The following is a 41,136-nucleotide window of genomic DNA, read 5'->3' on the forward strand; positions in this document are numbered from 1 at the left end:
ATCATTTCCATACTGATCACCCTGTGTTCTCCTGCTCAAAAATTGAGCAGAAGCAGTTGAACACCTGGGTCAGTTTTCAGTCGGCAGAACAGCCTCTACTGGGTCAGTTTTCGGTCAGCGGCAACAGGACAACTGGCCAATGGCGAGAAGCTGCTGCCGGATGACTGGATTGCACGCTCGACACATTGGACCCAAGCCAAAGGTTCGGTCACTGCAGCAGCCCCGAACGGTCAGTACGGTTATCAATGGTGGTACAACGCGCCGGCAGCCGATGCCAACGCAGAACCCAAACAGACCGCCAACAGCGACAAGACATTCTGGGCACTGGGCATCTACGGCCAGTCGATCGCGATCAATCCTGCCGAACACCTGGTGATGGTGCAGTGGTCGACCTGGGAGAACGCTGAGACGCCGAGTTCGCTGTATGACGAACAAGCAGTGTTCGTGAATGCGGTGAGCAAAGCGCTGGCACAGTAAAAATCGTGGTGCTGTGGCTTCGGTTGTGGCGGTAACCGGGGCCATGGATTTATATGAATCTGCGCATAATGCATATTATGTTAAATGGTGTATTTCTGAAGCTGACGCCCAACTGTTGTCAGCTCCCTGCTCCATGATTTTCGTGCAAGCCGATACCAGGTTTCACAGCGTGACCTGCGCGACCACTTCGTCCGACAACATGACATCGGCATATTCATCACCGAGTATCGCCAAGGTCAGTTCATGAACAGTTTTAGCGTCCCAGCGCTTTCCATTCGGCCCAACGACGGGCACGGCTGTCGTGGCATCTGACGGAAGAATAATGCTGTACCCCAGCGCCTTTCCTGCACGCACTGTGGCGTCCATGCTGTTATGAATGACAACTCCGGTCAGCACCAAACGTTTTGCCCGCATCTTGCCAAGCGTGGCGTCCAGTTCAGTCCCAATAAATGCGCAGTTTTCCTGTTTGATAATGACCGCTTCGCCCTCGATCGGCGCAACCTCTTGCTTGATGCCATTCCAAGGGCCATGAGCGTAATAGCTGGATGTGGGCGTCCGTTCATCGTGCTTTACGTGCACAACAGGCCAGCCATTTGACCGCCAGAGCGCGAGCAGTCGCTGGATCACTGCCAGATACCCAGGGTTGCTTTTGCCATCCCAGTTCGGGCGGTCAATGGCATCCTGTACGTCAAGAATCACAAGTGGCACAGGGCTGGATTGGTCCTTCATCCGAATCAATTTCCTTTGAGTGGCGATCAGGTCGAGTGTGCTGTAACGACGTTCTACCAGCAATGCCCAAACCCCATCGCTGATGATCACATCAGGCAATAGAACTCACTGACCTCTGCAACGACTTTCCCTGCACCGTCATACAGCCGCGCCTCCGGGTTCAAGGCAATCGAACGCGCCTCGAGCACATAGCGTTGCCCCGCTGTGAACTGGCCGTAATCGACGGTCAGGTAGCATTCGCGTACCGAAGGCCCGCCCATCATGCTCATGCCGCCACCGCCGCTGGTTTCATAGTCGAATTTCACGACCAATTCGTGCCTGCCGGGAGTCACCTGGAAAAAACGCCCATCTTCGAGGTGTTGCTTGTCCAGGCGCTCCGCCAGCAACACTCTGTCGTTGGGAAACGGTATCGACAAATCAACCCAGGCCATCTCTGGGTTGGCGGCTGGCATCGGGGTCTGGCAGCCCGCTATAACACTGGCTGCGACGAGTAAGATCATCCTGCGCATGATTAGCACCTCAACGAGGCCATAGGATCAGCATAGCGTTATACAGCCATTTCTATACTGCGCTCATTTCCACGTCGGGGCTCAAAGTGCCCAGCCAAGCAACCAGGGCAATAATGACGATGGCCATAGAAAGCTCGAATACCAGGCTTCGACGCAAGGCATTCACTGCAACCGAATACTCGCCATTTCGAACCGAACGCTCCAGCAGCGGGCTCAAATGAAAACGATTGAGGGTCGCCAGCGCGATCATTACGCCAAACAACAGGATCTTCAAAAACAGTAACGCACCATAGGTACTGAGCACGACGCCATCGATGCGTGGGCCAACGATAAAGAGGTAATTGATTACACCAGTGAGGCCAATGACGACCACGATCACGGCGCCGACCGATTCAAAGCCAGTCAATACACGGGCAAGAATGCGCGCCTCATGTTCGCCTTTCAGTGATTGGATGCGAAGCAACAAAGCGAACGCTGCCAGCGCCCCTAGCCAGGCACCCGCTGCCAGCAGATGGAAAACATCGCTGATGAGCTGCCAATAGCCACGACTCCCCTCACCCATCGCCCCGTGGCCGGTCCACGCCAGGCTTGCCAGCGCAATGGCTGCAGACGCAGTGACGACCCACAGGCTGACGGTTGCAGAGCGTCTGTACTGCGAGATGCCCACAATCGCTATAAACAGTGCGGCAATGCGTACAAGCCAGCTCAGGCCGACATGAGTGCCCGTCAGGATCATCTGGAAAAAGTGGTGATGCAGCTCCATGAACCCCGACACACCACTCATGGATTTCGCAAGAAGACCCAGTGCGACCAGGGACAGCGCTATACCCAAGAGCGACGTGGCGTACAGCAGCGATTCAAAGCGCAATACCGTGCCCGACGCCCTCTCCTTCCCCCTGAGGCCATACAAGCCAAAAAGCGCCAAGCCAAATAACATCATCAAGTCGAGATAAAGCGCGAAACGAACCGCGATAGTCAGCGAGTCGCCCATGGATCATTTCACTTTGAAGGAAAAACTGCCGGTAATCGGGTGGGTGTCCGAAGAAACAGCGCGCCATTCGACTTTGTAAGTGCCCGTGGTCAAGGGCGCTGCCGGCGTGATGATCATAGTCTTCGGATCACCGCCCGCCGCGACGGCTGCCTGTACACCCATGGGTGAATTTGGCATCCCTGGCATGTCGGTCATGATCAGTTTTGCGCCCGAGAATTGGGCTGTAAGTTGCTCGGAAAAATGCAGTTGGATGGACGAAGGCGCCATGCCATCCGCACCTTCCGCTGGCGTGGATGAAAGGAGCTTCGGGTGTGCCTGGGCAACGGCGCTCAGGAACAACCCGGCGGTCAGCGCAAGTGTTACAGCGGTAGCTTTATAGAAAGGCATGCAAGGCTCCTCACAGCAAGCGCTGTCAGTTCGAGTTTTTTTAGGGAGTGAATATCGTGCCCGTGAAAGCACAATGCAGGTGCACGATGTCACAGGCGCAAGCAACGTGCGATTACATTTCAGTCAGCTTGAAACGGATCTAGCGCCGATGGTCGTGGGTATCAGCGCTCCGGGCAGATTGCCAGTCGCCATTCATATCAAGTACATACTTATGCAAGTAACGATACGTAATTTACTGGCGTTCTAGTAGGCCACGGATCTCGGCAACTACCTGTGTTGTCGCCGCTTCGATCGCGCCTTCGTTACGACACAACACCCAGCCGTGATCCACGACCGCCCGCTCGAACGCCTGGGTGCAGGCAACTTGCTCTTCCAGCTTATGAATCACTGTACTGCCCAGCCCGCGGGTGCGGGCCGCCGCCCTCGCCCAGGAAACCTCGGGATCGGTGACAACCCCGACATGCAGGTCCGGCACCCTTACGTTGCGCTCCAGGTTCAACCGCAAAATCTCGGCAACCGGCACAGACCGGCGAAACGCGGCATCGGACGGGTACCAGCGATCAATCAGGATGATGCTGCCTTGCGGTTGCTTGGGCAGCACGTGCTGCGAAATCCAGGCCCGGCTATCCGCCAGGCGCGCGCAAACCTGCAACTCCAGCTCCCGGCTGGGATGCCTGACGAGCCTGTTGACCAAGGCCATCGTTTCACCGCGGAAGGGATCGCTTTTCTTCTCGCAAAGGCGGATCACTTTGTGGCCTTCGGCCCTCAGTGCTTTGGTAGCGGCCTCCAGCAGCGTGGTTTTGCCGGTGCCCTTGGGCCCATCCAGAGAAACGAATAGCGGTCGGTTCATGCGTCACATAACGATAGTTAGATGGTATTTGCGCCAGTGTACCTGCGCGCTCACAGCATATGCCCGGCCAAGATCCCCTGCCCCACCAGCTCCGACGCCACCGCGCCACGGAACACCCCTGGGCCTGCAGCGACCGAACTGCGGGTAGACCTTCAAGAAATCGATTGTTTCGCAGGCTTTGCCAGCGAAGGGGAACCTGTAGCCAGGCGTGCAGGAAGAGCGCACCGGTACCAAAGCGCACGGCCAAAGGCTGCTAAACCCTGTGGGCATAACAGCTATACCGGCAGTGAATGCTGTTTTGCAGACGTTGTTTGCAGATATGCCCGCTGCATCAAAGCGCCCTGCGCGCTATGTTGGTGGCCCTATTCGAACCCAACCGCCATGGAGGGCTGTCATGGTGATGTTTTGCCGCCTCAGTTTATTGATCCTGGTCGCTGGCACGCTGCTGGGCGATATCGTGATTGCCAGCGTGGGGCTGGTGGCCCTCTGCGCTGCTGCCGTCTACCACAATGTCCAGCAAGACAGCCAGCAAGAAGAGCCTCAAGAGCCTGGGTTCATGGCGTAATCCTCGAACCGCCGAGCGCATGGCATCGGCGGATTGCAGCAACGCCGTCTAGGCTGGATACGTCAGGGCGGGCGCAACAGCATCAGGCAGGTTGCTCAGGCAGTGCCCTCGACTCCGTCCCCAGCCCGTCAGGACCACGACCATGAGACGACGTCGGTTACTGCCCCTGCTCACCCTGTGCTGCACCACCGCCACCACCGGCACCGCCCTGGCCGGTGGCATCCTCATCTACGAAACCGGCCAGGAAGGCAACGGCCTGGCCAATGCCGGCGCCGCGGCGCTGGCCAGCGACCCCAGTGTGTTGATGAGCAACCCCGCTGCCATCACCCAGCTCAAGGGCACCCAGGTCAGCGCCAACGCCCAGGTCATCCTCGGCAGCGTCCGCTTCTCGCGTGACAGCGCCAACCCGTTTGACGGCAACGAAGGCGGCAACGCGCTGCAGTACCTGCCCGGTGCCAGCCTGTTCGTCAGTCACCAGCTCGACGAGCGCGCGACCCTTGGCTTCGGCATGTACGGCAACTTCGGCCTGGCGCTGGACTACGACGATGACTGGGCCGGCCGCTATTTCACCCAGGAAGCGGCAGTAATCGGTGTGTCGTTCCAGCCCACCCTCGCCTACAAGCTCACCGACGACCTGTCGCTGGGCATCGGCCCGCGCATCCTCTACGGCTACTACCGCACCGAGATGGCCATCGACAACAACCTGTTGGGACTGGCCGACCGCCCGGACGGCCAGCTGGAATACCAGGACACCGACGTCGGCGTGGGCGTGAACCTGGGCCTGCACTATCGCCTGTCCCCCGCCACCCAGCTGGGCCTGGCCTACACCAGCAAGGTGAAGCTTGAGTTCAAGGACAATCCTCACGTGACCGACGTCAGCAACCCCTTGCTCAATATTGCCTTGCGCCGCCTGGACGTGAGTGAACTGGAACTGGACATGAACGTGCCGCAGACCGTGCTGCTGAGCATTGCCCATGACCTGGACCCGCAGTGGAAACTGTTGGCCAGCCTCGGCTGGCAGGACTGGAGCGAATTCGGCGATATCGGCGTGGAGGTGGACAGCGATGCCGCCGGCAATGTCAGCCGTAGCGTCGATCGCAAGTACAAGGACACCTGGCACCTCTCGCTGGGCACCCAGTACCAGGCCACCCCGCGCCTGCGCTGGAGCGCCGGGGTCGGCTACGACAGTTCGGCGGTGGACGACAGCGACCGTACCGTCGACAACCCCATGGGCGCCACCTGGCGCCTGGCCACGGGCGTCAACTACCAGCTGCGCGACGGCCTGGACCTGCACCTGGCCTACACCCTGATCTGGATGGGCGACATGGACGTCGAGCAGACCAAGGCCCGCTCGGGCGACAGCCTCTCCGGCAGCTACCGCAACGCCGCCCTGCACATCGTCGGCGGTGGCGCCACCTGGCGCTTCTGATCAGGGCGAGGGGCTGCCAAGGAACCAGCGAAAATAGGGGTTGCCACCGTCACTGCGCACCAGCGCCCCAGCCTCGCGCGCCCAGGCCTGGCGGTTACCGTTGTAGGCGTGCAGGCTCAGGCTGTAGAAGCGCTGCAAGGTCTGCCACTGATCGTTCACCGCCCCGGCAAAGCCCGGGGCGGCACCCTGCAGCGGCGGTGCCTGGCGCAGCGCCAGCAAGGCCGGTAGCACGCGGGTGATCTCCCGTGGCCGGACCCACGGTGCGTACTCGATGCGCGGCTGGTCATCGGTCACCGCCGGTGCGTTGCCGGCATAACGGGCCAACCCTGCCCGGTCGGTGATCCAGGTGGCCAACAGCGCCTGGGGCGAGTCGACACCGACCTCGGCCAGTGCCGAGGCCACGGAGGGCTCGGAAAACCGCTGGATGATCCGTGGCACGTCAAGGTGCAGGGGTTGCAAGGAACCGATCAACAGCATCTCGTGAAATTCCGTGGTCCACAGCGATGCATGGGGGAACACGTCGATGAAACTGCGCACCAGCGCGCGGGTGTCTTCGTCGTTCTGGGTCGGCAACGGCAGCCACTGCGCCACCAGGCCACCCGGTTGCAGGCGGTTGGCGGCCAGCTGATAGAAATCGCGCGAATACAGGTTGACCACACCGGCCGCCGAGGGCGGTGGCGGTTCCAGCGTGACCAGGTCGTAATGCTCGTCGCTGCGCAACAGCTCGCGGCGGCCATCGCGCAGGCGGATGTCCAGGCGTGGGTCGTGCACGGCATCGTAGTTGCCCTTGAACAGCGGCGCGGCGGCCAGCACCTCGGGCAACAGTTCGGCCACCACCGGGCGCTGCAGGCCCGGGTAGCGCAGCATCGCCCCGGCGGTGATCCCGGTACCAAAGCCGATCACCAGGGCCGAACGCGGTTCACCGGCATGGATCAGCAACGGCAGCAGCGCCTGTAAACGCATGTAGCGCAGCGAAGGCATGGCATCGCCGGTATTGGACACGCCTTGAATGTACAGGCGGCTGAAGCCCTGCCCCTGGCGGGTCTGATTCACCACTGCGACGGTGCCGCCCTTGCCTTCCCGGTAAAAACTCAGCTGGCCGTTACGTGCGCCAGGCAGCAGTTCGGCCAGGCGTTGCGCCGGCGTCAGCACGCCCACCGCGAGGCTGGCCAGCGCCATCATCAGTACCATGGCCTTGGCTCGGCGCCCCACGGCATTGCCGCGCCATACCGCGATCAGCCCCACCAACGCCGCCAGGCCGGCCAGCAGGGCCAGGGTGCGCACCAGCCCCACAGCCGGGATCAGCACGAAGCCGGTCAGCCCCACGCCCACAATGCCGCCCAAAGTATTGAGCGCCACCACCGTGCCGACATCCCGGCCTACCCGCCGGCCATCCACCGCCAAACGCACCGCCAGCGGGAACGCCGCGCCCAGCAGCACAGTGGGCAGGAACACCATGCTCAAGGCCGCCACCGCAAAGCGTGCGCACATACCGGCCAGCTCATTACCGGTGGCCTGCAGCACCAGCAGCTCGGCCTGGGTCTGGGCCAGCACCAGCCAGCGCCCGAGCCCGGCGAGTTGCAGCAGTGCCAACAGCCCGGCACCGGCAATCAACATCGCGAACAGCCCCCAGGGGTCGCGCAAACGGTCGGCCCGCCTGGCATACAGCGCACTGCCGGCCGCCAGGCCGCACAGGTAGGTGGCCAGCACCAGCGCAAAGGCATAGGCGCGGGTACTCATGAACTGCACGATCGACTGGCTCCACACCACCTCGTAACCCAACGCCACACCGCCAGCGAGGCAGTACAAGGCAATTGCCAGGCGCGCCTGGGTGGACTTAGGTGCCCGCTCAGTTGCCTGCGCACAGCGCGGTAACAGGTCGTTGCGCCGCACGATCCAGGCAACCACCCCTGCCAAAAGGTTCATCGAGGCGGCGGCCAGGGAGCTGCCAGTCACCCCCAGGTGGGGCAGCAGTACAAAGGCGCCAAGCAGCGTGCCGGCGATGGCCCCAACGGTATTGGCGGCGTACAGCCGCCCGCTGGCCTGGGCTTGTTGCCCAGGTGCGGGGGCCAGCGCGCGCACCAGCACCGGCAGCGTGCCGCCCATCAACAATGCCGGTAAACCCACCAGGGCAAATGGCAGCCACCAGGCCAGCCAGCCGATACTGGCCTCCATCCGGGCGAACCACCCGGCCGACGCCCCCAGGGCGAATGTACTGGCCACCCCGAGCACCGCGACCGCCACCTCCAGCAACGCATACAAGCGTACCGGCCGAGCCAGCTGGTCGGCCCAACGCCCGAACAACCAGCCGCCCAGGGCCAGGCCTGCGAAAAAGGCGCTGATACCGGTGGTCACGGCGTGCACCTCCACACCGACCACCAGCGACAGCTGCTTGATCCACAGCACCTGGTAAACCAGCGCCGCGCCGCCGGACAGCAGCAACAAGGCAGCGGGCAAGCGCAGGGCCAAGCCCGCTGTTGCAACGGTGTCGCAGCCGGCGGTGGGCAGGCTCGGCCTTGCGGGTGAAACCATCATCACTGCCTTAGCGAGGTCGCGCCTCGCGCTGAACCGAACCTCGACGTCCGCCTGCCGACGGACGCGTTTCAGAGGGTCAATTGCCTTTCATCTTCTCTTCGATCTTCTTGTCCACATCCTTGCGTACCTGGTCGATGCTGAAGCTTGCAGGCCGTTGGCTCGGTGGATACTCCACGAAGGTTTGCAGGAACTTGGCGGCTTTCTGCGTGGCCTGGAACACCAAGTAGTCGTTTTTCGTCAGCCAGTCGTAATACTGGTCGGAAACAATGTCGGCACGCTCGTACGGGTCCTGGCGCAGATCAAACAGTTTCGGCACACGCAAGCAGACGAACGGCTCGCTCCAGACCTGCAAGCCACCAGGCGCGCGCTGTTCGCAGTACACCACCTTCAAGTCCTTGAAGCGCATGCCCACCAGCTCGGCATCGTCGTTGAAGTAGTAGAACTCGTCGCGCGGGCCCTTGTCGGCCTTGCCAGTGATGTAGTCAAGCTGGTTGTAGCCGTCCAGGTGCACCTTGAAGTTCTTGCCGCCGACGTCGGCGCCCTTGAGCAGGCGATCTTTGATATCCGTGTCGCCAGCAGCCGCCAACAACGTGGGGAACCAGTCCAGCCCCGAGATCATCTGGATGCTCACGGTGTCGGGCTTGATCTTGCCCGGCCAGCGGATCATGGCGGGTACGCGGTAGGCACCCTCCCAGTTGGAGTTTTTCTCGTTGCGGAACGGCGTGGTCGCCGCATCCGGCCAGGACCACTGGTTCGGCCCGTTGTCGGTGGTGTAGACGACGATGGTGTTGTCGGTGATCTTCAGGTCGTCGAGGGCCTTGAGCAACTTGCCGACATCGCCGTCGTGCTCAAGCATGCCGTCGGCATATTCGTTGTCGATCATCCCGGCCTGGCCCCTCATCGATTCACGCACATGGGTGAAGGCGTGCATACGTGTTGTGTTCATCCAGACGAAGAACGGCTTGTCGGCCTTGGCCTGTTTCTCGATGAAATTGATCGCAGCCTGGGTGGTTTCGTCGTCGATGGTTTCCATGCGCTTCCTGGTCAGCGCACCGGTGTCCTCGATCTTGCCGTCGGCGCTGGACTTGATCACCCCGCGAGGTGACGTGGCCTTGGTGAACTCGGTGTCATCCTTCGGCCAGCGCGGTCGCTCCGGCTCTTCCTCGGCATTGAGGTGGTAGAGGTTGCCAAAAAACTCGTCGAAACCATGGTTGGTGGGGAGGTATTCATCACGGTCGCCCAGGTGGTTCTTGCCGAACTGGCCGGTGGCGTAACCATGGGCCTTCAGGGCCTGGGCAATGGTCACGTCACGTGCCTGCAGGCCCACCGGCACGCCAGGCATGCCCACTTTCGACAAGCCGGTGCGCAACACGGTCTGCCCAGTGATGAACGAGGAACGTCCGGCCGTGCAGCTGTTTTCCGCGTAATAGTCGGTGAACATCATGCCTTCCTTGGCGATGCGGTCGATGTTCGGTGTCTGGTAGCCGACCACGCCCTTGCCATAGACGCTGATGTTGGTCTGACCAACGTCGTCGCCGAAGATCACCAGGATGTTCGGTTTGTCCGCCGCGCCGGCCATACCGGCGCTCAAGGTTGCCGAGGTCGCGAGCGCGACCGCCGACAACCACGTTCTTCTGGACTTCATGAAGTTGCTCTCCGTTCACGTTGCTGTCGCAAGTCCGCGACTGCGTGCACGAAGGATTCCGACTGCTGGCTGGGACCCAGTGCCCTGCGGTTCCGGTGTGGCATTTACTCCTTGTCGAAGGGATAGACACGGCGCCAGTCGCGGGCCATGTCCACCACGGTCCAACCCTGCCGGTTGGCGATATCCAGCGCCTTGTCCAGGCGCCCTACACTGCTCTGACGGTCATACGCCCATTCGCGTTTGGCATCGGTGTGATGCACCAGCCCGGCAAATCGCCGGCCCGGCCCGGCCAGGGTCCACTGCAGCATCTGCAGGTCGCCGTCGGAGTTGCCGAAGGCCAGCACCGGCCGCCGGCCGATCACACCCTCGATGCTCACCGGCTTGCCCGGGCCGTCGTCGTTGTGCAGCAGCTTGGGCAGGCGCTGGATGCTCAGTTGGCCGTCCTTGTCCTGGTACTCGGCGGCCAGGGTGGTGCCGATCACCTGCTCGGGGGGAATGCCGTAGACCTCTTCGGCAAAGGCGCGCATGAACGCCACCTCGCCGCCCGAGACGATGTAGGTGCGAAAACCGTTGTCACGCAGGTAGCCGAGCAACTCCAACATTGGCTGGAACACCATCTCGGTGTAGGGCCTGCCGGTCTTGGGGTGTTTGGCGCTGGCCAGCCAGCTACGGCTGCGTGCCAGGAATTGCTCGGTGCTGATGCCTGAATGGGTGGCGGCGACGATCTTGAGCAGCCCGTCCATGCCCTGCTCCGCCAGCGCCTTGTGGTCGTTGTCCAGCACCGCCTTGAACGGCTGCTGGGTTTTCCATTGCGGATGCTCAGGCGCCAGGCGCCGCACCTCGTCCATGGAGAACAGCACTTCGAAGTACAGCGGTTGCTCGCTCCACAGGGTGCCGTCGTTGTCGAACACGGCGATTCGCTCGGCGGGCGCCACATAGTCCTTGCCGCCTTGATCGGTGACGGCCTCGACGAACGCCACGATGGCCTGGCGCGAGGGGCCGTCGCGCCAGGACGGCAAAGGCTCTGCGGCCAGCACGAGGCATGGCAGCAACAGCAACAGGCAGAGCACGCTGCGCAGGGCATGGGCGGCTGGGCGCGGCTGCATGTGGAGCTCCTTGCCAAGGGCGGATGGCGCAGTGAGTCCGGTTCAGCGGTTGAGAGGCTTCAGACCGCTGCGCTGTGGTTCGCTCGGAGGCTGCGCAGGTGGTGTGCGCGGCAAGGCAATCGGCGCTTGTTCAGGCGCCGCCGATACCCCGAAACGGGACCTGAAAGAGGCTAGCAAACGATTCTTTATTGTGTCGGGAATTTGCGCCCGTCCACACAGCAATCCGGGCTGGCCACTGGTGCGGCGCACCCACAGGTACAGCGCATCCAGCTTCAGTGGCTGCGCCGCACATTGTGCCCGGGCCTGGCGCCAGGCATAGGCCGGCGAGTCGAGCCAGGCTTGATGGCGGCGGGCTTGCCAACGCTGCAAGCGCTGCCAAAGCGCCTGCCAGCGGGCGCGCAGGCCCCAGCCCAGAGCACCTGCGCCAAGCACCGCTGCCACCATCAGCAACCCGTGCCCACCGAGACGAAGCCGGGCCTGATGCCCCATGGCCCGCAGGTCCTCGCTGATGGAAAACGGCGCCTGATACGCGCCCGCGGTGGCCTCCAGCGTTACAGCCGGCACCTTCGCCTGCTGTACCTCGCCGCTCGTCGCATCACGCCACTGATAAGCGATCTCAGGCAATTGATAGCGCCCCGCAGCGCCAATCACATAGGTCACCGTATCCTCACGCTCACCACCCAAGGTGCCGCCGCGGCCATCGCTCAACGGTCTGACCCCCGGCGTCTGCACGTAGCGCTTGAGCCCGGCGACCTCGGTCAGCACGGGGGCGTGCAACAGCATCGCCTGCGCCCCGGGGGCAACGATGCGCAAGCGCCGGGTCACGCTGTCGCCCGCCCGCAGTGGCGTATGCGAGCGCTCCACCTGCTGGGTGAAGGTCAACTGCGCGGCCACCGGCTCGGCGCTGTCAGGGCTGCCACCGGCGCCCTTGGCCTCGAACGCCAGTGGCTGGCTGCTGACCGTGACCGGCCCGCTGGCGGGCCCCGGCTGCACCCGGAACGCCAGGGCCGGAATGTCGAAGTGCCGGGCCGCCTGTGGGGTGATGCGGTACGTGTAGCGCAGGCCGAAAAAGCGCTTGCCGTCGATGTCCTGGTTCAGGTGCTGGGCCTCGCCAGTGGGTGGGCTGACCACAGCACCCGGCAGGTCGAGCGCCGGCAGTACCGGCGCATCGGTGAACCAGGTATCGACCAGCAGGTCGATCTCCAGGCTGACAGTGCCGCCGGGCATGATCGCGCCCTCCGGCACCAGGCGCTGTGCAATGCGCACCTCGGGGTCGGCTGCCAGCACCGGCAGGCACAGCAACCACAAGATCAGAAAATGCTTCATGGCGTGCCCTCCTCGCCCGGCCGGCGCGCCGCCTGCTGGATCTGGAACTTGCGCTTGAGGAACTGCCCCGGCGAGGTGGCCAGGTTGTCCAGCCACAACTGGTCGGAGGCGGCCTTGGCGGTGTGCTGCTGTTGCGTCTTGCCACCCTGGAGCGGGGCCTGGTCTTCGATCACCTTGTCGGGCTTCTCGCCGGTGGTGTTCTGCTGTTGGTCCTGATAGTCCTTGAGCAGGGCCTGGGCCAGCGCCAGGTTGGCGACCGCTTCGGGGAATGCCGGTTGCAACCGCAGCGCCTGCCGGTAGGCGGCAATCGCCTGGGCAAACTGGAACAGCCGCACATGGCTGTTGCCTTGATAGAAGTACGCCGGCGCACTGTCCAGTGGTGCCAGGCTGGCCAGTGCAGCCTTGTAGTCCGACGCTTCATAGGCCGCTACGCCCTTCCAGTAAGGGTCATGGAAATGCTCGGCGGCCTGGGCGTAGTGCCCCTGCTCGAAGGCCCAGCGGCCCTGCTGGTCAGCGGTGAAAAAAACATCGGCCAACTCGCCCGCCCTCACCTGCCCGGGGGCGGCGCCCAACACACCCAGCAGCGCAAGGCCGGCCAGCCAGTTCACCCGCCACCCTCTGCGCACGCCCCACAGGGCCAGCAACAGCAATGGCCAGCACAGCCAGTAGCCGGCATCCTTCCAGTGCAGCGTGGCGCTGTCGCCCGTCACGGCCTGATAGTGCTGGCGAGCGTGCAGTTCGATCCAGTCCAGGTCGTCGTCGTTCAGGGTCAGGCTGCCCAACGGCGCATCGGCGGCGTCGGCCAGGCCTTGCAGGCCCTGCTTGTCGAAACGGCCCTGCACGGCATTGCCCCCGGCATCGAGGCGCGGCATGCCCTTGGCATCGTGCAGCACCCCGGTGTCCTGGCTGCCCACCGCCAGCACCAGCACCTGCAGGTCGCTATCGGCCAGGGCTTTGCCGAGGGCATCGAACTGCGCGGGGTCGGCGCCATCGGTCAGCAGCACCAGGGTGCCGGGGCTGTGCTCGGCGTCGAGCAGCCGTCTGGCGATGGCCACCACGCCCAGCACGTCCTTGCCGGGCTGGGCGATCAGGTCGGTGGCCAGGGCCTGGATGAAGGTGTCGAGCAAGGCCGGATCGTCAGTGGCCGGCAGCACCAGGTGGGCACTGCCGGCATAGGCGATCAGCGCGGTACGGGCCCCGGCCCGGCGTTGCACCAGGTCATGCAGGGTGTGCCGCGCTGCGCCCAGGCGGCTGGGGGGGACATCGTCGGCGTCCATCGAGGACGACAGGTCCACGGCCAGGATCAGCGGCGCGCGGTTGTCGAGAAACGCCGGAATGTCCTGCTGCCAGGTCGGCCCGGCCGCTGCCAGCGCGCCGACCACCAGCAACGCTGCCAGCAGGTGCACCGGGCGCAGGCGGCGGTCGTCGCGCGGTCGGATCAGCAGGTGCTCGACCAGGTGCGGGGCGATGATGCCGCGCAGTTGCCGCTTGAGGTCACGCCGGCGCTGCCATAGCAGCGGCAGGCCGAGACCTGGCAGTACCAGCAACAGCCACCAGGGGCGCAAGAAGTGCAAGGCACTGAGGTCGATGTCCATGCTCAGGGCTCTTTGGCCACAGCCACTCGGGCGCCCAGCAGCGCCAGGCCCTGGCCGAGCAGCAGCACCACCAACGCTGCGCCCAGCGGCCAGACGAACAGGTCGCGCCGCGGTTGGTGGCTGAGGGTGGTGACGTTATGCGGGGTGATCTGGTCGAGCGTGGCATACACCTGTTGCAGCGACGCGCGGTCATCGGCGCGGAAGAACCGCCCGCCGGTGGTCTGCGCAATCACCTGCAAGGTGTGCAGGTCGACCTTGTCCTCGCCGGTGGCCGCCGGGTCGCCGATGCCGATGGCATGCACCACGATGCCGTGCTCACGGGCCAGCCGCGCGGCATGCTCAGGGGTGATGGCACTGCCGGTGTCGTTGCCGTCGGTTAGCAGGATCAGCACCTTTTCCTGCTCCTTGGCCGCTGCCAGCAACTTGATGGTCAGGCCGATGGCGTCGCCCAGGGCCGTGTTGGGTCCGGCCATGCCCACCCCGGCCTCGTCCAGCAACAGCTGCAGGCTGGTATGGTCGAGGGTCAGCGGCGCCTGGGGGTAAGCGCCGCTGCCGAACAGGATCAGGCCAATGCGGTCGCCCTCGCGCTGGGCGATGAAATCGCGCACCACCACCTTCACAGCGGTCAAACGGTCACTGCGCTGGCCGTCGGCGCTGCTGTAGTCGGTGGCCTGCATGGATTGGGAAATGTCGATGGCCAACATCAGGTCACGGCTGGGTTGCACCTGGCGGATGGGCTGTTCAACCAGTACCGGGCGCGCACAAGCGACCAGCAGCAACACCCATGCCAGCCCATTGAGCAGCACCTGCCAGCCACCGGCGTTGGTGCTGCCACTGCCGGGTCGTTGGCCGAGCGCCTGGCGCATGGCTGCGAAGAACGGCACCCGCAACGCGCTGCGGGCTTCGTGGTAAGGCCTGAGCCAGCGGTAGGCAAGCCACACCAGCGGCAGCAGCAGGAACACCCAGGGGTAGTCAAAGCGCCACATGGTGCGCCTCGATCCACTGGCGGCTGGCCGCAAACAGCCGTTGCACGCAGGCTTCGTCCAGCGCGGCAAGCTGTGCGTCCGGGGCATAGGCCAGCTGCTGTAGCTGCGTGGCAAAGCTGGCCGGCAACGGCTGCCGGGCGTGGGCGCTCAGAAACGCCTGCCAGGCCTGGCCGCCGAGCCCGGCGACGGCAGGTGCACCGGGCATCGACAGGGCCACCCGCTTGAGCAGTTCGGGCAGTTCGCGCAAGGCCGCCAGGCGTTCGTCGGCCTTAGCCGCGACCAGCTGGTCCAGGCGCAGCAAGGCCTCGCGTCGGTAGCGATCGCGCTGCCAACGCCGCCAACGCAGCGCCGCCCAGATGAGCAGGCCCACCAGCAGCAGCGCCAGCAACACCGCCCAGGCCCAGGTGTGCGGCAGGTAGCTGAACGGTGGCGCGCCGGGCGCCAGTTCCTGTAGCTGGTCGATCGCAGGCGCCCTCATCGCGCCTGCTCCGCCAGCCGCCCGAGTTCCTTGCGCAGTTGCTCCAGGCTGTCTTCGCCGGTACTGATCATCAGCAACGGCACCTGGCTGCGCCGCAGCAGCTCGGAGACTTCGCGCAGGCGCCCGGCGAGGTACTCGCCCAGTGGCCGGCGGACCTGGCTGCGCCCTATGTCCATTTCCACCTGCACGGCGCCCTGGGTCACGGTGAGCCGGCCCTTGTCCGGCAATTGCAGGGCGATGGGGTCATACACCTGCAGTGCAATTACATCGTTGTGCTGGCGCAACTGGCGCAGCAGCGCCAGGGTCTGTTCGCCGACCCCGGCGAAGTCGCTGATCACGCACACCAGGTGATCGTGCCCGGCGGCGCCGATGCACGTGCGCAGCAACGCGTCCAGGCGCCTGTCGTCGGCCACGGCCTGGCCATGGGCCGACAAACCGTGATTGGCCCGTACCACCGCAGCGCACACCGCTTGCACCCGGGCGCGACTGCGTAGCGGGCGCAGGTGCTCGACGCCGGCCTCGCCGAGCACCATGGCCCCCACGCGGTCACCGGCCTGCAACGCCATCCAGGCGCACACTGCCGCCAGCTGCGCGGCGGTCGCCGACTTGAAGTAGCGTTGCGAACCGAAAAACATGCTCATGCGCTGGTCTACCAGCAATAGGGTCGGCCGGTCCCGTTCCTCATTGAAGGTACGCACGAAGGGCTTACCGAAACGTAGCGAGGCGCGCCAGTCGAGGTGGCGCAGATCGTCACCGGGCGCGTAGTGGCGCAGTTCGTCGAAGCTCAGCCCGCGGCCCCGCAGGCGTGAGGCGTGGTTGCCGGACAAGATGCTCGACAGCGGCTGCCGGGCGACGAAGCTCAGGCCCCGGGCACGCGGCTCCAGGGCCATCAACTCGGCCAACGAGGCGTAGACGAAGCCGTCGGCGGTGGGCATGGCGGCACCCTCAGGCCGGTATGGCGACCTTGTCCAACAGCCGGTCGATCACCTGGTCGGCCCCTACCCCATCGGTGATGGCGTCGTAGGACAGTTGCAGGCGATGGCGCAACACCGGGTGCACGGCGGCGCGCACATCGTCCGGCGAAACAAAATCCTGCCCGCTGAGCCAGGCATGCGCACGCGCCACCCGGTCCAGGCTGATGCTACCGCGCGGGCTGGCGCCGATGCTGATCCAGCGCCCCAGCTCGGCGTCGAGTTCAGCCGGGTGGCGCGTGGCGTTGACCAGGGCCACCAGGTAGTTGTCGATCGCGGGCGCCACGTGCACCTTGGCCACTTCCCGGCGCGCCGCAAAAATCACGTCCTGGGCCAGGCGCACGGGGTCCCCGGCGCTGGCCTGGTCCTCGGCGCGCACCAGGCGCAACACCTGGGCCTCGTCGGCGGGCGCGGGGTAATCGAGTTGCAGCTTCATCAGGAAGCGGTCCATCTGCGCCTCGGGCAACGGGTAGGTGCCCTCCTGCTCGATGGGGTTCTGGGTCGCCAGCACCATGAACAGGCCGGGCATCGGGTAGCACTGGCCGGCCACGGTGATCTGCCGCTCTTCCATGGCTTCGAGCAACGCCGCCTGCACCTTGGCCGGCGCGCGGTTGATTTCGTCGGCGAGGATCACGTTGCCGAACAGCGGCCCGGGCTGGAAGCTTATGCGGTTGCCTTCGGCAGTCTGCTGCAGGATCTCGCCACCGGTGATGTCCGAGGGCAGCAGGTCGGGGGTGAACTGGATGCGCCGCATCTGCGCGTCCAGGTGGCTGGCCAGGGCCTTGACCGTGCGGGTCTTGGCCAACCCCGGCAAGCTTTCCAGCAGCACATGGCCGTTGGCGAGCAGCGCCAGGATCACCTGGTGGATGGTGTCGGCCTGGCCGAGCACCTGCTCGGCGACCGACGCTTGCAGCGCTTTTACCTGCTCATGAGTGTCCACATGCCCGCTCCCTGTGCTCGTTTGCGGTCAAGCAACTGTAGTTGCCATGCCCGCTGACGCAAGATTGCGACACATTTACTGCGCTTGCCGCCAGTAGGGCTCGATGGCCTGCAGGCGCGGATCCTCCGGCGCCGTCTGGCGCATGCGCTGCACATAGCCGAAGGCCTGGTCGCGCTCGCCTGCCAGGGCATGCAGGTAGATCAACGAGTACAGCAGGTCGGCGTCGTCCGGCGACTGCTCAAGGCCCTCGCGCAGTGCCCGTAGCGCCTCGTCGCGGCGGTTCAGGCGCGACAGCAGCAGGCCCTGGTTGTAGCGGATGCGCGCATTGCCCGGCAGCGCCGTGGCGGCTTGGGCCATCCAGTCCAGGCCCTCCTCGTTGCGGCCGTGCTCGACCAGCAGCAGGGCCAGCATGTACGCCAGGTTGCCGCGGTCGGTCGGCGGCATCTTGTCCAGTGCCGCCCCCTCGCGCAGCAGCGTTTCGGCTTCTGCGGGGCGGTTGGCGGCGCTGGCCAGGGTCACCAGGTTGACCCGCGCCGGGACGAAATACGGGTCCATGCGCAACGCCTGTCGGTACTGCGCCATGGCCTCCTCGTCACGCCCCTGGCGGGACAGCAGCACCGCCAGGTTCAAGCGCCCGCCCGGCAGGTCGGCGTTGCCGCGCAGGCGCTGTTCGTAGTCGGCCAGTAGCGCCTTGAAGGTGGCCTGATCGGCTTCGGGCAGTTGCGACGGCGCCATATCGGCCATGGCCCGCACGGTTTCATCACGCACCGCCAGGCTCGGGTCGGCGAGCAGCGGCAGCAAGGGCTTGAGCCGCTCCTCGGCGGGCAGGCTGGTGAACCCTGCCACGGCATAGGCGCGGATCAACGGGTCGGCGTCCTGCAGGGCCCAGCGCAGGTTGCTGACAGTACCTGGGCCCAGGTCTGCCAGCTGGTCGGCGGCGGTAGCACGCACGATGGCCGGGTTGACCTTGTCGGCCAGCAGGTAGCCCAGGCGGCTCATGGCGGTGCCCGGGTCTTCGCGCACGCCTTGCAGCGCCTGCCCGTAATGGGCCGGTCGTTTCGGTGTGGCGTACCACTGGCCGATGGCGCTGGCGGCCCAGGCCGGCGCGCGGTCGGTGTGGCAGGCAGTACAGGCGTCCGGGCTGGCGGTCTGGGCGGCGAGGTCCGGGCGCGGGATGCGCAGGCTGTGGTCACGGCGCGGGTCGACCACCATGTAGGTCTTGCTCGGCATATGACAGCTCACGCACTGCGCGCCAGGCGAGCCTGCGGCGTGATGGTGGTGCGCCGGGCTGTCGTAGTCCTTGGCCTGCAAGCCGGCGAAGCGTGCAGTGTTGGGTTGGGTGTTGTGGCATTGCAGGCACAGGCCGTTGCCTTCGATGCGCACCTTTGTGGTGTGGGGATTGTGGCAATCGGTGCAGCCAACGCCGGCGGCGTACATCCGGCTCTGGGTGAACGAGCCGAACTCGTACACTTCGCCATCGATCTGCCCGTCACCGTGGTACAGGCCGCTGCGCAGGGTGACCGGCAGGCTCTGGTCAAGCTGCGGATGACCAGGCGTCTGGCCGTTGCCCAGGGTTTGCCGGCGGCTGTGGCAAAAGGCGCACTGCTCGACCTGGCCCTTGCTGCCGAGCGCCTTGAAGTCGACGACCAACCCTTTACCCGGCTGACTACCCGCGGTTTCTGCCCTGGCCCAGTCAACATGCGCCTGGCCGGGGCCATGGCAGCCCTGGCAGCCCACGGTCGGCTCCTGCCAGGTGCTGGCGAAGCTGTCCTGTTGGTCGTCGTAGTGCTTGAGCAGCCGGGTGGAATGGCAGTCGGCGCACATGGCGTTCCAGTTCTGGTAACGGCCGGTCCAATGCAGCGGGTCGTCAGGTGTGAAGCGCTGGCCGGGGTAAAGGGAGAACCAGCGTTGCCCGCCCTGGGCCGGGGGCCGGCTGTCCCAGGCAAGGGTCAGGGCCTGCAGGCGCCCCCGGGACAGCGCCACCAGGTATTGCTGCAGTGGCTGGTGGCCGAAGGTGTAGAGGATGCGCAGGTCCGCGGGCTTGCCGTCCTCGCCCTCGATGTTGACGTAATAGCCATCGCCCTTGCGGTAGAACCGCGCCTTGACCCCGTCCTGGTCGAAGCGCACGTCATCGAAGTTGCCCAGTACATTGCCCGCCTTGGCCTCACGCAGCGCCCAGGCATGGTCCGAATGTTGCCACTGGCCGGCCTGCTCGGCATGGCAGCCCTGGCAACTCTCGGGCGTTGCGTAGCCTTCGCGGTCCTTGGCGGCCGCCGGCAACTGGCCAGCTGCGGCGCTGCCGGTGACAAGCAAGGCCAACAGTAGCACGCCCCCTCTCAGTCTTTCTGCCAGCCATCCCATCGCCCAGCTCCATCATCAGGTCCAGCCGCCCTTCGCAAACCGCTTCCTTCAGTCATCCGCCTCGTCGGGCCTGGTCGCCGGCGCGCTGTACCACTGCGCCTTGGGCACCACCTTGTCCTGCGCAGGGTCGCCCAGGTAGTGCGGCGACATGATCTGCACGCCGAACTCGTTGAACACATCCTGGATATTGGCGTGCAGCAGGGTCAGCAACTCGGCCCGTGGTCGGGGCTCGCTGGGCACGGCCTGGGCCACCAGGCGGTACTCGGGGTAGAAGTCTGACAAAGCGGTCTGGAACACTTGCGGGCGGGGTGTGTCGAGCACCCCCTCGGTGCGCCGCGCGGCTTCCAGCAACATGGCCTCGACCTGGCGCCAGGGCGTGTCGTAGCCGATGGTGACCGTGGTGTCGACCACATAGCCCTGGCCCTGCACCACCCGCGAGTAGTTCTTGGTCACCGCCCCGGTGATCATCGAGTTGGGCAGCGTCAGCACCTCGCCCAGCCCGGTGCGGATGGTGGTGGTGAACATGCCCAGCTCGCTGACGGTGCCCTCATGCTCGCCAATACGCACGTACTCACCGGGCCGCAGGGTGCGGGTATAGGTGAGGATCAGCCCGGCGGCGGCCTGGCCGACCACACTGGTGGCGCCCAGCGAGATCATCAGGCCGATCAGCACCGACAACCCCTTGAATGCTTCGGTGTCGGCGCCCGGCAGGTACGGATAGGCCATGGCCAGGGCGAACAGCCAGATCGCCAGCGCGGTCAGCCGGGTGGTGGGTTGCAGGGTTTCCTGGGTCAGCCAGTTGATCGAGCCCGGCCGCGCCAGGCGTTCGAGCAGGCGCTTGCTGAAGGCGCTGATGCCACGGGCGATGAAGAAAATCAGCAAGGCGATCAGCAGCCCCGGGATGGCATCGACGATGCCCGTCAGCACATGGCGCAGCAGCCCTAGCAGGTACAGGTTCAGGCTTTCGCCCCAGGGCCGGGTATAGGGGAAGCGCTGCAGCACGAAACTCAGCCATTCGTAGGTCAACAGCAGCACCAGGGTCCAGCGCACCAGGGCCAGCAGCCGGCGCAACAGCGGGTACAGGTTGCTGGAGTCGACCAGTTGCGTGTGGCCGATGCGCAAGGCACTGGCGTGTTTGCGCACGCGCTTGGGCAGCCACGACAAGGCCTTGTGGTGCAGCCAGACGCAGAGCTTGACCAACAGGATGTACACCAGCGTGGCGGCGGCGCTCAGCCCGGCGGCGGTCAGCAGAAAACGCGGGCTGCGGGCCTGCTGCGCCTCATCGACCACCTGGCGCAGGCGTTGCGCGGCGGCCTCGGCGCCCTGCCGGGTGTCGAGGTCGGTGCCGACCAGGTCCTTGGGCGAGACGATGAAGGCCCGGCGGTCACCCAGCAGCACCAGGAAACTGTCCTGGACGGTGTCCAGGCTGACCGTGCTGGCCAGGCCCTCATCCAGCCGTTCGTTGATCACCGCCTCGGCGCGCCGGGCCCGCGCAGCAGGCGCTTCGCCGAGCAAGGTGGCGTGGAACACCATGATGCTGCGGTTGGCGACCTTGAGCTCGGCAGGTTCGGCCACCGTCACGCTGGCTTGCTCGATGGCCTGGCTACCCAGGCTGATCAGCATCACCGTCAAACAGCACAGGCCTGCGATGAGGCCCTGCCCTCGCCTGATCATTCATCACCTGTTGCTGGGCCTTGCTCCACCCACTGCCAGAACAGCATGTAGCCGATGGCCAGGATCACCGGGCCGATGAACAGCCCGATGATGCCTTCTGCAACCATGCCCCCCAGCGCACCGATCAGCACCACGGGCATCGGCACATTCACCCCGCGCCCCAGCAGCAGGGGTTTGAGCACGTTGTCGACCATACCGGCCAGCACGCTGTACACGGCAAACACCACGGCGCCCACACTGGCACCTTCGGTGAAGAACACAAAGGCCACCACCGGCAGGGTGATCAGCAACACCGGCAGTTGCATGATGCCCAGCAGCAACACCAGGATCGCCAGCAGGCCAGCACCGGGGATGCCCATCAGGACGAAGCCCAGCCCTACCAGCAGCATCTGGATGAAGGCGATGCCGACTACGCCTTGCGCCACCGCGCGAATGGTCGCGGTGCACAGTTCGGCGATCAACGGGCCGCGTTCGGCGCCGGAGATGCGCGTGCCGATCTGTACCGCGCTGCGCTCACCGTTTTCCCCGTAGGCCATGACCACGCCCGACAGGATCAGCGCGCCGATGAACAGCAAGAAGCCGGTGCCGACCCCGGCCAGCTTGCCCAGCACCACCATGCCGATGCCCTTGAGGTGCGGGGTGACGCTCTGGATCAGGCTGGTGGCATCGGTGGCCGCCTGCTGCCAGAAACCGTACAACGGCGGCCCCACCAGCGGCCAGGTGGCCACTGCCGGGTTGGCCTGCGGCACATGCCAGGCCCCGCTCTTGAACAGCTCCATGGCCGCATGCACCGAGGCGGCGATGGAATCGCCCAGCAGGTAGATCGGCACCATCAGGATCAGCAGCGTGACCAGGATGATCAGGCTCGCCGCATGCCCGCTCTTCAAGCCCAGCCTGGCGCATAACCGGCCGTGCAGCGGGTAGAAGGTGATGGCCAGGATCACCGCCCAGAGCATCAGGCTCAGAAACGGGCGGAACACCGCAAAGCAGGTGACCACCAGCGCGGCCACCAGGCCTGCGCGTATCAGCACGTCCAGCAAGGCCCGGGACAGCTTGAGCTCGTTAGGCAAAGGCAACATGGGCTACCTCCTGGTCAGTGGCCGGTCAACGCCAGCCACAGGTAACAGCAGACTAGTACGGCACGGGCAAGTCGCAAACGGCGACAGATCGCACGATAAATCGCGAACACTGGCGTCAGATCAATGCACTGACATAGCAATCCGGTATCATCCGCGCCATTCAGCCCGTTGTTTGCTAGTGGAGTCGTGCCTGATGAAAGTCCTGACCGTGTTCGGCACCCGCCCGGAGGCCATCAAAATGGCGCCACTGGTCAAGGTCATGGCCCGTACCGAGGGCATCGAAAGCATCGTCTGCAGTACCGGGCAGCACCGGCAGATGCTTGACCAGGTCTTGCAACTGTTTGCCGTGCCGGTCGACCATGACCTGGATGTGATGGTCCCGGGGCAAACCCTCAATGGCCTGTTTGCCCGCCTGATGACGCGTATCGACGCCCTGCTCGATGAACTCAAGCCCGACTGCGTGCTGGTGCATGGCGACACCACCACGGCGGCCGCCTGCAGCATGGCGGCCTTCCACCGCGGTATCGCCATCGGCCATGTCGAGGCTGGCCTGCGCACCGGTGACCTGGCCCAGCCCTTCCCCGAGGAAATGAACCGCCGTGTGGTGGATGTGATGGCGCGCTGGCTGTTCGCGCCCACGCTGACTTCACGCAACAACCTGCTGCAGGAGAACCTGCAGGGGCAGGTCCACATCACCGGCAACACCGTGATCGATGCGCTGGACCTGATCCTGCAAAAACTCGACCGCGAACCCGAGATTGGCGAAAGCTTCGCCAGGCGCTACCCGTGGCTCGACCCCAGCCGCCGGCTGGTGCTGGTCACCGGCCACCGCCGGGAGAACTTCGGCGAGGGTTTCCGGCAGATCTGCCAGGCCCTGGGCGAGCTGGCCAAGCGTGACGATGTGCAGGTCGTCTACCCGGTGCACCTCAACCCCCAGGTGCGAGACGTGGTGATGGCGGTGCTGGGCGACAACCCCAACGTGCATCTGATCGACCCACTGGATTACCTGGAATTCGTCTGGTTCATGCGCCGCGCCCACCTGGTGCTGACCGACTCCGGCGGCGTGCAGGAAGAAGCCCCGCACCTGGGTAAACCGGTGCTGGTCATGCGCAACACCACCGAGCGCCCGGAAGCCGTGGCCGCCGGCACGGTCAAGCTGGTGGGCACCGCGAGCGGGCGGATTGTTCAGAGCGTGCAGGCCATGCTCGATGACCCCGCGCTTTATGCCCAGGTGGCGCGCAGCGTCAACCCCTATGGCGACGGCCAGGCCAGTGAGCGCATCGTCAATGCCCTGCTCGGGCGGCCTTTCACGGCCTTCCAGGCGCACTGAGCGCGCCTTGAGCGTCAATAAAACGACATCATCATTTTACGTACGTCATATATCGGATTTTTCCTACAAAAAACCATCAAAATATTGACATAGGCACTTTGATACTAGAGACTGCGCAGCCGATGTCTTGACGAATTGGCATCGCGCTCGAATGAACGCTTGACAGCGTTTACTTGCCCTATCGGCAATGATTACCCGATACCCACGCGAAGACAGGCGTTTACAGACGCCAGTCGGCGCACGCGTTTGCGCGCCTCACGAGGGCTGCCAACGCCCCTGAACCTTCAAGGACCAGATCGTTGACCCCCACGACTCGCCGCTTGCAGTTCGCCGTTCTGAGCACTGCCCTTACCTCCCCGCTCCTCGCCCACGCCACCCCCGCCAGCGATGCCTTGCAAGCGCTGATGGCACAGGACTGGGTAGCGCGCAGCGTTTCGCTCAAGGACCTGGGCATCACCAACCCGGTGGTGCTCGACCAGGCCGACAACCGCCAGGCATTCTTCCTGCCGGTGCCCAGGGGCGTGGCGATCAGCGATGCGCAGATCGAACTCAAGGGCCAGTTCATCAAGGGTGAGGCGCAGCCCGCCACCTTGCGCCTGGCCGTCGATGGCCAGCCCCGCGTGGCCGAGCGCGTCAGCCGCGGCGAAGGCGACCTGAGCCGCACCCTGGCGGTGGACAGCGGCAGGCACGCCAGCGGCTTCGTCAACTTCACCCTGGACTGGAGCTCGCCGGTTTCGGAGGAATTCTGCGCCCCGCCGCGGGCCACCGCCAACGTGTTGACCTTGTCGCCACAGACGCGCCTGAACTACCGCTACTCGATGTCCGCCTTGGGCAGCCTGGCTGAAGCCTGGAGCAGCCTGCCGGGTGAGCCGGTCATCCTGGTAGCCGCCGGTACGCTCGAACGCAACAGCTTCGACAGTGCCTGGCGCCTGGGCGTGGCCCTGGAGCGCAGTGCCCGCCGTGCCCAGGTGCGCGCCTTGCCGCAGGTGGGCGACAGCCTGTCGCTGGCGGGCATCGAGGTACCGCAGGCGCTGGCCAAGGTTCCGGCATTCGCCGCACTGGCCGGCAAGGCCCGTCACACCCTGGCCAGCCCGGCCGAACTGGGTGCGCTGCTGCTGCTCGATGCCCCGGCGATCCGCGCCGATCTGGCCATCGCCGACAACGCGCTGGTGGCCCAGCTCAACGGCGCCCTGGACGCGTTGGCGCAACAGCTGCAGGACGACCAGGCCGCCCTCGCCGCCCTGGCGCAATGGCGCACGCAGAAGGCCAGCCTGGCCGCAGCCGCCCTGCCCAGCCAACAGCTGCAACTGCTCAGCCTGGGCCGCCAGGCGCTGGTGGCCGTCGCCGCCGACGCCGGCGCCAAGGCGGCTGGCGTGTTCGACGCGCACTGGCGCAATGTGCTGGTGTCGCGCGAGGCCCAGGTGAAGGACGTGGGCGAAGCGCTGCGCAACGACCATGGCCACCTGCGCCTGAGCAGCCTGGGCGGCAACTTCGGCACCTTCGATGTGGTCAGCCGCGGCGAGTGGACCGCCACCTTCCCGCTCAGCGCCGTGTCGGTCAACGGCCGCATGCCGGGTGAACTGCACCTCGATCTGGCCGCCGCCCCCGGCGCCTCCGCAACGGCGCCGGTCGCCTCGGTGATCTGGAACAATGTGCTGCTCAATGCCGCGCAACTGGATGCCGATGGCAGCCCCCAGCGTTTGAAGGCACGCATCCCGGGTTACGCCCTGGGTGTCACCAACACCGTGCAGGTGCGCTTCCAGCGTCAGCCAAGCTCGCCCAACTGCGCCGAGATTCCCCAGGCCTATCCGGTCAACGTGCTGCCCAGCAGCTACCTGACCTCGGCTGACGCCGAACCCGACGGCACTTTCATCGGCCTGCTGCCGCTGCTGGCTGGCAAGCCCCAGGTGATCGTCGACCAGGCCGCCCTGCAAACGCCAGTGGCCAACCTGGGCAAACTGATCCGCCTGGCCAGCGCCGCCGCGCTGTCGCCGGTCACCGCCGAGCTGGTATTGGCCGATGGCCAGGCAGAAGTCACGCCGACGCGGCCATTCCTGGCCGTGGATGTTCAGCTGCCAGGTGCCAAGCCAGTGCTGGGCGTGGCCGAACTGCAGCGCCTGCAGGCCCAGGGCAACCAGCAGCTGGCCCTCGACCTGCAGGGGCCACAAGGCCTGGGCACGCTGTCAGTGGTCGATTCCCACAGCCAGCACGGCGTGCTCTGGAACAGCCTGGGCAACCCCTCCATGGTGCCGCAGGTGCCGTTCCTGCTGACCCAAGGCAATGCCGTGGTGGTCGGCGAACAAGGCCCGCTGACCTGGGTCGACACCACCGACCCCGAGCTCAATCTCAACGGCACGCCGTTCCATCAGTGGCGCAAGCAACTGGTGTGGGCGCTGCCCACCCTGTCCGGCATCGTCCTGCTGCTGGTACTGCTGGGTGTGGTCGCCCGCCGCCTGCGCCTGAAGCACAAGGGCAAGTAGGCCGGGTAAGCGCACATGTCCTCACTCTATTGGCCGTACCTGCTGGCGGACTATTACCGCATCCTGGAAATCGTCACCGCCGTGGTCGGGGTGCTGATCCTGCTGTCCAGCCTCGATGACCTGTTCATCGACAGCTGGTACTGGGTGCGCCAGACCTACCGCAAGCTGCTGATCCGCCGCAAGCGCTACCAGGCGCTGACGGTGGAGCAGCTGCGCGCCAAGCCCGAGCAGCCGCTGGCGATCATGATCCCGGCGTGGCTGGAGTACGACGTGATCGCGCCGATGCTGGAGAACATGGTCGGCTCGCTGGACTACAAGAACTACTACATCTTCGTCGGCACCTACTGCAACGACCAGCGCACCATCGACGAGGTGGAGCGCATGCGCCGGCGCTACAAGCAGTTGATCCGGGTCGAAGTGCCCCATGACGGCCCGACCTGCAAGGCCGACTGCCTGAACTGGATCATCCAGGCGATCTTCGCCCAGGATGCGCGCATGCCCGAGCCCTTCGCCGGGATGATCCTGCACGACAGTGAAGACGTGCTGCACCGCCTGGAGCTGCACTACTTCAACTACCTGCTGCCACGCATCGACTTCATCCAGCTGCCGGTCACCTCCCTGGAGCGTGACTGGTACGAGCTGGTGGCCGGCACCTACATGGACGAGTTCGCCGAATGGCACACCAAGGACCTGGTAGTGCGCGAAAGCATGTCGCGCATGGTGCCGTCGGCCGGCGTCGGCACCTGCTTCTCGCGCAAGGCGCTGCTTGAACTGTCGGCCGAGACCAACAACCAGCCGTTCAACACCGACACCCTCACCGAGGACTACGACATCGGCGCACGCCTGGCGCGGCGCGGCATGAAGCAGATCTTCGGCAAGTTCCCGGTGGACTACGTGGCCAAGCGCACCACCTGGTTCGGCAACGGCAAGGAAAAGATGGTGGCCATCCACATGCCCCTGGGCGTGCGCGAATACTTCCCCGACACCTTCCGCACCGCCTACCGGCAGAAGGCCCGCTGGACCCTGGGCATCGGCCTGCAGGGCTGGAGCCAGGTGGGCTGGGCAGGCTCGCTGGCCACCAAGTACCTGCTGTTCCGCGACCGCAAGGGGCTGATCACCTCGTTCATTGCCATCCTGGCCTACCTGCTGCTGGCCCAGCACCTGGTTTTCCTGGGCATCAGCGCCACCGGCCACTGGAAGGTGTTCTTCCCGTCGGTGTTCTCGCCCAACAGCCTGCTGCTCGACCTGATGTGGGCCAACACCCTGGCCCTGAGCCTGCGCATCCTGCAGCGCGCGTACTTCGTCGGCCGCCTGTATGGCTGGGAACACGCCCTGCTGTCGGGGCCGCGGATGATCATCGGCAACTTCATCAATGCCATGGCCGCGGCACGCGCCTGGCGCCTGTACCTGGGCTACCTGTTCCTGGGCAAGAAGCTGGTCTGGGACAAGACCATGCATGACTTCCCGTCCGCCGACCAGTTGCACCAGCAGCGCCTGCGCCTGGGGGAGCTGCTGTTGTCGTGGCGCGCCATCGACGACGACATCCTGGCCCAGGCCCTCAAGGCCCAGGCCGAAGAACACAAGCCGCTGGGGCAGATCCTGCTCGAGCACGGCTACCTGGATGCGGACACGCTCAACGAAGCCATCCTGTTCCAGCAGGAAAACGCCGAGCCCGCAGCGCCAGCCCCTCACACCCCAGTCGCGCCCGCGGCGAAAGAAGCCCAGGTTGCCGCACTGACATGATCGCTGCCCGCCCCGCCCTCCTGTTGTTCGGTGCCTGGCTTGCCTGCGCCCACCTGCCCACCGCCCTGGCCGCCGAGGCAGCGCTTGAAGGCGTGGCCTGGGAACAGGCTGACCAGGCGTTTCGCAGCTACCAGTCGGGGCGCTACCGCGATGCCCTGCAACAGGTGGACGCCGCCCTCAAGCTGCGCCCGGACGTGGCCCGGCTGAACCTGCTCAAGGTCTATACCTTGCAGAAGCTTGGCCGGCGCAACGAAGCCCGCCAGGCCGCGCAAAGCGCGCTCAAGCGTGGCGTGCGCGACCCCGGCCTGCAGGCGGCGGTGACCAACCTGCAGCACAGTGCCCCGGCCGCCAGCGGCCCGGCACCTTCGGCGGCCTATCAGCGCGGCTTCCCGTTGGCGACCAAGGCCTACGCGGCCTACAACGCCGGCGACATGGCCGCCGCCGAACGCGATGGCGAGCGGGCGTTCCGTACCGACCCCAGCCAAGGCGCCTGGGCCCTGCTCTGGCTCGACAGCCTGGAGGCGCAACAACGCTGGGCCGAGGCCGCCACCGCCGCCGGCACCGCGATCAGCCTGGGCGCCCCCAACAGCAGCGACCTTGAAGCCCGCCGCCAAACCCTCAACCGGCGCATGGCCGTGCGCCCGGCCGAGCAGGCCTACCAGGCGCTGATCGCCAACCGCCCCGGCGATGCCGTGCCGCTGGCCCGCGAAGCTGTGCGCCTGGCACCGGACATTGCCAGCCACCGCCTGCTGCTGGTGACCGTGCTGCTGCTGGACAACCAGCCCGCCGCCGCCGAGCAGGCCGCCAACGACGCGCTCGAAGCCGATGACGAAAGCACCGTGATGCGGGTAATGCGCGGCTACCTGCGCCAGTACCAGGGCAATGCCCAGGCGGCCGACAGCGACTTCGACAGCGCCCTGGCCCAGGACTGGCTCGACGAGGAACAGCTGCGCAACGTACGCCTGATCGCCATCGACGCGGCCCTGGCCGGCGGTGACAAGGCCCGCGCCACGGCGCTGCTGGCGCCCATGGACGCCAGTGACGAAGCCGTGGGCAAACGCCAGCAGGCCCTGGCCGATGGCCGCGCCCCGGCCACCACGCTGAACCTGAGCAACTACCCGGCGCCACGCCAGTCGTGCCAGGACACCCCCTACGGCACCCAATGCGAACTGCTGCCCGCCGATGCCGGCGGCGCGGCCGGCCCGGCCAGCGAGGCCTACGCCGCCTACGCCCGCCAGGACTACCAGGCAGCGATCCAGCAGGCGCGCAAGGCCGTCGAACAGGACCCGGACAACCTTGAGTTCCAGCGCCTGCTCACCACCGCCCTTGCCGCCGGCAACCCGCAGCAGGCCGCCGAGGCCGAACAGCGCCTGAGCGACGCCATCGCCCGTGCCCCCAGCGATGCCGAGCTGCTGATGCAGCGCGGTTACCTGCGCATGCGCACGGCCCAGCCCGCGCGCGCCCGTGAGGACTTCCGCGCCGCCCGCGACACCGGCAAGGCACCGAACACCGTGGTGCTCGACGAGGCCTATGCGCTGTCGGCCATGGGTGAAAAGCCGGCCGCCGTGCGCCAGCTCAAGCACGCCATCGACATGGACGATGCCGGCACCCTGCAGTTGGATGCACAGCAGCGCCACAACACACGCAGCGCCATCACCGCCTATGACCGCGAATGGGGGGCCACCGTGACCGCCAGCTACCGCGGTGCGCGCCCGAGCACCACCATCGCCAACGCCGGGCAAAGCTCGGCAGGCGACTCGATCTTCAGCACCGCCGAGCTGTACTGGCGGCCCAGCCAGTTCAATGACCAGAACGGCGTGCTGGAGGTGTATGGGCGGATGAGCAATACGCTGTGGGATGAAGGTGGCCGCTTCAAGTCGGCAGGCGCGATCGATCCTTGCAGCCGCCAGGCACTGAACGACAACGGCTCCTCCGACTCGAAATCGGTCAGCGGCTTCCCCAGTACCATTGCTTCCTTGGGTGTGCGTTATTCACTGTCCGATACGGGTTTCACGTTCGGTCTCGAGCGGCGCTTCCTGGTGGGCTCGGCAACGCGCGAAGGGACCGCGAGCCCTGGCAAGAACAGCGTGCGCTGTGAATTCCAGGAAACTGTGCAGGACGCCAACTCAGGCATCCAGGACCCAGCGGATCGCATTAACGGCGCCTTGATGACTTACAAGCTCAAGGACAGCGCTGGCGGCTGGCTAGCCTACGCAACCTACGGCTTCTACCGCGGCACCGAACTGCGCATGGAGCAAAGTTGGTGGACCGTGGATGCCTATTCGCAATTGGGTTACTCGCTGGAAGACAACGCCGCCAAATACACGCTGTACGACGTGGACAGCGAGGGCTCTCGTACCCGGGAGCTGGGCACAGCCGATGGCCGCCTGCTGCGCAGGCAGCTGTTCCTCAGCAACGAAGTCCGTCTGGGGCGCAGCTACCGGCTCACTGAAATCTCCCCGAATCTGGTCCTGTTCCCGCATGTGGTCGGGGCTGCCGACTGGATCTGGCAAAAAGACCAGGTGACCCATCTCAAGGGCAAGAGTGGCCTGCTGGAGGATGCCGACGGCAAATACTCCCTGACCCGCGACCAGGGCTCCTGGTCCATGGCCGCAGGCCCCGGCATTGCCCTGCGCTACTACTTCCGTGAAGACCATTACCATACGCCCCGCTCCTACCTGGACTGGACGGCCCAATACCGCTTCGCCATCGGCGGCGGTGCCTCCGACCGGGCCGAGGGCCTGTTCATGAACCTGACCCTGTCGTATTGAGGACCCCCGCCATGCTGCCGTCTTCTGTGCTTACCCGCTCTTTCAAAGGCCTCGCCGCCAGCCTGCTGGCCGCCAGCATCGGCCTTGCCGTGCCCGCCGCCCAGGCCGATGACTCGTCGATCGTGCTGCGTGGCAACGACGGCTGGCTGTTCCCCGGCTGGGGCAGCCTTACCGAGGTCGACAGCCGCGGCATCGAAGCCTCCACCGCGCTGATCAAGGACGCCCAGCAGGCCCTGGCCGCGCGCGGCGTGCAGTTGCAGGTGCTGGTGCTGCCCGACAAGACCCGCTTCTACCAGGACAAGCTGCCTGCCGGCAAAGCCCTGAGCCCTGCCGTGCAGCAGCGCTACCAGGCCATCCTGGCCAGCCTGCGCAAGGCCGGCATCAGCGCCATCGACGACGAGGCCGTGCTGCGCCAGCTCAAGAACAGTGGCAAGGATGTGTTCTACCGCACCGACCAGCACTGGACCCAAGCCGCCGCCGACGCCACCGCCCTGGCCACCGCCGAGCAGGCCCGCCGCGATGTACCGGCCCTCAAGGGCACCGCCGGCAGCGGCATGCAGCTGGGCAGCGAGTTCAAGGAGCGCCGCTACGGCGACCTGGCCGAACGCTTCCTCACCCCCGAGCAGCGCAAGCAGACCGGCCGCGAAACCTTCACCGTGCGCCGCCAGGCCGCGGCCAACGGCCTGCTCGACGACGCCCCGGCACCGCTGCACGTGACCGGCCACAGCATGGTGCAGCCGTACTTCGGCTTTCCGCAAAAACTCTCCAACAGCATCGACCGCCCGGTCTCGGTGAACTGGAAGCCCGGCAACGTCGGCCAGTGGATCATGCTGCTGGAGTACCTGGAGTCGGCCGACTTCAAGCGCAACCCGCCGCAAGTGCTGGTGTGGCAGATGTTCGAGCCGACCTACGCCCAGGGCCCCCAGGCCAGCGGCCTGTGGGACAACGCCTCGATCATGAGCGCCGACAGCTGGCGCCAGCGCCTGCGCGCCGCTGCCGGAAAGTGAGCCATGGCTGAACAGGCGACCCCCGTCACCCCGTCGCACCGTGGCTACACCGCCGCGGTGATCGGCCTGTTGCTGCTGGCCCAGGCCTGTGGCCTGTGGCTGCTGTTCAACAGCAAGCTCGATGCCGCGCAGCTGCAGCCGGCGGCCTGGTTCGACGGCGAGGCCGGCAAGGCCCTGGGTGATGCGTTGCAACCCGAACTGCAGAAAGACGCCGACACCCTGAGCGCGGCGGTGCGCTATCGCCTGCTCGGCGACCTGGGTGACCAGGTGGTACAGGGTTGCCCGGGCTGGCTGTTCTACCGCGACGGCCTGCGCGCCCAGGCCGGCGTCAGCGGCGCCTATGAAGCGCGCCTGCGGCTGATGCAGCACTGGGTCGGGCAGCTGCGCAGCCAGGGCTTGCAGGTGCTGCTGGTGGCGGTGCCGGACAAATCCCGTATCGAAAGCCAGGCCCTCTGCGGCCTGCAGCAGTCGCCGCAACTGCAGGCGCGCCTGGGCCAGTGGCAAGCCAGCCTGGCCAGCCAGGGCGTGCCCTATGCCGACCTCGGGGCGGCCTTGGCCCACGCCCCGCAAACCCCACCGCAGTTTTTCCGCACCGATGTGCACCTCAATGCCGACGGCGCCCAGCGCGCCGCCGATGCCGTGGCCGCCAGCGCCCTGCCCCTGCTCGATGGCAAGCGCGACCAGGTGTTCACCAGCTCCCAGGTGGGCGCTGCGCAACCGCGCATGGGCGACCTGATCGTGCTGGCGGGCCTGGAGCACGCCGCCAGCGCCTGGCGCCCGACCATGGAAGACGAACACCCGCAGCAGATCCAGGTGCAGCGTGGTGGCGGCCTGCTCGACGACACCCCGCCGGTGCAGGTACTGCTGGCGGGCAGCTCCAATGGCCGGCGCAGCGCCTTTGCCGAACGCCTGGGCCGCAACCTGGGCCAGCAGGTGTGGAACCAGAGCCTGGACGGCGGCCAGTTCAGCGGTGCGCTGCTGGCCACATTGGGCAAGCGTGAGCGCTGGCCGGCCAGCCTCAAGCTGGTGATCTGGGAATTCTCCGAAAGCGCCCTGTCGCTGCCATTGACCGCCGACGAGCGCGCCGTGCTGGCAACGCTACCTGAACCGCAGGCCGACCATGCTCTTTAACTCCTACCTGTTCCTGCTGCTGTTCCTGCCGCTGACCCTGGCCGCGCACTACCTGATCGCCGCCCGCAGCCTGCGCGGCGCCGCGCTGTGGCTGTGCGTGACCTCGATCGTGTTCTATGGCTGGTGGAACCCGCAGTTCGTGCTGCTGCTGATCGGCTCGATCGCCTTCAACTACCTGGTCAGCCTGGCCATCCTCGGCACGGCCGGGCGCTCACGCCTGCAACTGCTGATTGCCGCGGCCGGGGTCGGCGCCGACATTGCGCTGCTGTTCCACTACAAGTACTTCGTCACCCTGGTGAACTTCGCCCAGGACTGGGGCCTGGCCGGCACCCGCCTGGACGACATCATCCTGCCCCTGGGGATTTCGTTCTTCACCTTCACCCAGATCGGCTACCTGCTCGACTGCCGCGCCGGCATCGTCAAGGAACGCAGCCTGCTCAGCTACGTGCTGTTCGTGACCTTCTTCCCGCACCTGATCGCCGGGCCGATCCTGCACCACAAGGAAATGATGCCGCAGTTCGCCCAGCCGGATAACTACCGGTTCCGCGCCGAAAACCTCAGCGTGGGCGGCATGCTGTTCGTCATCGGCCTGGCCAAGAAGGTGCTGCTGGCCGACCCCATCGCCCCCTATGCCGACGCCGGCTTCGCCGACCCCGGCAGCCTCGGCTTCTGGGCCGCATGGGGCACCGGCATCGCCTACGCGTTGCAGCTGTACTTCGACTTCTCCGGCTATTCGGACATGGCCCTGGGCCTGGCCAAGATGTTCGGCATTCGCTTCCCGCTGAACTTCAACTCGCCGTACAAGGCCAGCAACATCATCGATTTCTGGGCCCGCTGGCACATGACCCTGACCCGCTACCTGACCGCCTACCTGTATTACCCGGTGGCCATGGCGGTGTCGGAGTGGCGCGGCAAGCGCGGGCTGCCGGTCGGCACCCAGGGCGCGGCGACGCCGGGCGGCTTCGCCGCGGCAATCATCTTGCCGACCACCTTCACCATGGGCCTGGCCGGTATCTGGCACGGCGCCGGCGTGCAGTTTTTGATCTTCGGCCTGCTGCATGCCGCCTACCTGTCGATCAACCATGCCTGGCGCATCTTCGTGGTCGGGCGCATCCGCAAGGGCAAGCAGCACCCGCTGAAAGTGGCGGGCTACGTGCTGCTGACCTTTGCCGCAGTGATCGTTGCCCAGGCCTTCTTCCGCGCCGCGTCCACCTCTGATGCCGTGCTGCTGATCGAGGGCATGTTCGGCCTGCGTGGCCCGGGCAGCCTGCCCGAGGTCCTGTACCCGGCCGGTATCGCCTGGGGCGACGCCTGGCGCCTGCTGATCGGCCGCCACCTGGAGGCACTGCACGTACTGGCCGTGCTGGCCGTGGCCTGGTTCCTGCCCAATTCGCAACAGATCATGGGCGGCTTCTCGCCGTCCCTGGCCCGCGCGCAGCTCGACGGCCCGGCCGCGCTGCGCTGGGCACCGACCCTCAAATGGCTGCTGATCATGGCGGTGCTGCTGGCGCTGTGCCTGATGAACCTGCACAAGGAAGCACGCTTCCTGTACTTCCAATTCTGACTCCGTGGAGTGATTGACATGAGCGAACAAGCCCTCAAGCAACAACTGGCCGAAATCATCGAAAACGTGATCGGCACCCCGGTGGCCCACGACGACCTGCTGATCGAATCCGGCCTGGTCGACTCGATGACCGCGGTGGACATCGTCATGGCGGTGAAGAACGCCTTCGGCTGCAAAGTGCCAGCCACCGAGATCGACGAGCACCTGGAGTCGCTCGACGCCCTCGCCGCCTTCATCCAGAACAACCGCTGAGCCTGCACAGGCCGCCACCCGGGAGAGTGCCGGATGCACTTCGATTTCGACCGCTGTGAGTTCGCCGACTGCCACCAGGGCGCCGGCGCCCCTGCCCTGCGCGACGCCCATCGGGTACTGGACTGGGCCGGCCTGCAGGTGGCCGTCGAGGCCTGGGCGCTGCGTGCCCACGCGCAGGGCATCGAGCCCGGCACCGCGCTGGTGCTCAGCGGCCACAAGCAGATCGAATTCGTCGTCGCCATGCTTGGCTGCCTGCGCCTGGGCGTGACCTATGTGCCGCTGGACAGCATCAACCCGCCACAGCGCCTGCAGCGCATCATCGAGCTGGTGGGCGCCGGGTATTGCTATGACGCGGAACAGGACCAGTTCCGCGCGGGCATGGCCTGCGCCGCGCCGCTGGCCGAGGCGGGCCTGGCCTACGTCATGTTCACCTCCGGCAGCACCGGTGACCCCAAGGGCGTGCAGATCGCCCGCGACAGCCTGGCGCTGTTCGCCGGCTGGATCCGCGATTGCCTGGCCTTGGGCGAACGGCCGCGGTTCATGAACCAGATGCTGTTCAGCTTCGATTTCTCGCTGTTCGACCTGTGCGGGGCGTTGGCCCTGGGTGGCCAGTGCGTACTGTGCCCGCGCGAGGTTATCGGCGACCCCGAGGGGTTTGTCGACTACCTGGCCGACAGCCAGGTGCAGGTATGGGCCTCGACGCCGTCCTTCGTCCGTCAGCAGTTGCTCAACGACGCCTTCGACGCCCGGCACCTGCCCGCCTTGCGGGTATTCGTGTTCGGTGCCGAGTCGCTGACGCCGACCCTGGCCAACCAGCTGTGGGAGCGCTTCCCCGAAGCGCGGATCATCAACTCCTACGGGCCGACCGAAGCCACCTGCTCGACCACCTGGATTGAAATCCTGCCGCCGCTGGAGAACGCTGCCCAGCCGCTGTCCATCGGCCGGGCCAAGCCCTATGCCGAGCTGTTCCTCGACGACGGCGAGCTGTGCATTGCCGGCGACCACGTGATGCGTGGCTACCTCAATCGCCCGGACCTGAGCGAAGCCGTGCTGTTCCAGCACAACGGCAAGCGCGCCTACCGCAGCGGCGACCTGGCCGAAATCGACGCACAAGGCCGGGTGTTCTTCCATGGTCGACGCGACGACCAGATCAAACTCAATGGCTACCGGATCGAGCTGGGCGAAGTGGACGCCGGGCTGGCCAGCCTGCCTGGGGTCGACAGCGCCGCCACCGTTGCCCTGCGCCGCCCCGACGGCGCGCTGGTGCGCATGGTCGGTTTCATCGAAACCCCCGGCCACCTGCCGGCGGCTACCCTGGGCCCGTTGCCCGAGGCGCTGGCCGACTGGAAACAGCGGCTGGCAGGTAGCCTGCCGTCCTATATGATCCCGTCCGAACTGCTGGCCTGCGGCCGCTTCCCCGGCACCTTGTCCGACAAGGTCGACCGCAAGCGCCTGGCCGAGCTGTACCAGCAAGCCCGGGTAAAACGCCCCAAGGAGACTGTATGAAAGCCCTCGCCCTGCTCACAGGCGCCCTGCTGCTGAGCAGCGCACTGCCCACCGTCGCCCAGGCCGAGGGCAAGCTGGCGCAGTTGTATGCGCCGCGGCCACCGGCGGGCTCGGCGTTCGTTCGCGTGCTGCAGCCAGCGGCTGGCGGCGTGCAGGTGCAAGTCGGGCATAGCCCGGCGCAGCAACTGCCAGCCGGCCAGCTGGCCAGCAGCTACAACGTGGTCAAGGGCGGCGAGCCGTTCAGCGTGCTGATTGCCGGCAAGAACGCCGGCACCCTCAGCGTGGCTGCCGACAGCTACCAGAGCCTGGTGCTGCACGATGGCAAGCTGGTGGTGCTGGATGACAGCGCCGCCAGCGACGATGCCCTGAAAGCCGAGCTGCGCTTCTACAACCTGGCCAGCGACTGCCCTGCCGGCCAGTTGCAGGTGGAGAGCGGGCCGACCTTGTTCGTCGACGTACCGACACAGAGCAGCCAGGCCCGGGCGATCAACCCGGTGAGCGCCACCCTGACCGCCGGCTGCGGTGCGACCCAGGCCAAGCCACTGCCCTTGCCGCAGCTGCAGCCGGGCGACCACTATGCGCTGTTCCTCACCGGCAGTGCCGAACAACCGGTGCTGCGCGGCGAGCTCAGCAGCACCGCGCCCTACACCCGGTAAACCGCCATGCGCCCACTCTTTCGTGACGATCACCTGCTGTTTCGCGACCAGGTCCGGCGGTTTGTCGAGGAACGCATCCTGCCCCACTACGCCGATTGGGAGCGCGACGGCATAACGCCCACCACGCTCTGGCGCGACGCCGGTGCCCAAGGCCTGCTGTGCCCGGCGCTGCCCGCCCCCTATGGCGCCGATGGCGACTTCGGCCATGCCGTGGTGGTGATCGAAGAGCTGGCCCGGGCCAACTGCCTGGGCATCGGCTTTTCGATCCATTCCGACATGGTCGCGCCCTACCTGTACAGCCTCGGCACCCCGGCACAGAAAGACCGCTGGTTGCCGGCCATGGCCGCCGGCGAGTTGATTGGCGCCATCGCCATGACCGAACCCGGCGCCGGCAGCGACCTCAAGGCCGTGCGCTGCCGCGCCCGGCGTGACGGCGAGCACTATGTGCTCAATGGCCAGAAGACCTTCATCACCAACGGCGTCAATGCCGGCCTGATCATCGTGGTGGCCAGCACCGAGCCCGACCTGGGCGCTCGCGGCCTGTCGCTGTTCTGTGTCGAGGCGGGCCTGGCCGGCCTGGGCAAGGGCCCGGCGATGGCCAAGATCGGCCAGCATGCCCAGGACACCTGCGAACTGTTCTTCGACGAGCTGCGGGTGCCTGCCGACTGCCTGCTGGGTGAGGAAAACGCAGGCTTCGAGTACCTGGGCCGCGAGCTGGCCCGCGAGCGCCTGGCCATCGCCCTGCGCGCCGCTGCCCATGCCGAGGGCATGCTCGAGCAGACCCTGGCCTATACCCGCGAACGCAAGGTCTTCGGCAAGCGGGTCAGCGACCACCAGCACAACCGCTTCATCCTCGCCGATGCCCGTTCACGGCTGACCATGCTGCGGGTGTTCCTCGACGACTGCGCACGGCAGCTGATCGAAGGCAGTCTGGACCCGGTGGTGGCGGCCATGGCCAAGCTCAATGCCAGCGAAATCCAGGGGCAGATCCTCGACCAGCTGCTGCAGCTGCACGGCGGTTATGGCTACAGCAGCGAGTACGGCATTGGCCGTGCCTGGGCCGATGCCCGGGCGCTGCGCATCTTCGGTGGCACCAGCGAGATCATGCGCGAGATCATCGGGCGCAGCCTCTGATTCAGCTGCGCAACCAATCTTCACGCAGCCTGCGGGCGCGCGGGTCATCGCCCAACGCCCAGGGGTCGAGGGCGAATGCCACGACCTGCTCGGCGCCTGTGGTGCGCGCCCATTCCAGCTGGCGCTGTACCCGGGCGTAATCCGCCGAGCGCGCCTTGAAGTCGGTGCCGTCGTTTTTTTCCGACGGCAACTGCTCGAACAACTCCACCACCACATCGAATGGCACCTTGCGCCGGCGCAGTTCCAGCAGCAGTGGCTCGATGGCCTGCAGGTTGGTCCAGCCGGCCACGCCGACGCCATCCTGCACCACCGGGCGCAGCGCGGTGGTGTCGAGCAGCGTGCGCCACAGTTGCAGCAGCGAACCCTCGGTGGGCAGCACGCTGTGGTAGGTGGAAATCGACGGGATACGGTCGCTGTGCTGTCGGGTGCTGGCAGACATCGCAGCCAGCCAGGCGGCCAGGCGTTGCTGGCTGTCGGCACTGGCCCAGTGGTACTGCTCCAGCTCGTAGGGGATGTACCAGCCGGCAAAGGCGCTGTGCTGCGGCCAGGGCGAGGTGGCCAGATAGCCCTGCGCCTCGCCCAGGGCCTTGGCGAAGAACTGCGCCTGCCCCTGCTCATCCGCCGACAGCGCCTGCCACCAGGCGTTGTCGAACGGCAGCCCGACTTGCACCTGCATGCCCTGCTCATGGGCGATGTCGAATACGTTACGCAACATGGCCTCGGGCATCATCCAGGGCGATTGCCCACCGATCAGCCCGACCCACTGCAACGTCACTGTGCGACAGCCCATGTCGGCCATGGCTGCCAGGCGCTCGCGCCATTGCTGTGGGTTGAGGTCGGCGTGGCTTTTCCACAGCTGCAGGAAGCTGCCCTGCAGGCCGGTGGAACGCGTGCAGCCCGGCAGGCTGGCGAGGATGGGCGCGGTGGCCAACAGGCACAGCAGGCTGCGGCGGCTGAGGGTAGGAGCGGAAATGGTGAGGTCCTTTTCGTGACGCGGCGCTGGAACGCGGCAGCCTACCTTAAATCGCGGCCGATGGCTGGCAGGTAAACGATGTGGCGCTATATCGCAAAGGGCACATTTGTACGCCGCACACCTGATCGGTCGTCGAGCGCGCACAGTTGCCACCTCCCAAAGTGGTGGCACTAGCACATAGATAAGTTAACTACCTGAACAAAACCTGAAGCACTCAACACATAAACAAAATTACATGTTAATTCATCAAGACTTACTGACTTTTACACTTATTAAAATTGTTTCACACAAACCCGCACGCCTCGCCCGCCTGTGTGATTGAAAAGTCAAACCGGTGCATGGACAATGGCACGCAGCACACTGCAGACCTCGATCTGCAAGCCTTTCGGCAGTGCGCGCCTTCCCCCGATAATTATTCAAGGTTGCTTTTAAAGTTGGTTAAACAGCTCGCCAAACCCGCGCACCAACTTATTGCCTACGCCGTATTCACATTACGTTGACATTGCATCACTTCAAATGCGCGTCACCCTATCCCCCGAGGTAAACCATGAACGCAATTAACCACGGTGAAGTTTTCACCGCCGCCGATTCGCGCGAGCACATCCTGTTGACCGGCGCCACGGGTTTCCTCGGTGGTTCGGTCGCCGCCCAACTGATTGCCGCCGGCCAGGGCGCCACCCTCGCCTTCCTGGTACGGGGTGACACGCCCGGGCTTGGCCTGGAGCGCCTGCGCGCCAATCTGCGCCAGCATGGCGTCAGCCAGGCCGACTGCCTGGCGCTGAACGAATCGCAAATCATCTGCGGCGACCTGCTCGACACCGCCTGGCTGGCCGGGGAAACCCCGCGCCTGCTGCAGTTCGACCGGGTGATCAACTGCGCCGCCGTGGCCTCGTTCTCGAAAAACCCGACCATCTGGCCGGTCAACGTCGAGGGCACCTTCGCCTTCGCCGACGTGCTCAGCCGTTCCGCGCGTCTGAAACGCTTCCTGCACGTGGGCACGGCGATGAGCTGCGGTCCGCAGCGCGAGTCGCCGATCAGCGAGTCGTGGGAGTTCCCCGAGGCCGAACAGCAACTGGTGGACTACACCGCCTCCAAGGCCGAGATCGAGCGGCGCATGCGCGAAGAACTGCCAGGCCTGCCGCTGGTGGTGGCACGCCCGTCGATCGTGGTCGGCCACAGCAGCCTGGGCTGCCAGGCATCGGGCAGCATCTTCTGGGTATTCCGCATGGGTTTTGCGCTGGAGAGTTTCACCTGCGGGCTCGATGAACAGATCGACGTGGTCCCGGTCGACTACTGCGCCGAGGCGCTGATCGGCCTTGCACGCAAGCCCCAGCTCAACCACGACCTCTACCACATCTCCGCCGGCCACAGCTCGGCCTGCACCTTCGCCGAAATCGACCAGGCGTTTGCCCAGGCCAACGGTGCCGAGCCGGTTGGCGAGCGCTATCGCAAGGTCGATGTGGATGACCTCAAGTCCCTGGCCGGCAGTTTTGCCACGCGCATCGGCCCGGCCAACCCGCGCCTGGTGCTGCGCGCATTGCGCCTTTACAGCGGGTTCGCCGACCTGAACTACCTGTTCGATAACAGCCGCTTGCTGGAAGAAGGCATCGCGGTGCCGCCGCGCTTCACCGATTACCTGGACGTGTGCGTCAGGTCGTCCAATGGGGTGAGCATCGCCACCCAGATGCAGGCGGATTTCAAGTAACCGGTCAGGTTTCTCCGCAGCAGCACGCGCTTGCCCGGGCCAGGGTTGAACCTGACCCGGGCTTTTTTATGGGGGATTGGGTGGAGGCCACCAAGTGTTCGGTGGTGTTTTTGCAGCGCTCTCAAGATCGAGCGCCGCCCGCGCGGCGCATCGCTGGCAAGCCAGCTCCCACATCTATGGTTACCCCCTTTTCTGCAATACTGTACCGAGATGTGCGTGAGTTTGGTTTGCGTCAATCTATACGGCGTCGT

Annotated in this window: 31 protein-coding genes and 1 pseudogene; 14 read left to right on the forward strand and 18 right to left on the reverse strand. The window is 65.7% G+C overall.

Translation table 11 applies throughout. The features are described 5' to 3' along the window. Positions 1-639 precede the first annotated feature (639 nt). The 5 genes from L6D77_RS24185 to L6D77_RS24205 all read right to left on the reverse strand — a co-directional run bounded on the left by L6D77_RS24185 (position 640) and on the right by L6D77_RS24205 (position 3,943). A complete protein-coding gene (locus L6D77_RS24185; RefSeq protein WP_232885269.1) occupies positions 640-1,206 on the reverse strand; it encodes an isochorismatase family protein in 567 nt (188 codons plus the stop codon). An 86-nt stretch (positions 1,207-1,292) separates the two neighbouring features. Next, entirely contained in the window at positions 1,293-1,715 is a 423-nt protein-coding gene (locus L6D77_RS24190; protein ID WP_232885240.1) for a PA0061/PA0062 family lipoprotein, read from the reverse strand. Positions 1,716-1,767: 52 nt separating this feature from the next. Further along, positions 1,768-2,706: a copper homeostasis membrane protein CopD gene (copD, locus tag L6D77_RS24195; RefSeq protein WP_232885241.1), complete on the reverse strand. Its 939-nt coding sequence runs from the start codon at positions 2,704-2,706 to the stop codon at positions 1,768-1,770. A 3-nt stretch (positions 2,707-2,709) separates the two neighbouring features. Beyond that, on the reverse strand, positions 2,710-3,093 hold the full coding sequence (copC, locus tag L6D77_RS24200; RefSeq protein ID WP_232885242.1) for a copper homeostasis periplasmic binding protein CopC: 384 nt from the start codon (positions 3,091-3,093) through the stop codon (positions 2,710-2,712). A gap of 232 nt (positions 3,094-3,325) precedes the next feature. Continuing rightward, on the reverse strand, positions 3,326-3,943 hold the full coding sequence (locus tag L6D77_RS24205; protein WP_232885243.1) for a dTMP kinase: 618 nt from the start codon (positions 3,941-3,943) through the stop codon (positions 3,326-3,328). A gap of 394 nt (positions 3,944-4,337) precedes the next feature. On the opposite strand from L6D77_RS24205, the gene L6D77_RS24210 reads away from it, so the two are divergent. Together L6D77_RS24210 and L6D77_RS24215 are read left to right on the forward strand one after the other, a co-directional pair. Next, a complete protein-coding gene (locus tag L6D77_RS24210) occupies positions 4,338-4,508 on the forward strand; it encodes a hypothetical protein (RefSeq protein ID WP_232885244.1) in 171 nt (56 codons plus the stop codon). A gap of 142 nt (positions 4,509-4,650) precedes the next feature. Continuing rightward, the gene (locus L6D77_RS24215; protein ID WP_232885245.1) at positions 4,651-5,937 is read left to right on the forward strand and encodes an OmpP1/FadL family transporter; all 1,287 of its coding nucleotides are present in this window, start codon (positions 4,651-4,653) and stop codon (positions 5,935-5,937) included. Here L6D77_RS24215 and L6D77_RS24220 read toward each other — a convergent pair whose 3' ends face one another. From L6D77_RS24220 to L6D77_RS24275, 12 genes are all read right to left on the reverse strand, one after another. After that, positions 5,938-8,469, reverse strand: a complete 2,532-nt coding sequence (locus L6D77_RS24220; protein WP_232885246.1) for a fused MFS/spermidine synthase — start codon at positions 8,467-8,469, stop codon at positions 5,938-5,940. A gap of 79 nt (positions 8,470-8,548) precedes the next feature. Continuing rightward, positions 8,549-10,117, reverse strand: coding sequence for an arylsulfatase (locus L6D77_RS24225; protein ID WP_232885247.1), 1,569 nt, complete (start codon positions 10,115-10,117; stop codon positions 8,549-8,551). Positions 10,118-10,221: 104 nt separating this feature from the next. Continuing rightward, positions 10,222-11,223: an HAD family hydrolase gene (locus L6D77_RS24230; RefSeq protein WP_232885248.1), complete on the reverse strand. Its 1,002-nt coding sequence runs from the start codon at positions 11,221-11,223 to the stop codon at positions 10,222-10,224. Between the two features lie 42 nt (positions 11,224-11,265). Next, complete coding sequence (locus tag L6D77_RS24235) at positions 11,266-12,549, reverse strand: hypothetical protein (protein WP_232885249.1); 1,284 nt, start codon at positions 12,547-12,549, stop codon at positions 11,266-11,268. Beyond that, on the reverse strand, positions 12,546-14,144 hold the full coding sequence (locus L6D77_RS24240) for a VWA domain-containing protein (RefSeq protein ID WP_232885250.1): 1,599 nt from the start codon (positions 14,142-14,144) through the stop codon (positions 12,546-12,548). The genes L6D77_RS24235 and L6D77_RS24240 overlap by 4 nt, the downstream gene beginning before the upstream one ends. A gap of 2 nt (positions 14,145-14,146) precedes the next feature. Further along, positions 14,147-15,130 (reverse strand): vWA domain-containing protein, encoded by a 984-nt coding sequence (locus tag L6D77_RS24245; RefSeq protein ID WP_232885251.1) that lies wholly within the window; start codon positions 15,128-15,130, stop codon positions 14,147-14,149. Beyond that, the gene (locus L6D77_RS24250; protein ID WP_232885252.1) at positions 15,117-15,608 is read right to left on the reverse strand and encodes a DUF4381 domain-containing protein; all 492 of its coding nucleotides are present in this window, start codon (positions 15,606-15,608) and stop codon (positions 15,117-15,119) included. Before L6D77_RS24250 ends, L6D77_RS24245 begins: the two co-directional genes overlap by 14 nt. Then, positions 15,605-16,543, reverse strand: a complete 939-nt coding sequence (locus tag L6D77_RS24255; RefSeq protein ID WP_232885253.1) for a DUF58 domain-containing protein — start codon at positions 16,541-16,543, stop codon at positions 15,605-15,607. The genes L6D77_RS24250 and L6D77_RS24255 overlap by 4 nt, the downstream gene beginning before the upstream one ends. Before the next feature lie 10 nt (positions 16,544-16,553). Then, positions 16,554-17,519, reverse strand: coding sequence for an AAA family ATPase (locus tag L6D77_RS24260; RefSeq protein WP_232885254.1), 966 nt, complete (start codon positions 17,517-17,519; stop codon positions 16,554-16,556). Between the two features lie 75 nt (positions 17,520-17,594). After that, on the reverse strand, positions 17,595-19,880 hold the full coding sequence (locus L6D77_RS24265) for a tetratricopeptide repeat protein (protein WP_232885255.1): 2,286 nt from the start codon (positions 19,878-19,880) through the stop codon (positions 17,595-17,597). A gap of 48 nt (positions 19,881-19,928) precedes the next feature. Continuing rightward, a complete protein-coding gene (locus L6D77_RS24270) occupies positions 19,929-21,503 on the reverse strand; it encodes a mechanosensitive ion channel family protein (protein ID WP_232885270.1) in 1,575 nt (524 codons plus the stop codon). A gap of 47 nt (positions 21,504-21,550) precedes the next feature. Further along, positions 21,551-22,633: an AI-2E family transporter gene (locus L6D77_RS24275; protein WP_232885256.1), complete on the reverse strand. Its 1,083-nt coding sequence runs from the start codon at positions 22,631-22,633 to the stop codon at positions 21,551-21,553. A 193-nt stretch (positions 22,634-22,826) separates the two neighbouring features. On the opposite strand from L6D77_RS24275, the gene wecB reads away from it, so the two are divergent. From wecB to L6D77_RS24330, 11 genes and pseudogenes are all read left to right on the forward strand, one after another. Next, entirely contained in the window at positions 22,827-23,963 is a 1,137-nt protein-coding gene (gene wecB / locus L6D77_RS24280; RefSeq protein WP_232885257.1) for a non-hydrolyzing UDP-N-acetylglucosamine 2-epimerase, read from the forward strand. Positions 23,964-24,262: 299 nt separating this feature from the next. Continuing rightward, a complete protein-coding gene (locus L6D77_RS24285; RefSeq protein WP_232885258.1) occupies positions 24,263-26,443 on the forward strand; it encodes a hypothetical protein in 2,181 nt (726 codons plus the stop codon). 15 nt (positions 26,444-26,458) lie between these two features. After that, positions 26,459-28,105, forward strand: a pseudogene (locus L6D77_RS24290) (glycosyl transferase family protein); the annotation flags it as partial. 77 nt (positions 28,106-28,182) lie between these two features. Further along, entirely contained in the window at positions 28,183-30,957 is a 2,775-nt protein-coding gene (locus L6D77_RS24295; protein ID WP_232885259.1) for an NfrA family protein, read from the forward strand. Between the two features lie 11 nt (positions 30,958-30,968). Next, positions 30,969-31,964, forward strand: coding sequence for an alginate O-acetyltransferase AlgX-related protein (locus L6D77_RS24300; RefSeq protein ID WP_232885260.1), 996 nt, complete (start codon positions 30,969-30,971; stop codon positions 31,962-31,964). Positions 31,965-31,967: 3 nt separating this feature from the next. Then, the gene (locus L6D77_RS24305) at positions 31,968-33,095 is read left to right on the forward strand and encodes an alginate O-acetyltransferase AlgX-related protein (protein WP_232885261.1); all 1,128 of its coding nucleotides are present in this window, start codon (positions 31,968-31,970) and stop codon (positions 33,093-33,095) included. Further along, a complete protein-coding gene (locus L6D77_RS24310) occupies positions 33,085-34,659 on the forward strand; it encodes an MBOAT family O-acyltransferase (RefSeq protein WP_232885262.1) in 1,575 nt (524 codons plus the stop codon). The genes L6D77_RS24305 and L6D77_RS24310 overlap by 11 nt, the downstream gene beginning before the upstream one ends. A gap of 18 nt (positions 34,660-34,677) precedes the next feature. Next, on the forward strand, positions 34,678-34,911 hold the full coding sequence (locus L6D77_RS24315) for an acyl carrier protein (protein ID WP_153787847.1): 234 nt from the start codon (positions 34,678-34,680) through the stop codon (positions 34,909-34,911). Between the two features lie 33 nt (positions 34,912-34,944). Beyond that, positions 34,945-36,417, forward strand: coding sequence for an AMP-binding protein (locus tag L6D77_RS24320; protein WP_232885263.1), 1,473 nt, complete (start codon positions 34,945-34,947; stop codon positions 36,415-36,417). Continuing rightward, positions 36,414-37,073 (forward strand): alginate O-acetyltransferase AlgF, encoded by a 660-nt coding sequence (locus L6D77_RS24325; RefSeq protein WP_232885264.1) that lies wholly within the window; start codon positions 36,414-36,416, stop codon positions 37,071-37,073. Before L6D77_RS24320 ends, L6D77_RS24325 begins: the two co-directional genes overlap by 4 nt. A gap of 6 nt (positions 37,074-37,079) precedes the next feature. Beyond that, complete coding sequence (locus L6D77_RS24330; protein WP_232885265.1) at positions 37,080-38,207, forward strand: acyl-CoA dehydrogenase family protein; 1,128 nt, start codon at positions 37,080-37,082, stop codon at positions 38,205-38,207. 1 nt (position 38,208) lies between these two features. On the opposite strand, the gene L6D77_RS24335 is transcribed toward L6D77_RS24330, so the two are convergent. Further along, positions 38,209-39,138: a DUF4434 domain-containing protein gene (locus L6D77_RS24335; protein ID WP_232885266.1), complete on the reverse strand. Its 930-nt coding sequence runs from the start codon at positions 39,136-39,138 to the stop codon at positions 38,209-38,211. A 589-nt stretch (positions 39,139-39,727) separates the two neighbouring features. On the opposite strand from L6D77_RS24335, the gene cprA reads away from it, so the two are divergent. Then, positions 39,728-40,885, forward strand: coding sequence for a cationic peptide resistance protein CprA (cprA, locus tag L6D77_RS24340; protein ID WP_232885267.1), 1,158 nt, complete (start codon positions 39,728-39,730; stop codon positions 40,883-40,885). The last annotated feature ends 251 nt before the right edge of the window (positions 40,886-41,136 follow it).

This window comes from Pseudomonas parasichuanensis, assembly GCF_021601385.1.
Lineage (GTDB): Bacteria > Pseudomonadota > Gammaproteobacteria > Pseudomonadales > Pseudomonadaceae > Aquipseudomonas > Aquipseudomonas parasichuanensis.

Excerpts from the sequence above, each read along its gene's own strand:
- L6D77_RS24185 (WP_232885269.1), bottom strand. The coding sequence starts at position 1,206 with ATGAAGGACCAATCCAGCCCTGTGCCACTTGTGATTCTTGACGTACAG.
- L6D77_RS24190 (WP_232885240.1), bottom strand. The coding sequence starts at position 1,715 with ATGCGCAGGATGATCTTACTCGTCGCAGCCAGTGTTATAGCGGGCTGC.
- copD (WP_232885241.1), bottom strand. The coding sequence starts at position 2,706 with ATGGGCGACTCGCTGACTATCGCGGTTCGTTTCGCGCTTTATCTCGAC.
- copC (WP_232885242.1), bottom strand. The coding sequence starts at position 3,093 with ATGCCTTTCTATAAAGCTACCGCTGTAACACTTGCGCTGACCGCCGGG.
- L6D77_RS24205 (WP_232885243.1), bottom strand. The coding sequence starts at position 3,943 with ATGAACCGACCGCTATTCGTTTCTCTGGATGGGCCCAAGGGCACCGGC.
- L6D77_RS24210 (WP_232885244.1), top strand. The coding sequence starts at position 4,338 with ATGGTGATGTTTTGCCGCCTCAGTTTATTGATCCTGGTCGCTGGCACG.
- L6D77_RS24215 (WP_232885245.1), top strand. The coding sequence starts at position 4,651 with ATGAGACGACGTCGGTTACTGCCCCTGCTCACCCTGTGCTGCACCACC.
- L6D77_RS24220 (WP_232885246.1), bottom strand. The coding sequence starts at position 8,469 with ATGGTTTCACCCGCAAGGCCGAGCCTGCCCACCGCCGGCTGCGACACC.
- L6D77_RS24225 (WP_232885247.1), bottom strand. The coding sequence starts at position 10,117 with ATGAAGTCCAGAAGAACGTGGTTGTCGGCGGTCGCGCTCGCGACCTCG.
- L6D77_RS24230 (WP_232885248.1), bottom strand. The coding sequence starts at position 11,223 with ATGCAGCCGCGCCCAGCCGCCCATGCCCTGCGCAGCGTGCTCTGCCTG.
- L6D77_RS24235 (WP_232885249.1), bottom strand. The coding sequence starts at position 12,549 with ATGAAGCATTTTCTGATCTTGTGGTTGCTGTGCCTGCCGGTGCTGGCA.
- L6D77_RS24240 (WP_232885250.1), bottom strand. The coding sequence starts at position 14,144 with ATGGACATCGACCTCAGTGCCTTGCACTTCTTGCGCCCCTGGTGGCTG.
- L6D77_RS24245 (WP_232885251.1), bottom strand. The coding sequence starts at position 15,130 with ATGTGGCGCTTTGACTACCCCTGGGTGTTCCTGCTGCTGCCGCTGGTG.
- L6D77_RS24250 (WP_232885252.1), bottom strand. The coding sequence starts at position 15,608 with ATGAGGGCGCCTGCGATCGACCAGCTACAGGAACTGGCGCCCGGCGCG.
- L6D77_RS24255 (WP_232885253.1), bottom strand. The coding sequence starts at position 16,543 with ATGCCCACCGCCGACGGCTTCGTCTACGCCTCGTTGGCCGAGTTGATG.
- L6D77_RS24265 (WP_232885255.1), bottom strand. The coding sequence starts at position 19,880 with ATGGGATGGCTGGCAGAAAGACTGAGAGGGGGCGTGCTACTGTTGGCC.
- L6D77_RS24270 (WP_232885270.1), bottom strand. The coding sequence starts at position 21,503 with ATGCTGATCAGCCTGGGTAGCCAGGCCATCGAGCAAGCCAGCGTGACG.
- L6D77_RS24275 (WP_232885256.1), bottom strand. The coding sequence starts at position 22,633 with ATGTTGCCTTTGCCTAACGAGCTCAAGCTGTCCCGGGCCTTGCTGGAC.
- wecB (WP_232885257.1), top strand. The coding sequence starts at position 22,827 with ATGAAAGTCCTGACCGTGTTCGGCACCCGCCCGGAGGCCATCAAAATG.
- L6D77_RS24295 (WP_232885259.1), top strand. The coding sequence starts at position 28,183 with ATGATCGCTGCCCGCCCCGCCCTCCTGTTGTTCGGTGCCTGGCTTGCC.
- L6D77_RS24300 (WP_232885260.1), top strand. The coding sequence starts at position 30,969 with ATGCTGCCGTCTTCTGTGCTTACCCGCTCTTTCAAAGGCCTCGCCGCC.
- L6D77_RS24305 (WP_232885261.1), top strand. The coding sequence starts at position 31,968 with ATGGCTGAACAGGCGACCCCCGTCACCCCGTCGCACCGTGGCTACACC.
- L6D77_RS24310 (WP_232885262.1), top strand. The coding sequence starts at position 33,085 with ATGCTCTTTAACTCCTACCTGTTCCTGCTGCTGTTCCTGCCGCTGACC.
- L6D77_RS24315 (WP_153787847.1), top strand. The coding sequence starts at position 34,678 with ATGAGCGAACAAGCCCTCAAGCAACAACTGGCCGAAATCATCGAAAAC.
- L6D77_RS24320 (WP_232885263.1), top strand. The coding sequence starts at position 34,945 with ATGCACTTCGATTTCGACCGCTGTGAGTTCGCCGACTGCCACCAGGGC.
- L6D77_RS24325 (WP_232885264.1), top strand. The coding sequence starts at position 36,414 with ATGAAAGCCCTCGCCCTGCTCACAGGCGCCCTGCTGCTGAGCAGCGCA.
- L6D77_RS24330 (WP_232885265.1), top strand. The coding sequence starts at position 37,080 with ATGCGCCCACTCTTTCGTGACGATCACCTGCTGTTTCGCGACCAGGTC.
- cprA (WP_232885267.1), top strand. The coding sequence starts at position 39,728 with ATGAACGCAATTAACCACGGTGAAGTTTTCACCGCCGCCGATTCGCGC.